Here is a 55,348-nt window from a genome sequence, read left to right as displayed (position 1 = left end):
CGCCGCCCTGCCCCGCACCCTGCTTGCCGAGAAGCTCGGAGAGCCGCGCCATCGCCGGCTCAAGCTTGTCTCTCGCGACGGTCAGCCCGGCCGCCATGCGGTGCCCGCCGCCCTTGTCGAGCAGCCCCTCTGACGCGAGGCGCTGCACGCTTGCCCCGAGATCGACACCGGCCACCGACCGGCCCGAGCCCTTGCCCGCGTCGCCGTCGAGGCCGATCACCACGGCCGGACGGTTCGTCAGTTCCTTGAGCCGGGAGGCCACGATCCCGACGACACCCGGGTGCCATCCCTCGCCGGCCGCCCAGACGAGCGGCGCATCGAGGCCGCGCTCTTCGGCCTGCACCAGCGCCGCGGCCCGCACAGCTGCCTCGACCTCGCGGCGCTCCGTGTTGAGCGCGTCGAGTCGGTCTGCCATTGCCCGCGCGGTCTGCGGATCGGTTTCGGCAAGAAGCCGGGCCCCGAGGTCCGCCTTGCCGATCCGGCCGCCGGCATTCACGCGCGGCCCGAGGACGTAGCCCAGGTGATAGCTCGACGGCGCCGAGTCGAGCCGCGCGACATCCGACAGGGCGACGAGACCGGGGCGCGTGCGCGCCGCCATGACCTTGAGGCCCTGCCGGACCAGCGCGCGATTCACGCCGCGCAGCGGCGCCACGTCGGCGACCGTCGCAAGCGCGACCAGATCGAGCATCGACATCAGGTTCGGCCCCTCGCGGCCGGCCGCGCGCATCTGGCGCCCGGCCTCGACCAGCATCAGAAAGACGACGGCCGCGGCGCAGAGATGCCCGAGGCTGCCGTCCTCGTCCTGCCGGTTCGGGTTCACCACGGCCAGCGCGTCGGGCAGCGTCTCTCCGCCGAGGTGGTGATCGAGCACGACGACGTCGGCGCCCCGTGCGGCGGCAATGGGACCGTGGCTCAGCGTGCCGCAATCGACGCAGACGATCAGGTCGTGCGTCCGCGCAAGTTCTGCCATCGCCGCGTCGTTCGGTCCGTAGCCCTCGTCGATCCGGTCCGGGATGTAGAGCGTCGCGGCCTGCCCCTGTTGGCGCAGCCAGTCGATCAGAAGCGCCGCCGATGCCCCGCCGTCGACGTCGTAATCGGCGAAGATCGCGATGCGTTCGGCCCGCGCGACCGCCGAACAGACCCGCGCGGCAGCCTCTTCCATGTCGCGCAGGAGCCGCGGATCGGGCAGAAGGTCGCGCAGCGTCGGCGCGAGAAAGCCCGGCGCCTCGGCCGGCGGCACGCCAAGCCGGGCCAGCGTCGCGCAGAGACCGGGCGCGAGGCCGGTTTCCTGTTCGAGCCGTTCCCCCGCGCGGGCGGATTCGGGATCCGGGCCCACCCAACGCCGTCCGGTGAGCGATCGCTCGATCCCCAGATAGGCCACACCCGAGTCGGCGTCTCGTCCGCTGTCCAGCATGCCTGCCCCCGTGCCTTGGCGGGCCCGGCCTCTCGTGGCGGTGCCGGTGTCCCTGCTGCACGGTCGAGCCTACGCGAAAGATCGGTCCGGCGCCAGCGGGGAGCGCCGAAAATTTGCTTCATCTCGCGCGGGCGCGGAGTGCTGCCACCAGATATGGTGGCAGCGTCTGGTCAGCGTGTCGGGTTGCGGTAGGTCATGCGGCGCACCGACCCGGTCTTCGAGCGCATCAGGATCGTCTCGGTCGTCAGGTAGCCGACCTCGCGCTTGATGCCGGGCACCAGCGAGCCCGATGTGACGCCCGTGGCCGCGAAGATCACGTTGTCGGTGACCATGTCGTCGCGCGAATAGATGCGGTCGAGATCGCTGATCCCGGCCTTGTGGGCGCGGCCGCGCTCGTCGTCGTTGCGGAACAGCAGCCGGCCGTAGATCTGGCCGCCCATGCACTTCAGCGCGGAAGCGGCAAGCACGCCCTCGGGCGCGCCGCCCGACCCCATGTACATGTCGATGCCGGTGGTCCCCGGCTCGGCGGTGTGCATCACGCCGGCGACGTCGCCGTCGGTGATCAGGCGGATCGCCGCGCCGGTGGCGCGCACCTCGGCGATCATCTCCTCGTGACGCGGACGCTCGAGGATGCAGACCGTGATCTCGCCGGGCTTGGCGCCCTTGGCCTTGGCCAGCGCCATGACCCGTTCGGCCGGGCTCATGTCGAGCGTGACAACGCCATCGGCATAGCCCGGGCCGATGGCGAGTTTGTCCATGTAGACGTCCGGCGCGTGCAGCATCGTGCCGCGCGGGCCCATGGCGATCACCGTCAGCGCGTTCGGCATGTCCTTGGCGGTCAGGGTCGTGCCCTCGAGCGGATCGAGCGCGATGTCGACCTCGGGGCCGGAGCCCGCGCCCACTTCCTCGCCGATGTAGAGCATCGGCGCCTCGTCGCGCTCGCCCTCGCCGATGACCACGGTGCCGCGGATGTCGAGGCGGTTGAGCTGCTCGCGCATCGCGTTGACCGCGGCCTGATCGGCCGCCTTCTCGTCGCCGCGGCCGATGAACTCGGCCGAGGCAATGGCGGCCTGCTCGGCCACCCGTGCCAGCCCGAGGGAGAGCATACGGTCGTTGAAATCCTTGGGCGCGGCCATCTCGTACTCCGGTCTGGGAGGCATTCACGGGTTCGCGAGACCTCTACCCCGGGCCGCGCGCGGGGCGCAAGCGCAGGCTCGGTCGGTGAGACCCGGGTGGCGGGGTCCGGATGCGAGGGGCCAGCCCCTCGCGCTCCCCGGAGTATTTCGGCCAAGAAGAAGGAGGGAGGCGGTGCAGCGCGGGGGTTCACCGGCTGCGGAGGGCGGCGCGGAGCGCGAGACGGTCGACGTCGCGACTGGCCAGGAGCGCGCCCGAGATGACCGCGCCAAGCGGGAAGAAGGCCGCGTCTTCGGCATCGTCGGCGGCCACGGGATCGCCCGAAGCGGCGTCGCAGAGGACGGCGTGGAGCCGGTAGCCGGGCGCGACATGGGTGATGTCGAACTGCCCGAGCGGCTGGAGCGCGCGGGCGCGGAGGCCGGTCTCCTCGCGGAGTTCGCGGATCGCCGCCGCCTGCGGATCCTCGCCGAGCTCGAGCTTGCCGCCGGGAAAGCCCCAGAGGCCGGCATCGGGGCGGTTGCGGCGGCGGACGAGAAGCGTCGCCCCGTCGCGGATCACGACCGCGAGGGCCGCGCGGATCGGCGTCCTAGACACGCTCGATGCGCAGCGCCACAGGTTCGCCGCGCACGACGCCGGTGGCGCGCATCGCCTCGATCGCCTGATCGAGCGCGCCGCGGGTTGTCTTGTGGGTTACGATGAGCACCGGGGCGGCGTCGGAGGAATGGCCGTATTGCCGCATCCGGTCGATCGAGATTCCCGCTTCGCCGAGCGCGGTCGCCACCTTGGCGAGCGCGCCGGGCCGGTCGGCGAGCGCCATGCGCAGGTAGAAGCTCGCCGGTGTCGCGGTGCGCGCCGGCGTCGCCGCCACGAGCGAGCCCGCCGATTGCCCGAAGGTCGAGACGCGGAAGCCGCGGGCGAGGTCCATGACATCGCCCATCACCGCGCTGGCCGTCGGCCCTTCGCCCGCGCCGGCGCCGCGCATGACGATCTGGCCGACCTGGTCGCCCTCGATCACCACCATGTTGGTGCCGCCGTCGAGTTGCCCGAGCGGCGAGGACGCCGGCACGAGGCAGGGCGCCATGCGCTGTTCGAGGCCGCGACCGGTCATCCGGCAGACGCCGAGCAGCTTGATCTTGAAGTCCATGTCGGCGGCCTGGCGGATATCGTCGATGGTCACCCGGCCTATGCCTTCGAGCTCGACCGCGTCGAAGGCGACCTGCGTGCCGAACGCGATCGACGAGAGCAGTGCCAGCTTGTGGCCGGCGTCGATCCCGCCGACATCGAGCTCGGGATCGGCCTCGAGATAGCCCAGCGCGTCGGCCTCGTCGAAGGCCTCCTGGTAGGTCAGGCCCGCGCCTTCCATGCGGGTGAGGATGTAGTTGCAGGTGCCGTTCATCACCCCCATCACGCGGGTGATCTCGTTGCCGGCGAGGCCCTCGGTCAGCGCCTTGATGACGGGGATGCCGCCGGCGACCGCGGCCTCGAAACGCAGGATCGCGTCGTGTGCCTCGGCCCGTTCGGCCAGGGCCTGACCGTGATGGGCGAGCATCGCCTTGTTGGCGGTCACCACGTCCGTGCCGGAGTCGAGCGCGGCCTCGGTGGCGGCCTTGGCCGGCCCGTCGGCGCCGCCCATGAGCTCGACGAAGACATCGACGTCGTCGCGGCGGGCAAGCGCGACGGGATCGTCCTCCCAGGCGTAGTCCGAGAGCGAGACGCCGCGATCGGTGTCGCGGTTGCGCGCGGAGACGGCGACGATCTCGATCGGGCGGCCGGTGCGCTCGCGCAGGAGGTCCGCCTTCTGGCGCACGATCTTGACCACGCCCGCGCCGACCGTGCCGAGGCCGGCGATCCCGAGGCGCAGGGGAGTGGTCATGGCGTGCTCCTTGTTCGAACGAGAGACTGGCGCGGCACCGCCGCGCCGCGCGTCCTCGTAGCCGGTCCGGAGAGCGCCTGCAACGGGCCGCGCGCTCAGCCCTCGGCGGCCTGAGGAGCGTCTGCACGGACGCCGCGCGACAGCCGATCGCGGGTCGGGGCGTCGATGACCGGCCCGCGCAGCGCGTCGGCCCGGGCGCGCAGCGCGTCGGCCCGGGCGGTGACCTCGGCCTCGAGCGCCGGGGTCGCGCGCGGCGGCTGCTGTGCCAGCAGCGTCCCGATCGGCACGAGATCGGGATAGGGCGCGGTCGCCACGTCGGCGCTTTCGGCGGCGTCGATCTCGGGGAAGGTGGCGCAGCCGGCGAGCAGAAGCGCGCCGGCCGAGAGCCCGGTCAGGGCGCGGCGCGGACCGGCGGTCACGGGCCCGCCTGGATCGTGCGCAGGTATTCGACGAGCGCCACGAGCCGTCGCGGCGTCGGCGTCTCGATCCCGTCGCCCGAGTCGTAGGGCACGGTGTCGCCCGCGAGGAGCTCGCCGAATTCCGGCATCACCGGCGCAACGGAATCGGCCTGGATGTAGCCGTCGATCTTCGACAGGACCGCGGCGGTCGGGAAGGTGCCGCCGTTCTGGGCAGCAAGACGCGTGAGGTCGGCCGGCTGCCGCGTCATTTCGGATGCGAGACGGCCATCTCCGCGCCCGGACGCCCCGTGACAGAGCGCGCAGTACTCGGTGTAGATCTGTGCGCCTTCGGCGGCGACGGGCATCGCGCCCGCGTCGCCGCGTTCGGGCGATGCGTCGTCGCAGGCGGCCAGGAGCACGAAGAGACCGGCAAGGCCGGCGATGCGGATGCGCATGGGTTCCTCCGGAGCGAGCGGCGTTCACCTCCGTGTCTGCCCGTTCGACCGCCGGTTGGGCAAGTCCCTTCGATGTCGCGCGCGGCCGGCACGTGTCGGCGCGGGATCGCCCGGGCGGGATCGCGCCGAAACGCCGCCGGCCGGCGCGTCACTCGATCCGCAGATCGGAGAGCTGCGCGTCGATGCGTCCGTCGGTGTCGTCGCTGTCCGCCGAGACGGCCACGCCGACGAGTGCCCCCGGCGCGCCGCCGAAGGCGCGCGCATGATCGGCGGCGAGATCGACCGCCTCTTCCGCGTCTCCGGTGCCGGCCGGGCGCAACACGACGGTGCGGCCCCGCGCGCCGAGATACGGGCTTTCGAGCATCTGGCCGGCCTCGTGCGCGCCGCCCCAGACATAGACCAGCACCCGCGCGCTGTCCTCGTCGAGAAGGCTCACCACGTTGCTGCCGCGAAGTTCGGCGGCGCGGTCCTCGGGCACGAACATGAAGTAGACCGCGATGTTGCGATCATCGCCGCCCTTTTGCGCGAGGTCGGTCGCGGCGACGCCTTCGGAGACTTGCCAGCGCCAGCGTGCGGCCCGCGCATCGGCGAGACCGGGGTCGAGCTCGCGGTAGGCCAGCGACACCGAGTCCTCGGACACGACGCGCACCGCGTCGCCCTCGAAGGTGTAGTCGTTCGACGGGCCGAAGAGCGTGAGCCGCTGCGTCTTCCAGCCGGCATCGAAGGGCACCGACCCCGCGAGCGCCGCGGCCGCCGGGGCCAGCGCGGCAAGACACAGGAGGATCGAAGGCAGGCGCATGGAGGACTCCGTCTCGGTTTCCGCTCAGTAGCTAGCGCGGGGCCCGTGCCTGTCGCGATCCCGGGCCGCAGGCCCGATCAATCCGGGGTCACATGTCCCTGATCGAGCGTCACCCGTCGATCCATCCGCGCTGCAAGCTCGAGGTTATGGGTCGCGATGAGCGCGGCAAGGCCGGTATCGCGCACCAGATCGAGCAGCCCGGCGAAGACCCGGTCGGACGTGTCGGGATCGAGGTTGCCGGTCGGTTCGTCGGCGAGCAGGAGCCGCGGCCGGTTCGCCATCGCGCGGCAGAAAGCGACCCGCTGCTGCTCGCCCCCCGACAGCGCGGCGGGGCGGTGGTCGGCGCGCGCGGCCACGCCCACGCTGTCGAGCAGCGCGCGCGCCCGGCTCTCGGCCTCCGCGCGCGCGGTTCCGTCGGCCAGTTGCGGCAACACGATGTTCTCGAGCGCGGTGAATTCGGGCAGGAGGTGATGGAACTGGTAAACAAAGCCCACGTCGGCGCGGCGGACGGCGGTGCGACGGCGGTCGCCGATTCCGGTCATGTCCTCGCCCGCGATCGCCACTTGCCCCTCGTCCGGCGTGTCGAGAAGGCCCGCGATGTGCAGGAGCGTCGACTTGCCCGCGCCCGACGGCGCGACGAGCGCCACGACCTCGCCCGGTCGGACGGCCAGGTCGACACCGCGCAGCACCTGGACCTCGCTCGGCAGCCCGTGGTTGTAGTCCTTGGAGACGCCCGAAAGGCGCAGAACCGGATCACTCATAGCGCAGCGCCTCCACCGGGTTCATCCGCGCCGCGCGGCGCGCCGGAAAGATCGTCACCACGAAGGACAGCCCGAGAGACAGCGCCACAGCCGACAGCACGTCGGCCAGCTGAAGCTCCGCCGGCAGCGCGTAGATGCCGCGCACGGCCGGGTCCCAGACCCCGCCGCCGGAGACGTAGTTCACGAGCGAGAAGATCGGATCGATGTAGATCGCGAAGAGACAGCCGAGGATCGTGCCGGCGAGGGTGCCGAGGATCCCTGTGAACGCTCCGCAGATGAAGAAGACACGCAGGACCGCGCCTTCGGTCAGGCCCATCGTGCGCAGGATGCCGATGTCGCGGCCCTTGTTCTTGACCAGCATGATGAGCCCCGAGACGATGTTCATCGCCGCGATCAGCACGAGAACCGACAGGATCACGAACATCACGTTGTCCTCGATCTCCAGGGCGCGCAGGAAACCGCCCGACGCATCCTGCCAGGTCCAGGCGTAGGCGTTGTCGCCGGCGGCGGCGAGGATCTCTGGCACGCGCCGATCGACCGCCTCGGGATCGTCGATCATCACCTCGAGTTCGTCCGCCGCTCCCTCGCGATTGAAGTAGAGCTGCGCCTCCTCGAACGGCATGTAGACCCGCGTCCGGTCGATGTCATAGCGCCCGGCCGTGAAGACGTAGGCGATCTCGTAGGCCTTTACCCGCGGGCTGGTGCCGAAGGCGGTCTTCACCCCGTCGGGCGAGATCAGGCGGATGCTGTCTCCGACACCCAGATCGAGATCGCGCGCGATCCCCGAGCCAATTGCGATCCGTTCGCCGCCGAAGGCGTCGATATCACCCGAGGCGGTCTCCGGATCGGCCACGCGCGGGATCGTGGCGAGGTCCTCCGGCGCGATGCCGAACACCTCGACCCCGGCGTTGCGGCCGTTCGCGGTGCCCATGACCTGCCCCTTCACGAGCGGCGCCACGCGGGTCACGCCCTCGACGCCGCGCACGCGGTCGGCCATCTCGGCGTATTCGGGGATCGAGCGGTCCACGCGGCCCGTCTCGGCGTCGCGGACGCCCCCCGAATAGACGGTCACGTGCGCGTTCGCCCCGAGGATCGTGTCGACGAACTCCGTGCGGAAGCCCGAGCGCACCGCGAGCGTCGCGATCAGCGCGAACACGGCGAGGGTGATCCCGACGAGGCTGATCCACGTCATCACGCTGACCCCGCCCTCGGCCCGCTTCGCGCGCAGATAGCGCCAGGCGATCATCCATTCGAACGGGGCGAAGGGCGGCGTGCGGCGGGCCATGGCGATCCTCTCGGTCAGCGCGGACCTCCGGGCCCTGACGCGCGGCGATAAGTGACGGCTCGGAACGGACGATGCAAGCCGCACGCGGCGTTGAAACGCCGCCGGCCCCCCTTAGCTCGTGACGCAACCCAAGGAGACACTCATGGCCCACATCCTCGTGATCGGCGCGAGCCGCGGAATCGGCCTCCAGACCCTGAAGCGCGGGCTGGAACTCGGCCATCGGATGCGCGGATTCTCGCGCTCCGCCGAAAAGATCGATATCCAGGACCCGAATTTCGACGCGGTGTCCGGCGACGCCACGAAACCCGAAGACATTCGCAAGGCGCTGGACGGCGTCGATGCCGTGGTGATGACGCTCGGCATCAAGGAAAGCGTGTCGATGATCTGGAAGCAGGTCACGCTGTTTTCCGAGGCGACGCGCGCCCTCGTCACCGCGATGGAGGAACAGGGGCCCGACCGCCTCGTCGCACTTACCGGGATCGGAACGTCCGAGAGCATCGAGGCGCTCTCGACGATCGAGCGCATGGGACACTCGTTCCTCTTGGGCGAGCCTTACAAGGACAAGACCCGGCAGGAGGAGATCATCCGCGCCTCCGCGCTCCGCTGGACCTTCGCCCGGCCCGTGATCCTGACCAACGGAAAGCGTACCGACGGGTACAAGGTGCTGACGGACCCCAAGGACTGGCGCATGGGGATCATCAGCCGCGCCGACGTTGCCGATTTCCTAGTCCGCGCGGCGACGGACGACAGCCTTGTCGGTCAGGCCCCGGTCCTGACTCGCTGAGACCCTGCGCCACGCACGACCGCACATGTTGCCCGACAATGCGCGTTGGTGTCAGATCGGACGCGACACCGCGCCGGCGGGGCTGGGCCCCGAGTGGGCGACCCATTCGGCCCCATCGACCGGCCCGCAAACGGAGCGCCCTCATGGCCCTGTTTCCGATCCTGACCGAACAGCGCATCAAGGATGCGATCGATGACGGCGCGTTCGACAACCTCGAAGGCGCCGGCCAGCCCCTGCCCACCTCGGAGTGGTCCGGGCCGGACGATCCGGTGACGCTCTTCGGGTATCGCCTGATGGCCGAGGCCGGCGCGGTGCCCGAAGAGCTGCGCCTGCGGCGCGCGCTCGAGGACGCCCGCGCGAAATGGCGCAAGAGCGAGGATCCGCAGGAGCGGGAGCGACTCATGGCCGAGATCGCGGAACTTGGAATGCGCCACGGCCTCGCCGTCGAGCAGCGTCGACGCGGACGCGGCTGAGCCCGCCCCTTGCTCCGCGCGTCGGCCCGCGCGACACTTCGGCCATGACCGGACACGGACCCCGCCTTACCCCGCTCGCCGCGTCACTGCCGGCCGACGTGCCCTTCGTCGGACCCGAAGTGCAGGAACGCGATCTCGGACGCGCATTCCGCGCGCGCATCGGCGCGAACGAAAGTGCCTTCGGCCCCTCGCCCGGCGCCATCGCCGCGCACGGTGCCGCTGCCGCCGAGATGTGGAAATATCCCGAAGCGACGAATCACGCGCTGCGCCACGCGCTGGCCGAACACATGGGCGCGGCACCGGACCAGGTCATCGTCGGCGGCGGGATCGACGGCCTGCTTGGCACGCTGGTGCGCTTGACCGTCACTCAGGGCGACGCCGTCGTGACCTCGGACGGCGCCTACCCGACTTTCAACTACCATGTCACCGGCTTCGGCGGGGACCTTCACAAGGTGCCGTTCCGGGACGATCGCGAGGACCTGCCCGCCCTCATGGCCCGCGCGGCCGAGACCGACGCGAAGCTCGTCTACCTCTCCAATCCCGACAATCCGATGGGCTCTTGGTACGATGGTGCGACGATCGAGGCTGCGCTCGACGCAATTCCCGACGGGACACTGCTCGTGCTTGACGAGGCCTACGTGGAATTCGCGCCGGCCGGCACCGCCCCCCGCATCGACCCCGAGGATCCGCGCGTGATCCGCATGCGCACGTTCTCCAAAGCCTACGGCATGGCCGGAGCAAGGGTCGGCTACGCCACCGGCGCGCGCGGTCTGATCCGTGCCTTCGACAAGGTGCGCGACCATTTCGGCATGGCCCGGCCCAGCCAGGAGGCCGCGCTGGCCGCCCTCGCCGACCAGGGCTGGCTGACCGAGGTGATTGCCCGAACCGATGCCGCCAAGGCGCGCATCGCCGCGATCGCGCAGGACGCCGGCCTCGCGCCGCTGCCCTCCGCCACGAACTTCGTCGCCATCGATTGCGGCGGCGACGGCCGGTTCGCCCGCGCCGTTCTGCAGTCGCTGATCGCGCGCGGCGTTTTCGTCCGGATGCCCTTCCGCCCGCCGCAGGATCGCTGCATCCGCATCGGTGCGGGCCTACCGGACGAGCTCGACGTGCTCGCGGCCGAACTGCCGGCCGCGCTCGCGGACGCGCGCGAAAGCAGCACCGCCTGACGGGTCTTTCCGTGCCGCGATTCCGCGTTAGGATCAGTGTCAGCGCCAGACGGGAGATCCGAGATGGAGCAACGCGGACGCGCCCCGGACTACACCAACGCCGCTCTCGCCATGGGTCTGGTCAATCTGATCTGGATCTTCGGCGTGATCTGGGCGCTCTTCGGCCTGCCTGTCGTGCTTCTGGTCGGGTGGGTGCTGAACCGGGCGATCACCCGGCTCGCCGCGCGCCGCAGCTGACCCATCACATCAGACGTCGCGCGCAACCACTTGATGCGAAACACGATTGCCCGCTGCGGATCACGCCCCGGCAATCACCTCCGCGGCCGCCGCGACGCCGCCACGGCCATGCGGGATGTCGAGCGCGCCGAGCCCGGCCTCGACCACGCCCAGAAGGCCGAGAATCATGTGCGCGTTGACGTGGCCCATGTGACCGAAGCGGAAGAAGCCGCGTCCGTCGGGGTCGCCCTCCTCGCTCATGCCTATCCCGAGGCCGAGCGTCACCCCGGCCTGGGCCGCCGTCCACTCGCGCAGACGCGCGCCGTGCGGGCTTCCGATACGAAGCGCGGTGACCGCGTGGCTGCGATGCCGGGGCTCGGCGACGTTGAGAGACAGCGGGCCGCCCTCGCCCCACACCTCGGCCGCTGCCCAGATCGCCCGCGCGAGCGTGGCGTGACGGGCCCAGATCGCCTCGATCCCCTCCTCGGCGATCATGTCGAGCGCGGCGCGCAGGCCGTAGAGGTGGTGCGTCGGCGCAGTGCCGCCGAAATACTGGTAGAACGCCGCCGGATCCGCGCGCGGCGCCCAGTCCCAGTAGCGCGACACGCGCGGCATCGCGCGGCGCGTGTCGGCCGCGCGCTCGTTGAAGAACAGGAACGACAGCCCCGGCGGCACCATCAGCCCCTTCTGCGAGCCCGTCACCGTAAGGTCCGCGCCCCAGAGATCCATCTCGTAGACGTCGCAACCCAGCGACGCGATGCAATCGGCCATCAGGAGGGCGGGATGGCCAACCTCGTCCAGCGCGCGGCGGATCTCGGCGATGTCCGAGCGCAGGGAGGTGGAGGTATCGACGTGTACTGCAAGCACCGCCTTGATGCGCCGGCCCTGATCGGCCGCGAGAGCCTGCCGCACCCGCTCCGCGTCGATCGGCGTCTTTCGTCCGAAATCGAGAAGCTCGATCTCCAGGCCCAGCGCGTCGGCCATTTCCGCCCAGCCATGACCGAACCGACCGGTTGCGCAGACGAGCACACGCTCGCCGGGCGCGACGGTGTTGGCGAGCGCCGCCTCCCACGCGCCGTGGCCGTTGGCGATGTAGATCGCCACTTGTCCCTCGGTGCGGGCGACGGCGCGCAGGTCGGGAATCATCCCCGCCACCATGTCTGGCAGCGCGCCCTCGTAGATGTTTGGCGCGGCACGGTGCATCGCCTGCAGGACGCGGTCCGGCATGACCGACGGTCCGGGAATCGCGAGGTAGGGACGGCCGTGAGCGAGCGACATGGGGCGGACCTCCGGGAAACGCGCCCCTTGAACCGGCGGCGCCGGCGCCCAACCTACGAATGCCGCCGCCGCCGTCAACGCGCACCCTATCGCCGGGTCGGATCGCGACGGCAGGCCGACGTCGGCGGAAACGCCGCTTTTCCCGGGGCCGCCGCTCCGGTAGACCCCGGCAGACCGTTTGAGGACCGCCACGCGATGCTCGCCAAGCTCTGGGATCGGATCGAGACCGCCGAGCGCCGTTTCCGGCGCTCGTTCGGGCGTGACATCGCGACACCCCGCGGCCGCGTAGGCGCATGGGTGCATTACCACGTGTTCGACCATGCCTTTCTTCGCGCGTTCTGGACGAACTTTCACGAGGTCGCGCCGGGCGTCTATCGCTCCAACCAGCCGACGCACCGGCGGTTCGAGAAATATGCCGCGATGGGCATCCGCACCGTCATCAACCTGCGCGGCGAGGACCGCTTTTCCTACTATCTCTTCGAGAAGGAGACCTGCGACAAGCTCGGGCTCGTTCTCGTCGATGCAAAGCTGATGGCCCGCCAGGCAGCCCGACGCGACCGGATCGTCGCTGTGATCGACGCGATCCGCGATGCCGAACGGCCGCTCGTCTTCCACTGCAAATCCGGGGCGGACCGCACCGGCTTCGTCGGCGCCCTCTACCTGCTGATCTTCGAGGGCGCGTCGATCCACGAGGCCAAGAAACAGCTCGGCATCCGGTACATCCACCTCGACTGGACCAAGACCGGGATCCAGGATTACGTGATCGATGTCTTCGCCGCCCGCCAGGGCTTCGGCACCATCGGGTTCGAGGACTGGATCCGCAACGAATACGACCACAAGCGGCTGCAGAAGGCGTTCGATCGCCGCCTGCCGCCCAAGGACGCGGCGAAGCCCGCCGCGGCGCTGCCTGCATGACGCGCGACCCGCTCGGCGAAGACGCACCGGACACCTCCGCCCGCGAACGCGCGAGGCTCTTCGCGTGGCTCTGGCGGCACTACTTGCAGCCGCACTGGCCGCTGATCCTCCTCGCCGTCACGTTCATGGCGATCGAGGGCGCGATGTTCGGCGCGCTCAGCTACATGATGAAGCCGATGTTCGACCGCGTCTTCGTCGGCGGCAACGCCGAGTACGTGCCGCTCGTCGCCCTCGCCTTCTTCGGGATCTTCGCGCTCCGCGCCGTGGCGAGCGTGATCCAGAAGGTCGTGCTTTCAAAGGTGAGCCAGGAAACCGTGTCGGCGCTCCGGGTCGACATGATCCGCCACATGATGACGCTCGACGGCTCGTTCCATCAGTCGTTCTCGCCCGGCTACCTCATGCAGCGCGTGGAGGGCGATGTCGGCTCCATCACAAAGGTCTGGCGCGCGCTCATCACCGGGGCCGGCCGCGACGTGATCGCCCTCGTATCGCTCTTCGGCGTGGCCTTCGCGATCGACTGGCGGTGGACACTGGTCGCGCTCATCGGCGCGCCGCTCCTCGTGGCGCCGGCGCTGTTCCTGCAGCGCTTCGTTCGCGGCAACGCGCGGGCGGCGCGCGACGTGGCCGCCGGGCTGTCGACGCGGCTGAACGAGATCCTGCACGGCATCGTCCCGGTCAAGCTCAACACGCTCGAACGCTACCAGGCCGAGCGCTATCGCAACCTTACCCGCCGGCGCATCCGGACCGAGGTGCGCTCCTCGGCCGGGCAGGCCTCGATCCCCGGGCTGATCGACATCATGTCCGGCCTCGGCTTCGCCGGCGTGCTGCTCTACGGCGGCGGAGAGATCCTGTCCGGCGACAAGACGGTCGGCGACTTCATGGCCTTCTTCACCGCGATCGGCCTCGCCTTCGAGCCGCTTCGCCGCCTTGGCGCGGTGTCGGGGGTCCTGCAGGTCGCGGCGGCCGGACTCGAACGGATCAAGCAGATCTTCGACCTGCGCCCCGAGATCGCCGATCCGGCCTCCCCGCGCGACGTGCCCGATGGTGTGCCGGACGTGGTGCTTGAGGACGTCCACGCAGCCTACGGCGATGCTGCCGTGCTGGAAGGTGTCAACCTGACCGCCAAGGCGGGCGAGATCACCGCGCTCGTCGGGCCCTCGGGCGCCGGCAAGTCGACGGTGTTCAACCTGCTCACCCGGCTCGTCGACCCGCATGCGGGCCGCGTCAGCATCGGCGGTGTCGGTGTCGACGAGATGCGCCTGAAGGACCTGCGCCGGCTGTTTTCGGTGGTCAGTCAGGACGCGCTGCTGTTCGACGAGACCCTGCGCGAGAACATCGTGCTCGGCCGAACCGATATCGACGATGACAGGCTTCAGTCCGCGCTCGAAGCCGCGCACGTGACCGACTTCCTGCCGCGCCTGCCGCACGGATTGGAAACACAGGTCGGCGCGCGCGGCTCGAACCTCTCGGGCGGACAGCGTCAGCGGGTGGCGATCGCGCGTGCGCTTCTGCGCGACACGCCGATCCTGCTCCTGGACGAGGCGACCTCCGCCCTCGACGCCGCGAGCGAGGCGGTCGTCCAGGATGCGCTGGACCGGCTCGCCCGCGGGCGCACGACGCTCGTGATCGCGCACCGCCTGTCGACGATCCGCGACGCTGACAAGATCGTCGTGATGAAGGACGGCCGCGTCGTCGAGGAGGGCACGCACGAGAGCCTGCTGGCGCGGCGCGGTGTCTACGCAGATCTCCACCGGCTCCAGTCCGAAGACGGCTGACCCCCTGTCGCTCCGTTCTGCGGCTTGTTACATAAGAGTTCCTGTTTCGACCGGAGCGGAGACGATGACAGATCTCGACCGCCGTGTGCTGCGCCTTTCCGGGCCCGAGGCCGCGGACTTTCTCCAGAATCTCGTGACGAACGACGTGAACGGCCTCAGCGACGGGCTCGTTTACGCCGCCCTGCTCACCCCGCAGGGCAAGTATCGCGCGGACTTCTTCCTGGTGCCCGACGGCGCCGACATCCTGATCGACGTGGCCGAGCCGATTGCCGACGATCTCAAGAAGGCGCTGATGCTCTACAAGCTTCGCTCGAAGGTCGCGGTCGAGGAGACGGGCATCGTTCCCGCCCGCGGCACCGGGCCCGCGCCCGAAGGCGCGTTCACCGATCCGCGCGCCCCGGGCCTCGGCTGGCGCGCCTACGACGGCCGCGCCTCGGAAGAGGGCATCGACTGGGCGGGCCTGCGCGTCGCGCACGCCGTGCCCGAAAGCGGAATCGAGCTGACGCCGGAGACCTTCATTCTCGAAGCCGGCTTCGAACGCCTGTCGGGTGTGGACTTCCGCAAGGGATGCTACGTGGGCCAGGAGGTGACCGCGCGCATGAAACACAAGACCGAGCTCAAGAAGGGGCTCGCGCGCGTCGCGGTCGATGGCACCGCGCCCGTCGGCACCGACATACTCGCCGGCGAGAAACGCGTCGGCACGCTCTTTACGCAAGCCGGCGGCGCTGCGCTGGCGCATCTGCGCTTCCCGCAGGCGACGTCCGAGATGCGGGCCGGCGATGCGGTCGTGAGGTACGAGGCATGACGATCGACACCCTTCCCCCTGCCCTTCTCGACGCCTTCGGCGGCAGCGTCGCCGAGATCCGGCCGCTCTCCGGCGGTGACTTGTCGGACGTGGCCTACGTCAAGCTCGACACTGGGCGCGAACTCGTGGTCAAGACCGGTCCGCTGGTGCACGTGGAAGCGCGCATGCTGTCGGCGATGGCGCTTCTGCACGCGCCCGTTCCGGAGCTGCTGCATACCGAGCACAAGTTGATCTGCCTCGACTATCTGCCCAAGGCCGAGGCGACGCGCGAGACCTGGCGCGGCTTTGGCGAGGATCTCGCGCGGATGCATTCGTGGGACGGCGGCCATTACGGCTGGTCCGAGGGCTATGCCTTCGGCTCCGTGCCGATTCCCAACGACGCGACCGACACCTGGCCGGAATTCTGGGCCGAGCGCCGCCTCCTGGCCGATCCGGGCGCCCTGCCCGCCGACGTGGCGCGACGAGTGGAACGGCTTGCCGCGCGTCTGCCGGAGCTTCTGCCAAAAGAGCCGCGGGCGAGCCTCCTGCACGGCGATCTGTGGGGCGGAAACCTTCACTTCACCGAGCAGCGCGCCATGATGATCGACCCGGCCGCGTATTACGGCCATGACGAGGTCGACCTCGCGATGCTGACGCTCTTCGGTACACCCGATCAGGCGTTCTGGCGCGGCTACGGCAAGCTCGAGCCCGGCGCCGAGGACCGCCGCCCAATCTACCAGCTGTGGCCTGCCATGGTGCATCTGCGCCTGTTCGGCGGCGGTTACCACGCGATGGTCACCGGGCTTCTGGACGACATCGGCGTCTGAGTCGGAACGAAACAGGGCGCGGGGAACCCCCGCGCCCTGCGCCACGCTCAATGACGTCGCGTCAGCGTGTCATGCGCGTTCGGCGTATTCCATCGTTTCGGTGTTCACCACGATGTCCTCGTCGGGACCGACGAAGGGCGGCACCTGGACCTTCACGCCATTGTCGAGAACCGCCGGCTTGAACGAGTTCGCAGCAGTCTGCCCCTTCACCACCGGCTCGGTCTCGACGACCGTGCAGGTGACCTTCTGCGGCAGCGTCGCGTTGAGCGCCTCGCTCTCGTAGAACTCCACGACGATCGTCATCCCGTCCTGCAGGAACGGGCGACGCTCCCCGAGGATGTCCGCCGGCAGTGTCACCTGGTCGAAGGTCTCGGCGTCCATGAACGTCAGCAAGCCCTCGGATTCAAAGAGAAACTGCATGTCGCGCTGTTCGAGCCGGACCCGCTCGACCTTGTCCGCGGAGCGGAAGCGCTCGTTCAGCTTGGAGCCGTTTCGCAGATTGCGCATCTCGACCTGCGCGAAGGCGCCGCCCTTTCCGGGCTTGACGTGATCGACCTTCACCGCGGCCCAGAGGCCGCCGTTGTGCTCGAGAACGTTGCCGGGGCGGATCTCGTTACCGTTGATCTTGGGCATGTGTCGAAACCGTGGCCAATGCTTGATTGCAAACTGGCTGCGCCTATATCTTGCTGATGCTGCGCCTGCAAGACAACCAGATCTCGTATAGCTTTTGTTCGAGACATGCGCTGCCTGCAGAGGAGCCATGCATAATCGGGGTATGAGAATCGCGTCGGATGTCCCATAACGCCCCTCACGCCCGGAAATACAAGACCAATAAGCAAGGACGCACTTCATGCGAGATTTCGTGGATGGGACGGCGTTCAACGCCGAACAGGGCAATCGTGCCCGCAAACTGTTCGCTGCCGTTGTTCTCGCCGCTCTCGACGATGCCATTGCCGACGACAAGAAGTACGGCAACGGCCCTGAACAGATCGCCCGCTGGGCGCGCTCGCGCGATGGACGCGAAGTCCTGACCTGTGCCGGAATCGACCCCAACGAGCGGGTCGTGTCCGGTCTGATGGAATTCGTGTCCAAGGGCGTGCGCACCTCTGTCGCGCTGTCGCGCGAAGAGAGCGAGCGTCGCAACGCCGCGCTGCTGGCGGAGGCTGCCCAGGCAGCCTGAAACGATCTTCCGGCCCGACCGGATGAAAATGGCGCGCCTTCGGGCGCGCTTTTTTCATGTTTTGGGAAGGGCGGCGTGACGCGCCGGCGGTCCGCCCTCAGTCGGCGTCGTAGCCCGCCAGCGCGCGGTTGATCTCGCGCCGCACGAGCTTGCGCACGTTGCGCGTAATCCGCTCGCCCAGCATGCCCTGAAGCTCCTGGCGCACGATATCCGCCACGACCTCTCGCAGCGCGTCCGCGTCGAGCGGCAATGCGGGAACGTCAGGCGACGTCGTCGTCGCGGGCCGTGTCTCCTGCGGCTCGAGCCGTTCGGGCCACGGGCCGGGCACGGTCACGCCGCGTTCCTCGGGCGCGCGCCGCGGGGCGCGCGGCGTCGGCTCCCAGTCCGCATCGGCCTGTGCGATCATCGCCTCGAGCTCCGAGATCTTGTCCTCGAGCGACAGCGTGGGTTTCGCCCGGTCCTGCGCCTCGGCCGCCCGGCGGATGCTGAACGGCACGGGGCGCACGTCGGATGCGGGCGCGTCGGTCGCCGGTTGCGCAGCCTCAGGCGCGCCATCCGCTACCGGCCCGGAGGCGTTCAGAACGTCAGGCTCCGTCACGCCGGCGAGATCCCTTTCGGATGCCGCGGCGCCATCGTCGTCCATCTCTGCGCTGCGCTCCGGAGCATGATCGGTCGCCGCCGCGGCCACGTCGCGCGCGGCGGCCTCCACGACATCCTCGATACGCACGTCACGCGGATCGTCGTCGTCGTCGCGGTCATCCACCGATTCGGCCGCAATTGCGGCGTCGGGCGTCGTGTGCGCATCGGCACCGGTATCCTCGGGCGCCGGGTCTTCTGCCTCAGCCGCCTCATCGCGCGGCGCGTCCGGCACTGGCGCGACCGATTGCGCGCGTCCCAGCCGCAATGGTGGCATCACCGCCGGTCCGGCATCGTCGCTGTCGGTCTCCGCGTCGGGGTCGTCATCGGCGTCGGCGTCGGCGGGTCGCAGCGACAGACGCGACGGCGCCCTGCTGTTGCGCACAGGCTCGCGCGCCGTGTCCGCCGCGGGCTGTCCCGCGGCCGCGTCGGTCCCGTCCTCGTCCTCGCCCTCTTCGTACTGCGCGGGCGCGAGCGCCGCGGCCACTTCCCGTTCCACCAGCGCACGAAGATCGAAGGAATCAGCCTTGAACGCGACGTGGTCCGCGCGGTCGTTCGCAGCGGTTCGGTCCGTATGCCGTGGCGTTTCCGCCTCGGGCGCACTCACCTCGTCGCGGAGCGAACGCAGCGGCTGTTTCGGGCGCCGCGGCGTCACGAACTCGAGGGCCGGATCGGGATCGTCGTCGAAATCGAAGGGTGCCGGCGCCGGGGGCGCCTCTGCTGACGCCTCGCGCCGTTCATCGGGCATGTCGTCGGCGTCGTCGACCGGGTCGGACCTTTCGGCGCTGCCGTCGATCACCCGCTGCTGCGGCGTGAGCACGAGAGCGTCAGGCGACGCCACGGGCTTGGCCCGCTCGCTGCGGAGGGGCGCACGCCCATCCTCCGACACGAGACGCCGGATCGAAGACAGAACGTCCTCGATTTCCGAATGCGAAGGGTGATTTGTCATCCGGGTACCACTCTCACCTCAGCGCCAGAGAATAGCCCAGCGACTGAATCGGCACAACAGACACGGATAATTCTACTGTTTTCCCAATGCCCGAAGGACACGGTCGAGTTTCTGCCCCTCCTGGCTGCGCGCCGGCGCGGTCTTCACGAGGTTGTAGTAGACCGACGGATCGTAGCGTTGGACCGGCAGATCGAGTTGATCGACCGTCAGAAGACCCATTGCCTGGATCACGTTGTAGGCGGCGATGTACTCGTCCACCTGCGCCGAGATCAGCAGCGTGCGCGCGTCCAGAAGGTCCTGTTCCGCGTTCAGCACGTCGAGCGTGGTGCGCGCGCCGAGCGTGGCCTCCTCGCGGATGCCTTCGAAGGCGATGCGGGCGGCACGGACCTGGTCGTTGCCGGACGAGATCGAGGACCGCGCCACACGCAGCTGGATGTAGGCGTTCGCGACGCCCTGCCGGATCTGCCGGGTGATCTGCAGCAGAAGCGCGCGCTGCTGGTCACGCTGCGCCATCGCCTGCCGCACCAGGGAGGACAGCTCGCCGCCCTGGTAGATCGGCCCCTGCGCCCCGAGCGAGATCGAGCCCGACCGCGAGTAATCCTCGCTGTCGAAGTCGCTCTGGTACCCGAGGTTGCCCGTCAGGTTGAAGCGCGGCTTCATCGCCGCCTCGGCGATCGCGATCTGCAGCTCGGCAACGGTCACGTTGTGCTGCTGCGAGACGATCTCGGGATGAAGGCGCAGCGCGGTGGCGGTCGCAGCCTCGACCGTATCGGGCAGCGACGGCACCGAGCCCGGCACCTGAAGAGGGCCAGGCCGGCGGCCGACGGCGACCACGTATTCCTCGATCGCGATGGTCAGGTTGCCCTGCGCCGTCGCGAGCTGGCTGCGTGCCTCGGCCAGCCGTGCCTCGGCCAGCGCGACGTCGGTCCGGGTGACCTCGCCCACCTCGAAGCGGTCGCGGGCGGCCTGGAGTTCCTGCTCGATGAGACGCAGGTTGCTCTGGCGCAGGTCCACGGTCTGCTGTGCGCGCCGGACCTCCCAGAAGGCCTGCACCGCCCGGAACAGCACCTGCTGCTCGACGCTGACGAGAGCGTGGCGCGCGGCCAGAACCGATTCCTTCGCCAGATCGACACCCATGCGGGTGCGGCCGAAGTCATAGACCAAAAGGCTGAGCGACAGGCCGACCGAGGCGGTATTCGACACCGTCGGGGTGGTCCGCGTCTGCGTCTCGAACGACAGGGTCGAGGGGTTCAGCGTCTGCGACGTGCTCTGCGACTCGCCGAAGTTGCGGGTGGCGCTGGCCGACCAGCTCAGCACCGGGCGCAGGGCCGCGATCGCCTGCGCCACGTCCTCGTCGGCGGCGCGCAGGACGGCGCGGTTCTGCTCCAGCAGACCGCTCGTCTGGTAGGCGCCGACCATCGCGTCGGCGAGCGTGTCCGCCGGCGCTGCCCCCGCCGTCATCCCGGCCGCGAGACAGATTCCCGCCGCAAGGCGCTTCAGTCGGTTCGATCTCATGCTGCCATCCTGCCCTGTCTTGCCCGGCCGCCTCCGGCGCGGCCCCGTGCGCGCCCGTCTAGAGCGCGAATGCCGTATGCCGTTCGAACCCCGGTAGAACCGGCGCTCCGGCATTGAACCCGAAGCGCCACGACACGTGTCCATCGATCTTGTAGCCGATCCGCACGACGCCGAGCCGACGCTCCTCGAATATGCAGGCGATGCGCCCGCCTTCCTTGATCTGGTCGAGCAATGCCTGCGGCACCTGCTCGACCGCGCCCTCGACGACGATCGCGTCGTAGGGCCCGTGTTCCAGCGCGCCCTCGGTCAGAGGGCCGCGGTGCAGAATGACGTTGTCCGCGTGATGCTCCGACAGCAGCGCCTCGGCTTCGTCGGCGAGGCTCTCGTCCTCTTCGACGGCGACGACCGCCTCGGCGATCTCCGACAGGATCGCGGACGAGTATCCGTAGCCACATCCCAGATCGAGCACGAGCATCTCGTCGGTGAGCGCCAGCGAGTCGAGCATCTTGGAGAACGTGCGCGGCTCGAGCAGCACCCGTCCGGGGGAGAGCGGCACGTTCTCGCTGACATAGGCGGCGGCGGTTCGGTCGGCCGGAAGGAACGCCTCGCGCGGGACGCGCAACATCGCCGAGATGATCGGAAACTTCGTCACATCGGCCGTGCGGACCTGCGTGTCGACCATCAACTTCCGGCGCTCTGCGTTGTCGACCATGATAAGAAACCGTCCGTAGTGCTGAGATTGCCGCTCTTCTGCCACAGCACGGGCATTGCGGCAACGACCCTTCGGACCGCCGTGTCAGGATTGCGGCAAAGCGTTGCGAGGCTGCGTCGCCTGCCCGGCCGCGTTTCGCGGCCGGGTTGACGCGCGTCAGTCGCGCGCCGGCGCGCGTCGGGCCGTATTGGCGTGGGTTCGGCTCGCCGGATCGTCGAGCAGCGCCATCACGATCACGATCACGGGAATGGCGACGATGCCGCCGATCGGCCCCCAGAACCAGATGCCGAAACACAGGGTCGAGAAGACCAGCAGCGGGTTCAGCGCGACGTGCCGACCAACCAGCGACGGCGTCACGAACTGGGCCTCCGTCATGTTGATGCAGAGGTACCCGAAGGCCGGCGCCAGAACCATCAGGCCGTCGAAATTGATCAGCCCACTGAGCAGCAGCCCGCACGCGACCGCCGCCGGCCCGACATAGAGGACGAAGTTCAGGATCGCCGCCGCGGCGCCCCAGACGAGTGGCAGCGGGAGCCCGATCGCCATCAGGTATCCCGCGAGCGCGAAGCCCAGCGTGACGTTGATGATCGAGATCGTCACGAAATATCGCGAGACGAGGTATTCGGCGCGGTGGAACCGCGACAGCAGCACCGTCGACTCGCCGACCTGGCTCATGCGCTGCGCCAGCGCCGAATAGACGCGGTGGCGCGTCACGAGGAAGAAATAGAAGGTGCCGACAAAGATCAGGAACTTGCCGAGGATGATCGGCGCGAGAAACATCGCATCGGTCAGCGTCGGAATCTGGGGACCGCCACCGTTTTCGGCTCCCTCTTCGGCCGCCGCACCGCCGGCCGCCGCCTCCTCTGCCGCGCCCAGGGCCTGCTTCATTTCTTCCTGGACGTTGTCGATACCCTGGATGACGCCCTGGAACTGGTAGACGAGGGCCCGCAGTTCCAGCCGGATCGACGGCAGTTCGTCGACGATGCGCCAGAACAGCGGCTCGAGCGCGAACCCGAGCGCGGCGATGCCCGCCACGGTGATGATCAGGATAAGCGTCGCGGCGAGCCCTTCGGGCAGGCCGATGCGCTTGGACACGTCCATCACCGGCGCGACGATCACGCCGATGACCACGGCAAGGGTCATCGGCGCGATGATGTCGTTCGCAACATACAGCACGAAACCCGCCGCGACGGTGGCGAGGATGACGAGCGGAATGCGCAGGGAGTCGGGAGTGGAAGCCACTGAACCGGAGTCCTTTCAGGAGACGCCGGTCACTCCGGCTGAGCGATAAATCAGTCGCGCCGGGGCCCGCGCGACCGGCGCCCCGCATCGACGCCGACCAGAAAGCCCTCGACGAGTTGTATGAGCGGCGCCCGCGTCGCTGCGCCCTGCAGTGGTGGCACGTGCCGGACGCGCAGCCGCGAGATGAGCTTGCCGATCCCCATCACGATCAGACCGATCGCGACGAAGCCGAAGCCCATGACCAACGCGGCGAATTGCGCGTCGCGCAACTCCGCCAGCACCATCCAGAGCGCCGCGGCCAGAAAGCCGACGCCGACGAGCAGGAACAGAACGCCCGTCAGCGAATAGGCGGCGCCGCGAACCTTCCGGCGCGCGAGCGCCTCATAGTAGGCAAACAGCGCCATTTATTTGCGGCTGGTGATGAGCCCCGCGAGGAAGCCCGCTGCGACTGCGATACCGATCGCGGTGCCGGGCTGGCGACGGATCGCCGACAACAGTTCGTCCTGCGTCTCGTGCGCGTAGTTCTGGGCATCGCTCCAGCGGGCCTCGCCCTCCCGGCGCAGACGCTCCATCCGATCGCGCGCGGCGGCCACCGTCTCATCTTTCCGGCGCACTCCGATGTCGCCGAGAAGTTCGGTGATGCTCGCCAGGTCGCGGCGCAGGACATCGATTTGATCTGCCAGCGCGTCGGTGTCGCGTCCGGCTGCTTTCTTCGCGTCCGACTGGACGTCCTTGAGGTTTGTCTCTGCCATGGTGTTCCCTGTAACTCGCAGTTTCGTGACAGAACGACGCAGCCCAGCCGCGAGTTCCCATGCACCTCACACGCATTGCATGATGCCGCGGCGTCAAGCCCGCGGTCTACTGGGCGCCGGTCGGAACCGCGCTGCAACGGCCGTGCGACACCGCCGATGTGCAACCGGCGCAGCCGGTTCGCACGCGCCGGTCAGGACGAGATGAAGGCGGTCACGTCCCGCGACAGCACCAGCGCCGTCAGCCGGCCCGTCGCGTAGGCGCCGGTATCGACCGCGATACGACCATCCGCGATCGAAGGCGCGTTCACGATCGTGTGCCCGTGGACGACCCACATGCCGTCGGTGCGCGCTTCGCGGTGAAATTCCGGATGACCCCAGAGCAGGACGCTTTCGTCCTGCTCTTCGATCGCGCGGCGCGGATCGGCGCCGGCGTGCAGAACCGTGACGTTGCCGGAGGTCAGCGAACTCGGCAGGCCGGACAGCCAGCGCAGGAGCGGCGCGCCCATTCTCTGGGCCAGCGCGTCACGCGCCCGTTCCAGCTGGTCGGAGTTTGCGCTAAGGCTGAGATCCGACAGCCCGTAGCTGGCGCAGGTCTGCAGACCGCCGTAGCGGAGCCAGCGCCGCCCGTGCCGCGCCGGGTCTGCCAGAAAGTCCAGCAAAAGCTGCTCGTGGTTGCCTTTCAGGACGGTCACGCCGTCATGGCCGGCCACGAGGTCGAGCACCTCGGCGCTGCGTTCGCCGCGGTCGATCAGGTCGCCCACGAAGACGATCTCGCCCTCCTGGGGCAGCTTCGGAAGCAGCCTGTCGAGGGCCTCGAAACTGCCGTGCACGTCGCCGATGATGGTCAGCGTGCGATCGGGCCGGATCGGCCCGAATAGGGGACGTTCGGCCTCGTCCTGAGCCCGTCCGAAAAATGCGCGGAGCGCCATTGCCTGCCCTTGTGTCGGTTCTTTTGTCTGCTCGTCAGATATGAGATCCGGCTTCGGTGGAAAAGTCCCCGCTGCATGCGCACGCCGGTGCCGACGCGTGACCTATTCAACACAACCCGGCGATCGCAAGGCACGCCCACCTGACTCCAACCTGCACCAGCCTGCAGAAATGGCGTATCGAAACAAAAAAAGGCCGAGGCAGTCATTTTGTACCGAAGAGCAACCGTAGCGGCGTGCCTGTGCAGTTGCGCCCTGGCGTCCGGCGCCGAGCCGCTCGTCGAGACGCGGTTGAACAGCTTTGGCATGCCGGGCCTCATCGACATGCCCGCGGCGCCCGGCCGTCCGGACGGCGAACTCGGCTTCACCACGTCGTACTTCAAGAACACGCTGCGCAACACGCTGAGCTTTCAGGTCACGCCCCGCCTGTCGGGCGCGTTCCGCTACTCGAACCTCTACGACATCCGCAGCAATCCCGACTCCGATCGAGTGCAAGAGTTCATCTTCGACCGCAGCTTCTCGCTTCACTACCAGCTCGGCTACGAGACCGAGACGATGCCCGCCCTTGCGGTCGGCCTGAACGACTTTCTCGGGACGGGCCGCTATCGCTCGGAATACATCGTGGCCACGAAGCACCTGGGCAATCGGCTCCGGGTCACGGGCGGAATCGGCTGGGGCCGGCTCGGCCTGGTGAACGGCTTCCGCAACCCCCTCTCCTACATTGCGTCGGATCTCGAGGATCGCCCGGATCGCGACGGCAACGAGGGCGGCCAGGTCGAGCTCGACCAGCTCTTCAGCGGTCCGACCGCGATCTTCGGCGGCCTCGAGTATCAGGCGACCGATCGCTTGCGCTATACGCTCGAGTACTCCTCGGACAACTACCCGTTCGAAGGCGAAACCGCCTTCGACTATCAGGTCCCGATCAACATTGGCGCCACCTACACCTTGCGACCGGGCGTCGATATCAGCTTGCGCTATCTTTACGGCAGCGAGATCGGCATCCAGACCAGCTTCGCGCTCAACCCCAAGAATCCGCGATCGACCAGCGGCCTCGACCGCGCGCCGCCGGCCGTGGCGGTGCGTGCCGATGCCGGCGACCTGGGCTGGGACCAGGGCGGCACCCGCGCTGCGCGGGCCGAGGTGATCGAGCGCACCGAGCTCGCGATGGACGCCGAAGGCGTGGACCTCATCGGTCTCGACCTGTCGGGCACCCGTGTGCGCGCCGAGGTGCAGAACGAGACATACCTTCAACAGGCGCAGGCGGTGGGCCGGGCGTCGCGCGTGCTGACCCGCACGATGCCTCCGTCGGTCGACATCTTCGAGATCGTGCTCGTGCAGAACGGCATCCCGCTCAGCCGCGTCACGCTCGACCGCGGGGACCTCGAGACGCTGGAAACCGACTTCGACAACTCGTGGTCGTCCTACGCGCGCGCCGACATCGACGCGACGGCCGAGCCGGTCGACCCGATCCCGGAGGCCTACCCTCGCCTCAGCTTCGGCCTGACACCCTATATCGCACCGAGCCTGTTCGACCCGGACGCACCGTTCCGAGCCGATGTCGGCGCACAGCTCGCCGCGACCTACGAGCCCACCGCCGGCCTCGTCTTCCGGGGACAGGTCCGCAAGAAGGTGTTTGGCAATCTCGACGAGAGCACGCGCGAGTCGGACTCGGTCCTTCCGCGCGTCCGCAGCGAATTCAACCGCTACGACCGCAACGCGGACCCGCGCCTGACCCAGCTGACGGGCTCCTATTTCTTCCGCCCGGGTGAGGATCTCTACGGTCGCGTCAGCGCCGGATATCTCGAACCCTTCTTCGGCGGCGTGTCCGCCGAGCTTCTGTGGAAGCCGGTCGACAGCAAACTCGGGTTCGGGATCGAAGCCAACTACGTGAAGCAGCGCGACTTCGAGATGCTGTTCGACTTCCGCGACTACGAGGTCGGAACCGGCCACGTGTCGGCCTACTACGATTTCGACAACGCGTTCCGCGGACAGGTCGACGTGGGCAAATACCTCGCCGGGGATTGGGGCACGACCCTGACCCTCGAGCGCGAGTTCGAGAACGGCTGGAAGGTCGGCGGTTTCGCCACCTTCACCGAGGTGTCCGCCGACGAGTTCGGCGAGGGCAGCTTCGACAAGGGCATCACCCTGACCATCCCGATCGGCTGGGTGTCGGGCCAGCCGACGAAGGACACCTTCTCGACCGCGATCCGCCCCGTGCAACGGGACGGCGGCGCGCGGCTCGACGTGGCCGACCGTCTCTACCCGCTCGTGCGCGACAGCCACGAAACCGAACTCGAGGACGGATGGGGCCGGTTCTGGCGATGAGATGGCGCGCGCTCCTGCTGCTGACTGGGCTGGCCGCCTGCGCCTCGGGCGCGGCCGTGGACCCGCGCTCCGTTCTGACGCGCGAGACTCTCGACGCCTCGCCGACGCCGATCCTCCTCGCCGAACTTCCCGAGCTGGAGACCGCCGCGACGCTGGCGCCGGTCGCCGCCCGCGATGGCGTCGTGCACTGGCAGACCGCCGACGGCGTCCGGATCTCGCTTCGTGACGGCGTTGCCGTGGCGACACGCGGCACGGGCTTCGATTTGATGAGCGCCGACGTCGAGGGCAGCCGGCGCGCGGCGCTCGGGGCGGGCGCGGCCGGATACTACCCGCGCTTTCACACCTATCTCGACGGCGAGGACCAGATCGCCTTCGTCACGCTTCAGTGCCGCGTGACCGGACGGACCGCCGAGACGCTCGATCTGATCGGTCTCGGCGTCGCCACGATCCGGACGGACGAACGCTGCCACCTCCCCGACCGGAGTTTCGACAATGCCTATTGGCGCCGTGCCGACGGCACGGTCGTCAAGGCGCGCCAATGGATCGGCGACGGCGCCGGATACCTTCTGACCGAAAGGCTGACACGATGACGCGTTCAGCCGGAATGGAGACCGCATGACACGGACATGGATCGCGCCGCTGAGCGCCGCCCTCATCGCCCTGAGCGCCTGTGGCGTGACCTATAACAGCCCGACGGTCCGGTCTCAGGCCGCGGGCTCCGCGGTGCGGGTCATCAACCTGACGCCCCAGACGGTGGCGGTGGCGAACCGCAACTCCTACCGGCCGCGGACGCTGCCCGCGGCATTCTTCCAGGCCGCCGGCGGAAGCGGCAGCGGACGTGGGGTCGGGGCGCTGCCCGAGCAGCCCGTCGTGCCGACCGAGCGCCCCACGACGCTGGAGCTGCGTGTGCCGCCAGAGCCGGCGGACGAGCCCTACCGGATCGGCGTCGGCGATGTCGTTCTGCTTGCCGTGCAGAGCACTGCGGACACGATTCAGGAGCTCTCGGGCCTCCTTGCCATCCAGAACCAGCGCCAGGGCTTTACCGTGCGCGACGACGGCGCCATCGCGATCCCCGAAATCGGCACCGTGCAGCTCGCCGGCATGACGCTCGAGGAAGCCGAGGCGCGGTTGTTCCAGGTGCTCGTCGAGAACCAGATCGATCCCGCCTTCTCGCTCGAGATCGCCGAGTTTAACTCGAAGCGGGTGACCGTCGGCGGCTCCGTCGCCGCCCCGACGCTCGTGCCGATCACGCTCAACACGCTCAATCTCGGCGAGGCTGTGACAGCGGCCGGGGGCGTGACCGCCCCGAACGAGGAATACGTCTCGATCCGCATCTACCGCGACGGCAATCTCTACCAGATCCCGCTCGAGGACTACCTCGCACGGCCCGACCTGCAGCGGCTCGAGCTGGTCAACGGTGACGCGGTCTTCGTGGACACGACCTATGACCTCGAACAGGCCTTCGCGTTCTACCAGGCCGAAATCGACGTCATCAATCTGCGCCAGCAGGCCCGCCAGCAGGCGCTGTCCGAGCTGTCGCAGGAAATCTCGCTGCGCCGCGCGGCGCTGGACGAGCGGCGCGGGAACTTCTCGGCGCAGCTCGAGCTCGACGCCGTGGAGCGCGACTACGTCTATCTCGCTGGCGAGGTCAGCACCCAGAGCCGCTTCACCCTGCCCTTCGGACGCCAGGCGACGCTGGCTGACGTGATCTACTCCAATGGCGGGTTCGAGACGACGACCGGCGATCCGGCCGAGATCTACGTGCTGCGCGCGTCCGAGAACCCGGCCGAGTTCAACGCGGTCACTGCCTGGCATCTCAATGCGGCGAACGCGGCGAACCTGACCCTCGCGACGCAGATGACGATGCGCCCGAACGACATCGTCTTCATCGAGGAGCAGCCGATCACCAAATGGAACCGCGCGCTGCAGCAGTTCTTCCCGACGATCATCAACACTGCGACTTCGGCCGTCGGAAACTGATCCAACGTAAGCGCCGAAATGCACGGGCCGCCCTCGATCACGGGGGCGGCCCGACGCGTTCTGTAGGGCTGGCCCCTGCGCGTCTGCTCACCGAGTGATCAGAACTGCGGCAAAAATGTGGCCTTGCAAAAATGCTGCTCTTTCGCGTCAGACGGGACTTGATCGAGAGCCCTCATTCCGCAAGAAGGTTAACGGAAAATAAGCTCGACAGCGATTCTGGAACTGCGCGGCTCGGCTCGAGGCCTGAGCGCGCCGGGGGACGTTTATGTTCGATTTGCACGGTGTCGCATTTCGCGGCTCGGTTGATGTAGCGGAATTCGAATATTCCGAGACCGGAATTGATCGAGCGATTTACCGTTCTGTTAAACGGGTATTCGATATCGTCGGCGCGCTTGTCTTGTTGCCGCTCACGCTTGCCGTGGCCGCGCTGCTTATCGCCGCGAATCCGATTTTCAATGCCGGACCGCTGTTCTTCATTCAGGCGCGGATGGGGCGGCATTGCCGCGCTTTCCCGGCGATCAAGTTCCGGACGATGCGGCCGGTCGAGCGTATCGCGCGTGGCGCGGACGATCCGCTCGAACTGGACCGGATCACGCGCCTCGGTCGCTTTCTGCGCAAATCCCGTCTCGACGAATTGCCGCAGATTTTCAACGTCTTGCGCGGCGACATGAGCCTTATCGGGCCGCGCCCGGACTACTTCAACCATGCCCGCCGCTTCGTCCGGCACGTGCCGGGCTACCGCGAGCGCCACGCCGTCCGCCCGGGAATCAGCGGTCTCGCCCAGGTGCGTCTCGGCTACGCGAACGGCCTCGAGGCGACCGCAGCAAAGGTCCGTGACGATCTCGCGTATATCCGAAATGCCGGATTCTGGCTCGATACTCTCATCTTCTGCCGCACCGTAATGACAATTCTGAGGGGACACGGCACCTGAGTTGACCGCTTCGTGCATTGCCCGCTCATCGCAGACATGCGATGACGCCGTGAGATCAGAATTTCATGTGGACGCATGCTCGAAAAGCCTCGGAACGTCACCGCGACGCAGCCCTATCAGCCGCCTGCGCAAGAGGATGACGAAATAGACCTCCTGGAAATCGCGGGCACGCTTTGGCGGGGCAAGTGGATCATCGCGGGCTGCGCAGCGGTCGCGGCGCTGATCGGTGGATACCAGGCTTTCGTGGTGGCCGAGCCGAAGTACGCGGCAACCACGTCACTCGCCCTCCAGTTGCGCAACGAGCAGGTCGTGGACATCGAGAGCGTCGTGTCCGGCGTGTCGACGGAGGATTCGTCGATCAACACGGAGCTCGAGGTCATCCGCTCGCGCAGCCTGATCGAAGAGCTTGTGAGCACGCTCGATCTGACCAACGATCCAGAGTTCAACTCCGCGCTCCGCCCGGAGCCCGATTTCGCGATCCGTCCGATCATCGGCTCGGTGGTCGGTGCGGTCCGGGGTCTTGTCGGCGACGACGCAGCGGCGCCCACCACGACAGCGCCTACCGGCGAAACCATCAGCGAAGAAGAACGGACCCTGAACAGGACGGTCAATGCCGTCCGTTCCGCGGTGTCGGCAACGAACCAGCGCAACACCTACGTCTTCAACGTCCGTGCCCAGACCGGCGACCCGATGAAGTCGGCCCGCATAGCCAACACCCTGTCCGAGCTGTACATCCAGAACCAGATCGACGTGAAATTCCAGGCGACGGAGAACGCCGTCACCTGGCTGTCGGAGCGCGTGGTCGACCTTGAAGGCGAGCTTGAGGACCAGCAGGCGGCCGTGAAGAACATGCGCGCCGACATGGAGCTGTCGAGTCCCGAAGCTCTCGAAGGTCTGAACCAGCAGCTGCGTGACATCCGCGCCCGACTTGCCGACGCGCGCAGCACGGCCTCGGTCCAGACGGCGCGTATCGACCGGATCAGCGATCTGCGCGACGCCGGTGCCTACGAAGACATTGCCGGCGAGCTCGACGATCCGACGCTCAACCGTATCGTCGACGACGCTGTGGCGGGCGACACGGACGCGCAGCAGCTCTTCGAAACCCGTCTGGACACGCTGACCGCACGCCTCACGACCAATGCCAGCCGGTCTTCGCAACAGGCCGAAGCGCTTTCGGCGAGCTACGACGATCTGCAGCAACGCTTCAACGATCAGTCGCAGCAGTTCTCGGAGCTGCAGCAGCTGGAGCGCGAGCTTCAGTCGACGCGAACGCTCTACGAGACGTTCCTGACGCGTCTGAAGGAGACATCGGTGCAGCGCGGTCTGCAGCAGGCCGACAGCCGCCTTCTGTCGCGCGCGACGCCGGGCACGTATGTCGAGCCGCGGAAGTCGCGTATCGTGGCGCTCTCGCTGATCCTCGGCCTCATGGTGGGCGCGGCGATCGTGATGGGCCGGCAGTTCCTCCATCGCGGCTTCCGCACCAGCGAAGATCTCGAGGCAGAGACCGGCCTGCCGATCCTCGGCCAGATCCCGAAGATCCCGATCCGCAAGCGGGGACAACTGGTCGACTACCTGAACCGCAAGCCGACCTCCGCCGCCTCCGAGGCGATCCGCAACCTGCGGACGTCGGTGCTGCTGTCCGACATCGACAATCCGCCGCAGATTATCATGTCGACCTCGGCCCTTCCGGGCGAAGGCAAGACGACGCAGGCCATCGCGCTTGCCCACAACCTCGCCGGCCTGGGCCGCCGCGTGTTGCTGGTCGAGGGCGACATCCGTCGCCGGACCTTCGGCGAGTACTTCGGCAAGGACCGGGCCGCCGGCGGCGTCATCGCCGCGATGACGGGTACGGTGCCGTTCGAGGAGTGCGTGATCCGCGACGAGGCGATGAACGCCGACATCATGATGGCGGAACGCACCTCCGCCAACGCCGCGGACCTGTTCTCGTCCGATCGTTTCCGCGACTTCCTGGGCAGCCTGCGTGATTCCTACGACTTCATCGTGGTCGATACCCCTCCGGTGCTGGTGGTACCGGATGCGCGGATCGTGTCGCAATACACCGACGCCGTTCTGTTCACCGTCGCTTGGGACAGGACCAGCAAGACCCAGGTTGCAGAGGCGCTGCGACAGTTCCGCTCCGTCAACACGCGGGTCAACGGCCTCGTTCTTGCACAGATCGATCCGCGCGGGATGCGCCGCTACGGCTACGGCGGAAAGTACGGCGCCTACGCGGCCTACGGGTCCAACTACTACACATCGTGATGGCACGGCCGCCCCCGGGTGGCCGTCCTTCCGGGCATCGCAGGCCGATACGCGAAATTTATTCGCGCAATTTGAAGCCTTTTCTGGTCCGAGGCCGGAAATTGCGTTACGTGTCGGGGCAGCATTTCGAGTGGAGTATCAAATGAAGACCCTCGCGAGTTTCGCCATTGTTTGCGCTCTGGCCACGCCGGCCATGTCTGCGGCACCGGAATCCCCGGTCGCGGCTGCCGAACGCCTGAACGTGTGCGAGGACCGCGCCGTCGCGTCCGCCCGCTGGCTCGAAGACAGCCGTCTCGAGGTGACCTGCAGCGACGACGAGATCGCGGGCGCCGCGGTGCCGGCCGGTGCCGCCGGTGCGGCGACGAACGTCGCGCCGCTCTTCGGTGGCCTCGCCCCGATCCTGGGCGGCGTTGCGGCAGCCGGCGCTCTGGCCGCGGCTGGCGGCAACGGCGGCGGCACGTCGAACACATCCTCGACTTCCAGCACCAGCGGCACGAACTGAGCGCGGCGCATAGCGCCACGCTCAGCGTGTCTTCAGCACTCGGGCACGCCCATGGCGATCAGCTGGCGGCCCGAGATCCTGTAGAACCCGCGCAGGCGGAAGCGCGCCTTCTGCATGTACCATTTCCGCAATGCCGGCGGGTAATGGCTTGAAATCACGGCGCTCCAGTAGTCGAAGTCGTGTTGGCTGAGCCGGCGACCGTAGTAACTGGGCCCGTGAAAGCCGAAGGTGACGTCGGGCCGGACGCACACGTCCCCGGCCCCGAGATACATCGTACAAGACGAAAGGCAGACGCGGCCGGATATCGCCACGGTCTGTCCCCGGGCCCGGATCCGCGCGACATCTTGTGCGCGCGTATGCACCAGCCCACCCCGATCGTCGGAAATGACGATCCTCGTCGTCTTGGCCTGCGCCGCCATGCCGACGGCCGGCACGACAGCGAGAAGCGCGCCGAGCACAGCGGCTCGACACGCTTTCGCGACTGCGAAAGCAACCATCTTGGATACTCCAGGTAGATCGACGCACCCCACCCCCGGGGCGCCGCGACACGCTAGGCCCGAAGTCTTTCCGTTGCCTGAATCACACGCGGAATGACGCGCACGTCGCGATGAAACGTTTAATTGAATGCCCCTCGCCTTGGATCGGCAGCGGCGATGCACTACCCGTCGCGGCGGACAGCAAAACGGTGATCCAGGAATGCCCGAAATCGTTCTCGATGCGGCGACCCGCAAAGCGGGCTGGTATGCGGCGCAGGTCAAACCGAACGCGCTCCGCATTGCGCGCACGAACCTGACGCGGCAGAAGTTCGAGCATTTCGCGCCGCTGCTCACGGTGTCGACGCGCAGCGCCCACGGCATGCGGACGGGCGAAAGGCCGCTCTTTCCGGGCTACGTATTCGTGCGCTTCGATCCGGCCGGCGATTCCTGGCGCGCGATCAACGCGACCCGCGGAATCACCCGGCTCGTGGTGTCCGATCCGCGCCGCCCGCGCGCCCTTCCCGAAGGCTTCATCGAAGGGCTCCGCGCAAGATGCGACGGCTCCGGTACGCTTCAGGAGCCGGATCGCATCGCGGTTGGAGACGAGATCCGGATCCTGTCCGGTCCGTTTGCGGATATCGTCGCGCGGGTCGAGGACCTGACCTCGGACCAGCGCCTGCGCCTGCTGATCGACCTCATGGGACAGGCGACGCGGGTCGAGGTGCCGGCGTCCATCGTCGAGAGAGCCGTGCGCTAGCCACGTGCGCTAGCCACAGCCGAAGCGCTTGCCCGCCGGCCGCCGCGCGCCATCTGGAGCGCCGAACGGAGGCGCTGTGCGCCAGCCCTTGACCGGAAAGCCGACGACCACCATGACACGCCCCCGCCGCGCCGCCCTCGCCGTTCCCGGCGACATCACCACGCTGACCGGCGGCTACATCTACGACCGGCGCCTTCTCGACGGGCTGCGGTCGGCGGGCCGCGACGTGGCGCTCATCGAGCTGGGGGCCGGTTTTCCCGATCCGAGCGCGGCGGAGATCGCGGATGCCGCGGCGCGCCTGGCGGCCCTGCCCGCAGATTGCCCTGTCCTGGTCGACGGGCTCGCGCTCGGGGCGCTTCCCGTCCACGCGCTCGACGGCATGGCGGCACCGCTGGTGGCGATGGTGCATCACCCTCTCGCGCACGAAGGCGGGCTGCCCGAGGCGCGGCGGGCCCATCTCTTCGAGACCGAGCGCGCGATTCTAGAGCGTGCGTCCGCTGTCGTGGTGACGAGCCCGCATACGGCGGACCTTCTCGCGGCCGACTACGGCGTGCCGGCGGCGGCGATCACCGTGGCGCGCCCCGGAACCGACCGACCGGCGGGCGTTGGCGCGCCCGCCGACCCGCCGCTCATCCTGTCCGTGGGGATCCGCGTTCGGCGCAAGGGTCACGACGTGCTCCTGCGCGCGCTGTCACGGCTGACCGATCTCGACTGGCAGGCCGTGATCGCCGGTGGCGTCCACGACGCGGACCATGCCGCCGAACTCGACCGGCTGAAGGCTGCGTCGGGCCTCGATGATCGCGTTACCTTCGCCGGGCGGGTCGACCGCGACACGCTGGATTCGTTCTACGCGCGGGCCTCGATCTTTGCGCTCGCCACCCGCTACGAGGGCTATGGCATCGTCTTCGACGAGGCCATGGCCTACGGCTTGCCGATCGTGAGCTGCGACACCGGCGCGGTTCCGGGCACGGTTCCGGGCGACGCCGGGGTTCTGGTTCCGGTCGAGGACGTGGACGCCGTCGCGGACGCGCTGCGTCGCCTGCTGACCGACCCCGCGCATCGCAAGACACTGGCCGACGGCGCCGCACGCGCGGGCGCCGCCCTGCCCGCCTGGGACGATACGGCGGCAACCGTCGCCGCCGTGCTCGACCGGGTAACGCCGTGACCGGCGAGGACAACGACCTCAGCCTCGCGCGGGACGCCGCGATCGAGGCGGGCGAGATCCTGCTCGGACACTGGCAGGCGCGCGACCGTCTGACGGTGACCGAGAAGCGTGCGGGCGATTTCGCGAGCGAGGCCGATCTCGCCTCCGAGCGACACCTGCGCGCGCGCCTTGCCGCGGCGCGGCCCGACGACGGCTGGCTGGGGGAGGAAACCGGCGCGGCAGGCACGGCGCAGCGTCGCTGGATCGTCGACCCGCTCGACGGGACCACGAACTTCCTGCGCGGCATCCCCCACTGGGCGGTATCTGTCACGCTGGAGGTCGAAGGCGTTCGCACAATCGGCGTGATCCACGACCCGCTGCGCGGCGAGACGTTCGCAGCGCGCGCCGGCCGCGAGGCGGTGTTGAATGGCGATCCCCTGCAGCCCTCGCAGACCGGTCAGCTCGGCACCGCGCTCTTCGGCACGGGGATTCCGTTCGGCACGATGCCGCATATCGACGATCACGCGGCAGACATCGCCCGGTTGATGCCGGCTTGCGCCGGGGTGCGGCGTATGGGCGCGGCGGCGCTCGATCTTGCCTGGCTCGCGGCCGGTCGGATCGACGGCTTCTGGGAGCGGCGGCTGCAGCAGTGGGATATCGCCGCCGGCCTCGTGATCCTGCGCGCCGCCGGCGTCACGGTGGAGGGCTGGAGCCCCGACGACAGGCCAGAGACCAGCGGAACGGTGATCGCGGCGACCCCGACCCTTTTCGGGGAGTTCGCGGCGATCCTGCGCGCGGCCTGACGCGCGCCGTCAGCGCGAGAGGCGCGCGAACAGGTCACCCGACTCCGACTCCGGCGGCAGCCCGGACAGCCATTCGGCGACCGCCGAGCCATCCCGCCAGTCGGACCAGAGAAAGCGTCCGCCCTCCCCCACGATCGGGTTGAAGCGATAGTCCCCGATCTCCGCCAGCCGGTCCATCACCCGCAGCGTGAGATCCGGAAAGCCCGGAAGAAACTCGACCGACAGGAGCGGCACCGGCTGCGACAGGCCCGCAAGCACGTCGAGTTCGAACCCCTCCACGTCGATCTTTACGTAATCGGGCAGGCCATGCGCGGCGATCAGCCCGTCGAGCGTAACCACTTGCACCTTCTGTTCGCTGTCCCAGCGGACGTGGCCGAAGCCGGGCGCACTGGCGGCGCCGGAGACGAAATCCGCATGAAGCGACGACACCGTCGGATGGCGCGACGACACCGCCATCACAGCCTCGCTCTCGGCGCCGCCGGCGGCGGCCTCGATCAGCGTGATGTCCCGCGGCAGCGTCCGGCGCAGGAACCGCGCGAACAGCGCCTGCGGCTCCAGCGCGACGACCCGCGCACCGGCCGCCCTCATGGCCCGCGCCCGCGTGCCGACATGCGCGCCGACGTCGAAGGCGAGATCGCCGTCGGACAGGATCTCGGCGTAAAACTGGCGCCATGCGCGCCGGGTCGCGGGCTTGTGATAGATCACCAGTGATCGAAGGAGTCCCAGCCAGCGGTCCATGTCCTGCCTCATTTGCGATGCCTGACGCAGACCTAGCGCGCCCCGCCGCCGATCCAGCCGCAGGCGGAGTTAAGCCGTCGCCTCTTGCCTCGGCCCGTCGCGACCTAAGTCTCGCCTACCAGACCGGAAAACGGGATTCTGACCTTGCGCCCACTCCGCTCCGCCGCCATCGACGGCCCTGACCTGACCGCCGGCCCCGAGACGGCCACTCTTCCCGTGGCGCTGGCGCCGCGCGCGTCCGAGCGGCTGATGCGGCTCAAGGGCGATCTGCGTCTCGGGCTGCCGGTGATCCTGCTCGATCACGGCGAGGCCGCGCTGGTCGCCTGGGCCGAAACCCTGACCGAGGACCGCTTCGCTGCCCTTGCGGCGATGGGCCGGGCTGAGCTTGCGCTGACCCGGCACCGCGCACGCGCGCTCGGCAGCATCGCGATGCCGCCGGGCGACGTGCTGCGGGCCGCCCTGCCGCCCACTGCCGGGCTGGACTGGATCACGACGCAGGCCGGCGGCGTCGCGGATTCGGGCGCCACGCCCTGCCCGCTGCCGCCCCTCGCCTCGGGCTCGGCCATCCACCGGGCGGCCACGACGCTCGCACAGTCGGCGCAGGTGTTGCCGGCGGCGGTGATCGTGCCGCTTCGCGAGGGCCCGGACCTGGCGCTCAGCCTCGGCCTCACTGTCATGCAGGCGCACGAGGTGACGGACACGCTCGCCGCTGGCGCGCACCACGACCGCGTGAGCTCCGCCCCGCTGCCGATGGCGGCCTCCGATGCCGGGCGCGTGCATGTCTTCCGTCCCGAAGATGGCGGCATCGAGCATTCGGCAATCGAGGTCGGCACGCCGGATCTGTCGCAGCCGGTGCTCGTGCGGCTCCACTCGGCCTGCTTCACCGGCGACGTTCTCGGCAGCCTCAAGTGCGATTGCGGACCGCAGCTTCATGCCGCGATGGCTGCGATGGCCGGGGGTGATGGCGGCGTGCTGCTCTACCTCAACCAGGAGGGCCGCGGGATCGGGCTCGCGAACAAGATGCGGGCCTACGCGCTGCAGGATTCCGGTCTCGACACCGTCGAGGCGAACCAGTGGCTCGGCTTCGACGACGATCTGCGCGACTTCCGCACTGGTGCGCAGATGCTCGCTCGGCTCGGGATCCAGCGCGTGCGCCTGATGACGAACAACCCTCGCAAGGTCGACATCCTGACCCGGCACGGGGTGGACGTGGTCGAACGGGTGCCGCTTCAGGCCGGTCGCACGCCGCAGAACGAGCGTTACCTCGCGACCAAGGCGGCAAAGTCGGGGCACATCTTCACATGAGCGCGACCGCCCTGTGGTGCGTGGCCCCGCGCGAGGCCGCGCTCGGCCCCGGCGCGGAGGGCGACGGTGTGCTGGTCGAGACGCTGTTCTCCGGCATAAGCCGGGGCACGGAGCGGCTGGTCTTCGAAGGGCGCGTGCCCGAGAGCGAGGCCGACCGCATGCGCGCGCCCGCGCAGGAAGGGGCGTTCCCGTTCCCGGTGAAGTACGGATATTGCGCGGTCGGCCGCCCGGCCGAAGGTGCGTTCGCGGGACGTACGGTGTTCGCGCTCCAGCCGCACCAGACCCGTTTCCGCGCACCAGAGACGATGCTGACGCCGCTGCCCGAGGCCGTGCCGCCGGACCGGGCCGTTCTGACCTCGAACATGGAAACCGCGCTCAACGTGCTGTGGGACAGCGGCGCCGCCGCTGGTGACCGCGTGGCTGTGATCGGGGCCGGTGTCGTCGGCGCGCTCGTCGCCTATCTCGCCGCGCGTCTGCCGGGAGCCGCGGTGACGATCGTCGACGTGAACGCAGCGCGCGCATCGCTCGCGGATTCACTCGGCTGCGCCTTCGCGGCACCGGATGCCGCACCGCGAGACTGCGACGTGGTGATCCATGCGACGGCCACGGCAGACGGCCTCGACACCGCGCTCGATTGCGCAGGTTTCGAGGCAACGATCGTCGAGGCGAGCTGGTACGGCGCAGGCACGGTGCCCGTCGCACTCGGCGGCGCCTTCCACTCGCGCCGCCTGCGCCTCGTCAGTTCGCAGGTCGGGCACCTGCCGGCAATGCGCGGTCCGCGCTGGGACCATGCGCGTCGGTTGGCGACGGCGCTCGACCTGCTGCACGATCCCGCGCTGGACGTCCTGATTTCCGGAGAGACGGAATTCGAAGCGCTTCCAGAGCGTTACGGCGCGATCCTGATGGATCCGGCGACGCTCTGCCACCGTATCAAATACAAAACGACCTGAGGGACCATCCATGTTCGCCGTCGAAGTCACAGACCACATCATGATCGGACACTCGCTGCCTTCCGAGGTTTTCGGACCCGCGCAAGGGATGCACGGTGCCACGTTCACGGTCGATGCCGCCTTCTTCACGAACGACATCGACGATCATGGCCTCGTGGTCGATATCGGCCTCGCCACCGAAGCGCTGAACGAGGTGCTCGGGCCGCTACGCTACAAGAACCTCGACGAAGTACCTGAATTCAAGGGAAAGTTCACAACGACCGAATTCCTGTGCGGGCACATCTTCGCGCGCATGGCGGAAAAGGTGCGCAGCGGCGCGCTGAACGACGGCGGCCGGGTGAAACGCCTGCGGATCCTGCTGCACGAAAGCCACGTGGCCCGCGCCTGGTTCGAGGACGAGATCTGAGATGAGTTTTTCCGCCGACTGGCTGTCCCTGCGCGAACCCGCCGACCGGGCGGCCCGCGACGACGTGCTGCTGCACAGGGCCGCGGCGGCGGCCGGCCCCGCGCCGGTGATCCTCGATCTCGGATGCGGCAGCGGCTCGACCGTGCGAACGATGGCGCCCTACCTGCCGGAGGGCACGCGCTGGCGTCTGGTCGACAACGATCCGGAGCTGCTGGACCTCGCGAAGGCGGCGGCCGGCCCCCGGGCAGAAACCTTCTGCACCGACATCGCCGATCTCGACGCGCTGCCACTCGACGGCGTGACGCTCGTGACCGCGTCGGCGCTGTTCGATCTCGTCCCGGAAACGTGGGTCCGCGATCTCGCCTCCCGGCTCGGGGTGCCGCTATACGCCGCGCTGTCCTACGATGGCGCCATGCGCTGGACGCTCGAAGATCCGCGCGACGCGGCGGTGACCGATGCCTTCAACCGTCATCAGAGGGGCGACAAGGGGCTTGGCCCCGCACTCGGCCCCGATGCCGTCACGCGCAGCGTCGCGGTGTTGCGCGACGCCGGGTTCGAGGTCAGCCAGGCCGACAGCCGCTGGCGGCTCGGCCCCGACGCAGCCCCGCTCCAGCGCATGCTGGTAGAGGGGATCGCGCGCGCCGCCGGAGAGGCCGGCATGCCCGAGGCCGACGATTGGGGCGCGCTGCGGATCGAACGATCGACCGAGACGACCTGCCTGATCGGACACGGCGATATCCTCGCCGTGCCGCGCGGGACCCCGAAGGAGGAGCGCCATGCACTGCGTTGACGTCACCCCACGGGTCTGGGAACGGCTGCTGGCTGTGCGCCACGGCGCCGCCTGCACCTGCTGCGGCCGATGGAGCGCGGGCGAACGCGCCGCGCTCGATCTCTACGGCCCGCTCGCGCGTCGCGACGTGGGCCCGATGACGGTCGCGCAGATCGGACAATCGCTGGACGGCCGGGTGGCCACGGTCACTGGCGACGCGCGCGACGTTTCGGGCCCTGACGGCCTGGCGCACCTTCACCGAATGCGCGCACTGGTCGACGGCGTGGTGATCGGCGTGCGCACCGCGCTGCACGACACCCCGCGCCTGACGGTCCGGCTATGCAACGGACGCCACCCGACGCGCGTCGTGATCGACCCCAAGGGCCGGCTGCCGGACGATGCGCCGGTGCTCAAGCGCGACGGCGCGCGCAGCATCGTTGTGCAGGCGGTCGACCGCCCGCGCCCCGACGGCGTGGAAGTAATCCGCCTCAAGGCGCGCGACACCGGGCTCGACCCGGTCGAGATCGTCTCCGCATTGAACGACGCGGGGCTGTCCTCGCTGCTGGTCGAAGGCGGCGGCATCACCATCTCCCGCTTCCTCGAGGCGGGATTGCTGACGCGCCTCCAGGTCGCGATCGCGCCGCTGCTGATCGGTGGCGGGCCGCAGGGCCTGACAATGCCGAGTCCGACCGAGCGACTGTCCGACGCGATCCGCCCGGACACACGGGTCTTTCCGCTCGGGTCCGACGTCGTGTTCGACTGCGGCCTGACCGAGGCGGCGATGATCGCGACGCAGCCCGTGCACGTCCCGGAGGCGCGCGCCTCTCAAGTCTGATGCGACCGCGGCCTCAGGCCGGGTCGATGCGCTGGAACGCGTCGCGCAGCGCGTCCGACCACGCGCGGCTCATGCGCGAAAAGCCTTCGTCCTCGGCCTCGATCCGACGCGACTTGGCGATCTCGAGGCCGCCGGCCTCGATCACCGCGAGGTCGAGCGGCATCCCGACCGACAGGTTGGAGCGAAGGGTCGAATCCATCGACAGGAGCACCGCCTTTTCGGCATCGACGAGCGAGGTCTCCGGCGTGATGACCCGGTCGAGGATCGGCTTGCCGTACTTGTGCTCGCCGATCTGCAGGTAGGGCGTGTCCTCGGTCGCCTCGATGAAGTTGCCCTCGGGATAGACGAGGAACATCCGCATCGGTCCGCCCTTGCGCTGCCCCGCCACGATCAGCGAGGCCGATGCGGACTGCTTCATGCGGTCCATCTTGTCCGAAATTTCCGCGCGGACCTCCGACAGGGTTGCGCCGATCATCTCGGCGACCTTCAGCATCGATGGCGCCTTGAGGATGGAACTGTGCTCGTCGCTCTCCGGGTTCTCGACGGCGTCCGACAGCCGCGCCAACGTCGTCTGCGTCACCGACAGCGACCCCGCGGTCATGATCGCGATCACCCGTTCGCCCGGGGCGACGAAGGTGAACATCTTGCGGAAGGTCGCGATGTTGTCGAGCCCGGCATTGGTGCGCGTGTCGGACAGAAGCACGATGCCCGCCTTGAGCAGCAGGCCCACGCAATAGGTCATGTCGATCCTTCCCAAGACTGGCGGGCGCTCGCCCACGCCCGACCACAGCTAGGCTCTCTCGCGGCGTTCGGCAATCGGGCGCGTGCACGCGGCCGCCGAAGCACCGCGTCACGCCACAGCGGACACGGCCCCGGCCGTCAGCCCTGGCTCTGGCTTTGGGATTGACCGTCGCGCAGGACCGCCACCGACACGTCGAGAGACTCTTCGGCGGCGCCGTCGATCACGCCGCGAATGGGCGCGCCGTCCGCGGCATCGTATCCCGAGCAGAGCCGCACGTAGCGCGCATCGGGGCAGCACGCATTGGCCGCGTCGAATCCGACCCAGCCGAGCCCGTCGACATGAAGCTCCGCCCAGGCGTGGCTGGCCTCGGCGCCCACGCTGTCCTCGGTGCTCATCAGGTATCCGGCGACGTAGCGCGCCGGAATCTCGCAGGCATGGGCCAGCGCGATCAGAACCTGCGCGTGATCCTGGCAGACCCCGCGCCCGCCCTCCAGCGCCTCGGATGCGGTGGTGGCGGCCTCGGTGCTGCCGGGAACGTAGGCCACCGCGTCGTGCACCGCCCGGCAGAGCGCATGCGCCCGATCGAGCGACCGGCCTGGCGCGGTGCCCTCCGACGCCTCCGCGGCGAGACCGCGAAGTTCGGCGGTCAGCGCGGTTCGGCGGGTGCTGGTGAGGTATGCCGAGGGCGGCACGTGCTCGCGATGACCGCGCAGCACGCCCGACTGGTCCTGCGTCTCCACTTCGCCCTCGACCGTCACCGTGAAGGTCTCGAGCGGACCGCGCAGGCTCACTGTCTGCGTCCAGTCGCCCGCACCGTCGCGAAAGGCCGCCCCGATCGAGGCCGGACCGGTATCGACGTTCCACGCCATAATGCGCTGGCTCGCCGTGTCCGTCGGGCTGAGCCGGTGCGACTGGACGAGCCGTTTGACCGGCGCGTCGAATGCGAAGGTGGAGACATGGCGGATGCGGAGCTTCATGCCGGCTCTCCGGTCAGGTAGGTGTCCTGCACGATCCCGGCGATCCCCGCGTTCTGACGCATGAACCGGGTGAGGAATTCGTGCAGCCCCTCGTCGAAAATGTCCTCGACGCGCGCCTCGGCCAATTCGGCGAGGATCCGGCGGGCGGCGGACTGCGCCTCGCTCGGGTTCTGGTAGCCGCGGGCGAGATGATCGAGATTGTCGCACGTGCCCTGCACCGCGGTCAGAAGTGACCGCGGGAACTGCCTGTTCAGAATGAGAAAATGCGCGATGCGGGCGGCAGTGATCTCGCCCCGATAGGTCCATTGAAACGCCCGGTGCGCCGACATCGAGCGCAGCAGCGTGACCCATTGCGTCTGGTCGAGACCCGAGCCGACATAGGTCAGCGAGGGCAGCAGCACGTAGTATTTCACGTCGAGCAGCCGGGCGGTGTTGTCCGCCCGTTCGAGCGTGAAGCCCAGCCCCATGAAGTGGAAGCCGTCGTTGCGCAACTGCGTCGCCTCGATGGAGCCCCGCGCGAGGGCGCAGGCGTTCGATGTCCATTCGGCAAGGTCGGTCAGCGACAGCTTGGACCGTTCCGTCCGGTGAAGCTGGTTCAGCTCCTGGAACGTGGAGTTCATCGCGTCCCAGGTCTGCGAGGTCAGCGCCGTGCGCACGACGCGCGCGTTCTCGCGCGCCCGCGCGAGACAGGAGCGCACCGACGCCGGGTTCTCCTCGTCGAAGAACAGGAACGTCTCGAGGTTGCGCTGCTTGGTCTCGCCGTATTTCTCGCGGAATGGCTCCAGCGAACCGGACGCCTGCAGGATCGCCTCCCAGTCGTTGCGGTAGCCGCCACCGATATCCGGCAGGAGCGCGTTGCGCGCGCCGACCTGCATCAGTCGCGCGGTCGTCTCGGCCCGCTCGATGTAGCGGGCCATCCAGTAGAGATGAGAGGCCGTCCGGCTCAGCATGTCGTCGTCACTCCGCCAGAACCCACGTATCCTTGACCCCGCCGCCCTGGCTGGAGTTCACGACGAGCGACCCCTCGTTCAGCGCGACGCGGGTCAGTCCGCCGGGCACGAGCTCGATCTTTTCGCCGACGAGACAGTATGGCCGCAGATCCACGTGGCGCGGCGCCACGCCCTCGTCGACGAAGGTCGGCACCGTAGACAGGGCGAGCGTGGGCTGGGCGATGTAGTTCTCGGGGCGCGCCTCGATCTTGGCGCGGAACGCCTCGAGCTGGCTCTTGTCCGCCTTCGGCCCAACCAGCATTCCGTAGCCGCCCGAGCCGTGCACTTCCTTGACCACCAGTTCCGCGAGGTTCTCGATCACGTACTTGCACTGGTCGGGCTTGGCGCATTGCCATGTCGGCACGTTCTCGAGGACCGGGGCCTCGCCGAGGTAGAAGCGCACCATCTCCGGCACGAAGGTGTAGATCGCTTTGTCGTCGGCCACGCCCGCGCCGGGGGCCGAACAGATCGACACTCCGCCCGACCGGTAGACGTTCATCAGGCCCGGCACGCCCAGCATCGAGTCGGACCGGAAACACAGCGGATCGAGGAAGGCATCGTCGATCCGGCGATAGATCACGTCGACCTTCTGCGGCCCCTCGGTGGTCTTCATCCACACGAAATCGCCATCCACGAACAGATCCTGCCCCTCGACAAGCTCGACGCCCATCAGATCGGCGAGAAACGAGTGTTCGTAATAGGCCGAGTTGAACTGTCCCGGGGTCAGGATGACGACGTTGGGCGTGCCGTCGCATTTCGGCGGCGCGACCGAGACGAGCGTGCGCTTGAGCGCCGCGGCGTAGCCGTCGACCGGGGCGATCCGGTTCTCGAGGAAAAGCTGCGGGAACATCCGCATCATGATCTCGCGGTTCTGCAGCATGTAGCTCACACCGGAGGGGGTGCGGCAATTGTCCTCGAGGACGTAGAACTGGTCGCGGCCGGTCCGCACGAGGTCGATGCCGACGATGTGGCTCCAGACGTTGCGCGACGGACGCATGCCGACGACCGCCTTCTCGAAAGCCTCGTTATGGGTGACGAGGTGTTCGGGAATGCGGCCCGCGCGAAGGATCTCGCCGCGGTCGTAGACGTCGGCGAGGAACGCGTTGAGCGCCGCTGCGCGCTGGCGGATCCCGCGGTCGAGCTTGCGCCATTCCTCCGCGGTAAAGACGCGTGGGAACATGTCGAAGGGAATGAGCCGCTCGGGATCCCCGCCCTCGCCATACACCGCGAAGGTGATTCCGACCCTCCGGAACAGTTGTTCGGCCTCGTGCTGTTTCAGCGATCTGAGATCCGCGGGCATGGCCGCCTGCCATCGCTCGAGGCTCTCGTACGCCGCCCGGACATCCGAGCCGTTCAGCATCTCGTTGAAATAGGTCGGATCCGCCTGCGTCATTCCACTGCCCCCGTTTCGGTCAGAAAAGACCGGAACAGACTGATCTGCAACGTCCTTCGCGCCGGGGCGCCGGCTTGCAGCGGCGCGCGACGGTCAAATGCCCAGCGATTGGCCATGATTCATCATAATGTCCCGCGGTGCTTGGCGCCAAGCGGTGCAACGCGCGCAGCATCTGCCCGATAAATTCGCAAACCCGGCGTCGCACTGCCTGAAATTTCGGCTTTTGCGGGTTGCCGCGTCCGTGCGCTCCCCTTTCGCGTGAGCCACACTGCCGGCGCCGATACGCAGATGAGGTGCCTTTCGAGGCACGGGGAACCGCCGCCGGACATGAAGGCAGGACGCCGGATCGTGTCGCGGGCGGCACCAGAGACAACAGTCTGTGCCACGCGCCCCGGCGCTGCCGGTCGGGATCCTCCCGCCACCGGACGGGAGCGGCGTGTCGCCCAACGGGGAATTACCATGACGACGAGACTCACTCTGACCGCTGCTGTCGCGCTCATCGCCGGCGCCGCGCCCGCGCTCGCCCAGGAGACCGCCTGCCCGATCAAGGTCGGCGTCCTGCATTCGCTGTCGGGCACGATGGCGATTTCGGAGACGACGCTGAAGGACACGGTCCTGATGCTGGTGGAACAGCAGAACGAGGCCGGCGGCCTTCTTGGCTGCGATATCGAGGCGGTCGTCGTCGACCCGGCATCCGACTGGCCGCTCTTCGCCGAAAAGGCGCGCGAACTGCTGACCGTGCACGAGGTCGACGTGATCTTCGGCAACTGGACCAGCGTGTCGCGCAAGTCCGTCCTGCCGGTCATCGAGGAACTGAACGGCCTGCTGTTCTACCCGGTGCAGTACGAGGGCGAGGAAAGCTCCAAGAACGTCTTCTACACCGGGGCGGCGCCCAACCAGCAGGCGATCCCGGCCGTCGACTACTACCTCGAGGAGCTCGGCATCGAGAAATTCGCGCTGCTCGGGACCGACTACGTCTATCCGCGCACCACGAACAACATCCTCGAGCAATACCTGAAGGACAACGGCATCGCCGAGGAGGACATCTTCGTCAACTACACGCCCTTCGGGCATTCCGACTGGTCGACGATCGTCGCCGACGTGCAGGAACTCGCCGCGGACGGCAGCCTCGTCGGCGTGGTCTCGACCATCAACGGCGACGCGAATGTCGGCTTCTACAAGGAGCTCGCCGCCTCGGGCATCGACGCCGCGGACATCCCCGTCGTCGCCTTCTCCGTGGGCGAGGAAGAGCTGTCCGGCTTCGACACCGCGAACCTCGAAGGGCACCTCGCGGCGTGGAACTACTTCATGTCCGCCGACACGCCCGAGAACGCCGAGTTCATCGCCACCTGGCACGAATTCATCGGTGACGAGAGCCGGGTGACGAACGACCCGATGGAGGCGCACTACATCGGCTTCAACATGTGGGCGAACGCGGTCGAGGCGGCGGGCACCACCGATGTCGACGCCGTGCGCGATGCCATGTACGGACAGGAGTTTCCGAACCTGACCGGCGGCACCGCGGTGATGAACGCCAACCACCACCTGTCCAAGCCGGTGCTGATCGGCGAGATCCGCGCCGACGGCCAGTTCGACATCATCAGCCAGACCGAGGAAGTGCCCGGCGACGCCTGGACCGACTACCTGCCGGACTCGGCGGTGCTGGTCTCGGATTGGCAGGAGCTCGGCTGCGGCATGTACAACACCGAGACCGAGACCTGCGTCCAGATCGAGTCCAACTACTGATCCGGACGCATCTCGCGGACGGGCGCGGCCTTCTCCTCCCGCGCCCGTCCGCATCGTCACGTCCAGACCGAACGGGTTTGCCATGTGCCGCGCGCTGATCCTCCTGATTATCTCCGCTCTCGTGGGCCTCGCCGCGCCGCGCGCCGACGCTCAGAGCGGCACGCTGCAGGACATCCTGCAGACCCACGCCGGCGAGGTCGCCGACCCGGGCCGGCGCACCGTCGGCCCGCTCATGGAGGACCTCGCCGGTTCGGGCCTGCCCGGCGTGGCGCGGTTCCTCGAACGGTGGTCGGACAAGCAGGTGGTGCGCAACACCGGCGACGGGCTGTTCTACTACGGCACCGAGGACGGCGACGGCTACGCCCTCGCCGACATCGCGACCGACGAGCCCGCGGGCCGCGCCGCGGCCGACGCGATCGAAGAGATCCGTCCGAACGGCGGCGTGCGGCGGGTCATCGCGGGGGCGCTGGTGCAGTTCCAGCTCTCCGATCCCGACCGCGCGGCACGGGTCGCCGCGCTCGACGCGATCGCCCGGCGCCCGGCCGCCGATCAGCTCGAGCCGTTGCGCGCATCGATCCCCGACGAACCCGATCCCGCCCTCCGCGCCCGCAAGGACCGGCTCGCCAATCTCCTGACCGCCCGCTTCGGCGCGGACACCGAGACCCGCATCGCGGCGATCGAACGGCTCTCCGACGCAATCGACCTCGAGACCCGCGCCGGCCTCTCACAGATCCTCTCCGCCGAACGCGGCGTCGCAGTCAATCTGCCCGCGGACGCCAACGTCGCCCGCGTGCTCGAGATCGGCTCCGACCTGTCCGAGGCCGACGCCTACTCGCAGCTCGTGGAAGCCGACCTCGCGCCGCCGCCTGTGACCAACGCCGGCATCCGCGAGGCCCTCGCCGGCGCGATGGCGGGCGGCCGGGTGGGCGGCGTCCCGCGCGCCGATCTCTCCGATCCCGCGGCCCGCACCCGCGCCTATGCCGCGCTCGCCGAGGCCGGCACGGTGCCGCCCTTGGTGACGCCGGAGGACCGCGCCGTGGCAGTCGCGGACCACGTCTTCTACGAACTCTACAACGAACCCGACCCGGCGGTGACGGACGCGGCCTCGGCGGCCCTGGCCGAGGTCGAGGCGCGCGTCGGCCGCCACCAGGTTCTCGATCTCGGTCTCGACGCGATCTCGCTCGCCTCGATCTACTTCCTCGCCGCGATCGGTCTCGCGATCACCTTCGGCGTCATGGGCGTCATCAACATGGCCCACGGCGAATTCATCATGATCGGCGCCTACACCGCCTACGTGGTGCAGACGATCGTGCCGAACTACACGCTGTCGCTCGTCGTCGCGCTGCCGCTGGCCTTCGCGGTCGCCTTCGGCGCGGGCGTCGCGCTCGAACGGCTGGTGATCCGCCATTTGTACCACCGGCCGCTCGAGACGCTGCTCGCCACCTTCGGGATCTCGATCGCGCTGCAACAGCTCGCCAAGAACATCTTCGGCACGCAGGCACGCCCGCTGACCGCGCCGGGCTGGCTCGACGGCGCATGGGTGCTGAACGACGTGGTGGCGATCTCCAACATCCGCATCGCGATCTTCGCGCTGGCGCTGGTGTTTCTCGCCGTGCTGCTGCTGATCCTCAAGCGCACGCGCCTCGGGCTGGAGGTGCGTGCGGTCACCCAGAACCCCGGCATGGCCGGCTCGATGGGGATCGATCCCGGCCGGATCAACATGCTGACCTTCGGCCTCGGCTCCGGCATCGCCGGCGTCGCCGGCGTCGCCATCGGCCTGTATGCGCAGGTCACCTCCGAAATGGGCGCCAACTACATCGTCCAGAGCTTCATGACCGTCGTCGTCGGCGGCGTCGGCAACGTCTGGGGCACGCTGGCCGGGGCCACGCTGATCGGCGGGCTGCAGAAGGGCATCGAATGGTTCAACCCCTCGAACACGCTCGCGGCACAGACCTACATGATCCTCTTCATCATCCTCTTCATCCAGATCCGGCCCAAGGGCATCGTCGCCCTCAAGGGCCGCGCCGCCGGGGACTGACCGCGATGTGCCCGAGGCCCCTCCCCGACGCAGCCGGCGGGCCGGCCCGGCCGCGGCCGACACGGCGACCGGCCAGCCGGGCGCGCCCGCTGCCCCTTCATCTTGCCCGTCAAACCCCGGGGGTGCGGGGGCTGGCCCCCGCTCCCGACCGCGACGCCACGCGTGCGGCCGGGCCGTCGCTCCGCCGGGCGCCACTCGACACCGGAACAGACACATGATCCGCTCGCTCGTCCGCGACACGCCGTCGATACCCTGGTTTCTGGGCATCCTCGCCGCCTTCTGCCTCGGCGTGACCCTGCTGTCCGAGGCCACGGGAACGGGCGCGCTGTCGACCTCCTTCGTCAAGACGCTCGGCAAGACGCTGTGCCTGTGCCTCGTGGCCATCGCGATGGACGTCGTGTGGGGCTATTGCGGGATCCTCTCGCTCGGGCACATGGCGTTCTTCGGGCTTGGCGGCTACGCGATCGGCATGTGGCTGATGTACGCCCGCACCGAGATCATCGTGGCCGAGAGCCTCGCCTCGGCCACGATCCCGCCGACCCCGCAGGAGGTCGAGGACGCGATCGCCACACAGATCTTCGGCGTCGTCGGCTCGAACGAGTTTCCCTGGCTCTGGGCCTTCGCCGACAGTTTCGTCCTGCAGCTGGCGATGGTCGTGCTGGTGCCGGGGCTTCTCGCCCTCGTCTTCGGCTGGCTCGCTTTCCGCAGCCGCGTGACCGGCGTCTACCTCTCGATCCTGACGCAGGCGATGACGCTCGCGCTGTCGCTCTACCTCTTCCAGAACGACAGCGGGCTGCGCGGCAACAACGGCCTGTCGGGCCTGCAGAACCTTCCCGGTCTCGGCGCGGTGCCGCAGAGCGTGGTCTCGATCACCTTCTTCTGGGCCTCCGCGCTCGCGCTCGCGGCGGGCTACCTGCTCTTCGCGTGGGTGGTGTCGGGCAAGATGGGCTCGGTCATCCGCGGCATCCGCGACGACGAGGCGCGGGTGCGCTTCCTCGGCTACCACGTGGAGGGGTTCAAGCTTTTCGTCTTCACCCTCACCGCGATCGTCGCGGGCCTTGCCGGAGCCCTCTACTACCCGCAGGCGGGGATCATCAATCCCGCCGAGATCGCGCCCATCGCGTCGATCTACCTGGCCGTGTGGGTGGCGATCGGCGGGCGCGGCCGGCTCTACGGCGCCGCGATCGGGGCGGCGTTCGTTTCGCTTCTGTCGTCGTGGTTCACCGGCGGCGGGGCGCCGGACATCGACCTCGGCATCTACGAGATCCGGTGGACCGACTGGTGGCTCGTGCTGCTCGGTCTCTCCTTCGTCCTCGTCACGCTTTACGCGCCCAAGGGGATCGGCGGGCTGGTCGACCTGATCGCCGAGCGCCGCGCGCCGCGGCGGACGGGCGATGTCGGGCCGGACGCCGGCGCCCTGCGCAAGACGGAGGCCGCGGAATGACCGAGGCCGTGCTGGACCGCCCCGCACCCGGGGACAAGACCGCGGGGGGCGACGCCGCGCCGCGCCGGCGGGACCGCCGCGCGACGCTTCTCGAACTCTCCGGCGTGTCGGTGTCCTTCGACGGGTTCCGCGCCATCAACAACCTGTCGTTCCAGATCGGCGAGCCGGAGCTGCGCGCGGTGATCGGCCCGAACGGCGCCGGCAAGACCACGTTCATGGATATCGTCACCGGAAAGACCCGGCCCGATACCGGCCGCGTGACATGGGGCGAGCGCAACGTCTCGCTGCTGAAGATGTCCGAAAGCCGCATCGCCCGCGAGGGGATCGGCCGCAAGTTCCAGAAACCCACCGTGTTCGAGGCCCAGACCGTGCGCGAGAACCTCGCGATGGCGCTGCGGAACCCGCGCGGGCCGCTCGACGTCCTTCTGCATCGCAAGAGCGCCGCGGGGGCCCGCCGGATCGAGGAGGTCGCCCATGAGATCGGACTGGCAGAGCACCTGCCGCGCATCGCCGGCGAGCTCAGCCACGGCCAGAAGCAGTGGCTGGAGATCGGCATGCTTCTCGCGCAGGACCCGCGCCTTCTTCTGGTCGACGAACCCGCCGCCGGCATGACCCCGGCGGAACGCGAACACACCACCGACCTGCTAAAGCGGCTGGCCGAGCGCCACGCCGTCGTGGTGGTCGAACACGACATGGAATTCGTGCGCCGGCTCGATTGCAAGGTCACGGTGCTGCACGAGGGCTCGGTTCTGGCCGAGGGCTCTCTCGACCACGTCACCGCGAACCCGCAGGTGATCGAGGTCTATCTCGGACGGTAATCCCATGCTCCATGTCGAACACCTCACCCTCCACTACGGCCAGAGCCAGATCCTGCACGGCATCGACCTCAGGGCCGACGCGGGCCGCGTGACGGCCGTCATGGGCACCAACGGCGTGGGCAAGACCTCGCTGCTGAAGGCGATCGCGGGGCGCCATCCCTACACGCGCGGGACGATCCGGCTCGACGGCTCGGTGCTGGATCATCCGACGGCGACACGGGCCGCGCGCGCGGGCATCGCCTACGTGCCGCAGGGACGCGAGGTCTTTCCGCTGCTGACGGTGCAGGAAAACCTCGAGGCCGGATTCGCCTGCCTGCCCCGCACGACCCGCGGCGTGCCGGATCAGATCTGGGAGTTGTTTCCGGTACTCAGGGACATGCGCGCGCGGCGCGGCGGCGACCTCTCGGGCGGCCAGCAGCAGCAACTCGCGATCGCGCGCGCGCTCATCACGCGGCCCAAGGTGTTGCTTCTCGACGAGCCGACCGAGGGCATCCAGCCCAACATCATACAGGATATCGGCCGGGTGATCGCGCGGCTGCGCGACGAGGGCGAGATGGCGATCGTTCTCGTGGAGCAATATTTCGACTTCACCTGGGGCCTCGCCGACCGGTTCGTCGCGATGACCCGTGGCGCGGTCTCCCTCGAGGGCGCGGCCGGCGAGGTCGACCGCGAAAAACTGCTGTCTCACGTCTCGATCTGACGCGGCGCGGCACGCTGCGCGGGGTCGCGGGGGCTTGAGGCCCCGCGGGACCATGCTAAGCCCTCTCTGACGCGAGAGGAGAGCCGATGCACGCCGCCCCCCTGCCCCTGACCCGAGATGTCGTCCTCGTCGGCGGCGGTCACACCCATGCGCTTGTGCTGCGGAAATGGGGCATGGATCCCCTGCCAGGCGTCCGGCTCACTCTCATCGACCCGGAACCCACCGCAGCCTATTCCGGAATGCTGCCGGGCCACGTCGCGGGTCACTACGACCGCGACGACCTCGACATCGATCTGGTGCGCCTCGCGCGCTTCACCGGGGCGCGGCTCGTCCTCGGTCACGCCGAGGGGCTCGATCTCGCACGGCAGCAGGTGCGCGTCGCGGGCCGGGCGCCGGTCGGATTCGACGTCGCCTCCTTCGACGTAGGCGTGACCTCGGACCTGCCCGATCTCATGGGCTTTGCCGCGCACGCGGTGCCGGCCAAGCCGCTCGGACCTTTCGCGCAGCGCTGGCAGGCGTTCCTCGATGCGGGGGCGAAGGGTGACGCGGCCGTGCTGGGCGCCGGCGTCGCGGGCGCGGAGCTGGCCATGGCGATGGCGCACCGTCTGCGCGGGACGGGGCGCGCGGTGCATCTCGTCGAACGTGGCACCGCGCTGTCGGCGCTGCGGCCGGGCACGCGGCGGCGGCTGATGACGGCGCTGCGGGCCACCGGCGTGACACTGCACGAAGGCACCGAGGTCACCCGCATCACCGAACACGGCCTTGTCCTTTCCGAAGGGCGCGAGATCTCCGCGGCCTTCGTCGCCGGGGCAGCCGGGGCGGCGCCGCATCCGTGGCTGGCGCGCTCCGGGCTGGCGACCACGGATGGCTTCGTCGACGTGAACGCCCGCCTCCAAAGCTCGTTTCCCGCGATCTTCGCCGCCGGCGACTGCGCCCACCTGACCGACAGCCCGCGCCCCAAGGCCGGCGTCTATGCCGTGCGGCAGGCGCCGATCCTGTTTCACAACCTGCAGGTCGCCGCCGGCCACGGCGCCTATCGCCGCTACAGCCCGCAGCGCGATTATCTCAAGCTCGTCTCGCTCGGCGCGCGCAACGCGATCGGCGAACGCGCGGGCCTCAGCCTGCAGGGCCCGGGGATCTGGCGCTGGAAGGACCGCATCGACCGGCGGTTCATGGAAAAGTTCGACCGTCTGCCCCGGATGGCCCAACCCGCTCTGCCGTGGCCGCGCGCCCGCGGCGTCCGCGAGGCGATGGGGCCGAAGCCACTCTGCGGCGGGTGTGGCGCCAAGGTCGGCCGGTCGGTGTTGACGCGGGCCCTCTCGCGGCTCGCCCCGCCTGCGCGCGACGATGTCACGCCGCTTTCGGGCGACGATGCCGCGCTCCTGACGATCGGCGGCGCGCGGGCGGTTCTGACCACCGATCACCTGCGCAGCCTGGTCGACGATCCGGTCACCATGACCCGCATCGCGGCGATCCACGCGCTCGGCGACATCTGGTCGATGGGCGCCGAGCCGCAAGCCGCGACCGTGAACCTCGTGCTGCCGCGTCTTGGCGACCGGCTGGCCGCGCGGACGCTCGAGGAGATCCTTCAGACGGCCGAGTCCGTGCTGGGCGCGGCCGGCGCCGACATCGTCGGCGGCCATTCCTCCGTCGGCGACGAGTTGACCATCGGCTTCTCGATCACCGGCCTGTGCCCGCGCGATCCGATCACGCATGCAGGCGGCCGGCCGGGCGACGCGTTGATCCTGACCAAGGGGTTGGGATCGGGCACGATCCTCTCGGCCGAGATGGCGCTCGAGGCGCCGGGCCGCATCGTCGCCGCGGCGATCGCGCGGATGACGCGCTCCGAGGGAGAGGCCGCGCGCCTCCTTGCCGACGCGCACGCGATGACGGACGTGACCGGCTTCGGCCTGGCCGGGCACCTCGCCAACGTGGCCGAGGCGTCGGGCTGCGGAGCGGAAATCTGGCTGCACGCCGTGCCGCATCTCGATGGCGCGCGCAGGCTCGCCGCCGCGGGACATCGCTCCTCGCTCTACACGCAGAACCGCAGCGTCGCGCCCGATCTGCCCGAGACGCCCGAGATCGCGCTGCTGTTCGATCCGCAGACGGCGGGCGGGCTGCTGGCCGCCGTCGCGCCGGAGAATGTGGACGATATCATCGCCGCGCTCCACGCCGCCGGCTATCCCGAGGCCGCGCAGATCGGCTGGCTGACCGAGGGGATGCCCGGTCAGCTCGACCTGACCGACTGAAGCGCCTGTTCGATCCGCGCCGCCGCCCCTTCGAGCGCCGGCGGATCGAGCCGGTCGACGGTTACCCGCGCGTGGATCTCGGGCGCCACCGATTTCATCGCGGTCTCGTAGGCCGGATCGTAGTGCTCCGACGCGAGCGCCGCGCACAGACCGACGCGGTCACCCGCGTCGATGCGGGCGGTCCAGCCGTCGACGGTTGCGTGCCCGCGGAACCGGCGCAGCGGCGCGAGCTTGTCCTTCAGCGCCGGTCCATCGGCGAGGATGTCGGCATAAGCCTCGGCGAGGTAGACCGCCCGCGCCTCAAGCGGGGCGCGCATCTCGATCCACGGCGCGGCCTTCATCGCTTCCCACAGCCGGGGCGGCAAATTCAGCGCCCCGATCTTCGAGCTCTCGGCCTCGACCACGACCGGCCGAGCGGGGTCGAGCGCGTGCAGCGCCTGCACGAGTGCCGTCTCGAACCCCTTCTGCGCCGGCTGCCCGCCCGGCATGTCGCCCAGAAGCGAGCCGCGGTGCCGCGCCAACCCCTCGAGGTCGAGCACCTGCACACCGCGCGCGGCGAGGTGCGACAGAAGCTCGGTCTTGGCTGTCCCGGTGTAGCCGCCGAGTTGCACGAAACGGTGCGGCAGCGCCTGATCGTAGAGCCTGCCGGTCACCAGCCTGCGATAGCTCCGATAGCCGCCCTGTATCGTGTCCGCGCGCCAGCCGATCTCGCCCAGCATCCAGCGGAACGCACCCGACCGCTGCCCGCCGCGCCAGCAATAGACCAGCGGCCGCCAGCCGCCTTCATGCAGCGCGAGCGGCCCCTCGATATGCGCGGCGGCGTTGCGGAACACGAGCGCCGCGCCGATCTTGCGCGCGAGGAACGGCGATTGCTGCTTGTAGATCGTGCCCACCCGCGCCCGCTCCGCGTCGTCGAGGACCGGCAGGCTGATCGCGCCGGGCACGTGGTCCTCGGCGAATTCCGAGGGCGAGCGCACGTCGATGACGGTGTCGAAGCCGTGGTCGAGGATCTGGTCCAGCGCGGTCGGGGAAAGCGGCATGCGACGCGATCTAGCCCCTCCGCGCGCGCTGGGAAAGCCCCGCCGTGCCGGCCGCAATTTTCTCCGGCCGTCCCTCTGGACACCGACCGGGGCCTCGGCTATCCCCTCGCCACCCGGATGCACGGCCCCGCGCCCGCATCCCCCCGGTGCCCGGGTAGCTCAGGGGTAGAGCAGTGGATTGAAAATCCTCGTGTCGGTGGTTCGATTCCGCCCCCGGGCACCATCCTTTCCTTCGCACTCCTCAATATCAGTGGTTTGGATGGCCGTTTTGTCCCACCGCCCGCCGCGCCGTGGAAAAGTGGGACAATTTTGTTCTCGCTCTGCCCCTGTGGTAGCTTGTCTGTCTCGCGGACGGCTGAGCAATCAGACCGGCCAGAGCGCTTCAGCGTCCTTCGCCGGCACCTTGAAGTCGCTCAGGTTTCGTTTGGCGCTATCGCCGATGCAAGCTTGGTAGACACTTTCTCTTTTCTTCTCACCCCAGCTAGCGGCGCGCGCCGTGAAATGGCTCCGCTCGGCGTGGCGTTCCCAGGTAAGAAACTTAACGCGGTCTCGTCCGGCTAGAGCCTTAAGCTCGCGTTCGAATGTAAGGAGCGTGTCCGATCGCCGCCGCTTCGAGTCCAAATAGTGGTAGTGATATCCCCAATGGCCGTTGACCTGCTCCCCGGATTGTCCTCGTTCAGAAGTTTAGTCCGTTCCGGGTTTGGTCCTTCTCTGACCTGTTGAAGTATTCCCGCGGGGTAAGCCCGTCGAGGCTCGTGTGCGGGCGGTGATGGTTGT

At 68.8% G+C, this 55,348-nt stretch carries 54 protein-coding genes and 1 tRNA gene (1 of these 55 cut by a window edge); 30 read left to right on the top strand and 25 right to left on the bottom strand.

Going from position 1 to position 55,348, the window contains the following annotated elements; genetic code table 11:
• The 9 genes from recJ to ROJ8625_RS19965 form a co-directional block, all read right to left on the bottom strand.
• Nucleotides 1-1,414 carry the 5' portion of a single-stranded-DNA-specific exonuclease RecJ gene (gene recJ / locus ROJ8625_RS20005; RefSeq protein ID WP_370738494.1) on the bottom strand. Its footprint begins 359 nt before the window's first position, so the window shows 1,414 of its 1,773 coding nt (coding positions 1-1,414); its start codon is at nt 1,412-1,414; its stop codon lies off the left edge, out of view.
• A gap of 170 nt (nt 1,415-1,584) precedes the next feature.
• Nucleotides 1,585-2,550, bottom strand: coding sequence for a class II fructose-bisphosphatase (gene glpX / locus ROJ8625_RS20000; RefSeq protein ID WP_085793702.1), 966 nt, complete (start codon nt 2,548-2,550; stop codon nt 1,585-1,587).
• Nucleotides 2,551-2,737: 187 nt separating this feature from the next.
• A complete protein-coding gene (locus ROJ8625_RS19995) occupies nt 2,738-3,142 on the bottom strand; it encodes an NUDIX hydrolase (RefSeq protein ID WP_268794712.1) in 405 nt (134 codons plus the stop codon).
• Nucleotides 3,135-4,421 carry a homoserine dehydrogenase gene (locus ROJ8625_RS19990; RefSeq protein ID WP_085793700.1) on the bottom strand — a complete coding sequence of 429 codons (1,287 nt, stop codon included), beginning with the start codon at nt 4,419-4,421 and terminating at the stop codon, nt 3,135-3,137. The genes ROJ8625_RS19995 and ROJ8625_RS19990 overlap by 8 nt, the downstream gene beginning before the upstream one ends.
• Nucleotides 4,422-4,516: 95 nt before the next feature.
• The gene (locus tag ROJ8625_RS19985; protein WP_200813348.1) at nt 4,517-4,840 is read right to left on the bottom strand and encodes a hypothetical protein; all 324 of its coding nucleotides are present in this window, start codon (nt 4,838-4,840) and stop codon (nt 4,517-4,519) included.
• Nucleotides 4,837-5,274, bottom strand: coding sequence for a c-type cytochrome (locus ROJ8625_RS19980; protein WP_085793699.1), 438 nt, complete (start codon nt 5,272-5,274; stop codon nt 4,837-4,839). The genes ROJ8625_RS19985 and ROJ8625_RS19980 overlap by 4 nt, the downstream gene beginning before the upstream one ends.
• 148 nt (nt 5,275-5,422) lie before the next feature.
• Nucleotides 5,423-6,073 carry a DUF3047 domain-containing protein gene (locus tag ROJ8625_RS19975; RefSeq protein ID WP_085793698.1) on the bottom strand — a complete coding sequence of 217 codons (651 nt, stop codon included), beginning with the start codon at nt 6,071-6,073 and terminating at the stop codon, nt 5,423-5,425.
• A gap of 77 nt (nt 6,074-6,150) precedes the next feature.
• Nucleotides 6,151-6,834 (bottom strand): ABC transporter ATP-binding protein, encoded by a 684-nt coding sequence (locus ROJ8625_RS19970; protein ID WP_085793697.1) that lies wholly within the window; start codon nt 6,832-6,834, stop codon nt 6,151-6,153.
• On the bottom strand, nt 6,827-8,119 hold the full coding sequence (locus tag ROJ8625_RS19965; protein ID WP_085793696.1) for a lipoprotein-releasing ABC transporter permease subunit: 1,293 nt from the start codon (nt 8,117-8,119) through the stop codon (nt 6,827-6,829). Before ROJ8625_RS19965 ends, ROJ8625_RS19970 begins: the two co-directional genes overlap by 8 nt.
• Before the next feature lie 142 nt (nt 8,120-8,261).
• Between ROJ8625_RS19965 and ROJ8625_RS19960 the strand changes: the two genes are divergently transcribed.
• The 4 genes from ROJ8625_RS19960 to ROJ8625_RS21240 all read left to right on the top strand — a co-directional run bounded on the left by ROJ8625_RS19960 (nt 8,262) and on the right by ROJ8625_RS21240 (nt 10,782).
• Nucleotides 8,262-8,903, top strand: a complete 642-nt coding sequence (locus ROJ8625_RS19960; protein WP_085793695.1) for an NAD(P)-dependent oxidoreductase — start codon at nt 8,262-8,264, stop codon at nt 8,901-8,903.
• A 143-nt stretch (nt 8,904-9,046) separates the two neighbouring features.
• Nucleotides 9,047-9,376: a DnaJ family domain-containing protein gene (locus ROJ8625_RS19955; RefSeq protein WP_159456827.1), complete on the top strand. Its 330-nt coding sequence runs from the start codon at nt 9,047-9,049 to the stop codon at nt 9,374-9,376.
• 44 nt (nt 9,377-9,420) lie between these two features.
• A complete protein-coding gene (locus ROJ8625_RS19950) occupies nt 9,421-10,545 on the top strand; it encodes a pyridoxal phosphate-dependent aminotransferase (protein ID WP_085793693.1) in 1,125 nt (374 codons plus the stop codon).
• Nucleotides 10,546-10,608: 63 nt separating this feature from the next.
• Nucleotides 10,609-10,782, top strand: coding sequence for a hypothetical protein (locus ROJ8625_RS21240; protein WP_200813347.1), 174 nt, complete (start codon nt 10,609-10,611; stop codon nt 10,780-10,782).
• Between the two features lie 60 nt (nt 10,783-10,842).
• Here the strand turns inward: ROJ8625_RS21240 and ROJ8625_RS19945 are convergent, their stop codons facing one another.
• Nucleotides 10,843-12,039, bottom strand: coding sequence for a pyridoxal-phosphate-dependent aminotransferase family protein (locus tag ROJ8625_RS19945; protein ID WP_085793692.1), 1,197 nt, complete (start codon nt 12,037-12,039; stop codon nt 10,843-10,845).
• A 195-nt stretch (nt 12,040-12,234) separates the two neighbouring features.
• Here ROJ8625_RS19945 and ROJ8625_RS19940 point away from each other — a divergent pair, with 195 nt between their 5' ends.
• The 4 genes from ROJ8625_RS19940 (at nt 12,235) to ROJ8625_RS19925 (ending at nt 16,340) form a co-directional block, all read left to right on the top strand.
• Nucleotides 12,235-12,954, top strand: coding sequence for a tyrosine-protein phosphatase (locus ROJ8625_RS19940; RefSeq protein WP_085793691.1), 720 nt, complete (start codon nt 12,235-12,237; stop codon nt 12,952-12,954).
• Nucleotides 12,951-14,729: an ABC transporter ATP-binding protein gene (locus ROJ8625_RS19935; protein ID WP_085793690.1), complete on the top strand. Its 1,779-nt coding sequence runs from the start codon at nt 12,951-12,953 to the stop codon at nt 14,727-14,729. Before ROJ8625_RS19940 ends, ROJ8625_RS19935 begins: the two co-directional genes overlap by 4 nt.
• A gap of 64 nt (nt 14,730-14,793) precedes the next feature.
• The gene (gene ygfZ / locus ROJ8625_RS19930; protein WP_085793689.1) at nt 14,794-15,534 is read left to right on the top strand and encodes a CAF17-like 4Fe-4S cluster assembly/insertion protein YgfZ; all 741 of its coding nucleotides are present in this window, start codon (nt 14,794-14,796) and stop codon (nt 15,532-15,534) included.
• On the top strand, nt 15,531-16,340 hold the full coding sequence (locus tag ROJ8625_RS19925) for a fructosamine kinase family protein (protein WP_085793688.1): 810 nt from the start codon (nt 15,531-15,533) through the stop codon (nt 16,338-16,340). Before ygfZ ends, ROJ8625_RS19925 begins: the two co-directional genes overlap by 4 nt.
• Before the next feature lie 69 nt (nt 16,341-16,409).
• On the opposite strand, the gene efp is transcribed toward ROJ8625_RS19925, so the two are convergent.
• Nucleotides 16,410-16,973, bottom strand: a complete 564-nt coding sequence (gene efp / locus ROJ8625_RS19920) for an elongation factor P (RefSeq protein WP_085793687.1) — start codon at nt 16,971-16,973, stop codon at nt 16,410-16,412.
• A 217-nt stretch (nt 16,974-17,190) separates the two neighbouring features.
• Here efp and ROJ8625_RS19915 point away from each other — a divergent pair, with 217 nt between their 5' ends.
• The gene (locus ROJ8625_RS19915) at nt 17,191-17,520 is read left to right on the top strand and encodes a DUF6280 family protein (RefSeq protein WP_085793686.1); all 330 of its coding nucleotides are present in this window, start codon (nt 17,191-17,193) and stop codon (nt 17,518-17,520) included.
• Nucleotides 17,521-17,617: 97 nt separating this feature from the next.
• On the opposite strand, the gene ROJ8625_RS19910 is transcribed toward ROJ8625_RS19915, so the two are convergent.
• From ROJ8625_RS19910 to ROJ8625_RS19880, 7 genes are all read right to left on the bottom strand, one after another.
• The gene (locus ROJ8625_RS19910; RefSeq protein WP_085793685.1) at nt 17,618-19,105 is read right to left on the bottom strand and encodes a hypothetical protein; all 1,488 of its coding nucleotides are present in this window, start codon (nt 19,103-19,105) and stop codon (nt 17,618-17,620) included.
• 72 nt (nt 19,106-19,177) lie between these two features.
• Entirely contained in the window at nt 19,178-20,620 is a 1,443-nt protein-coding gene (locus tag ROJ8625_RS19905) for a TolC family outer membrane protein (protein WP_085793684.1), read from the bottom strand.
• A 58-nt stretch (nt 20,621-20,678) separates the two neighbouring features.
• The gene (locus ROJ8625_RS19900; protein ID WP_085793683.1) at nt 20,679-21,332 is read right to left on the bottom strand and encodes a protein-L-isoaspartate O-methyltransferase family protein; all 654 of its coding nucleotides are present in this window, start codon (nt 21,330-21,332) and stop codon (nt 20,679-20,681) included.
• A gap of 156 nt (nt 21,333-21,488) precedes the next feature.
• A complete protein-coding gene (locus tag ROJ8625_RS19895) occupies nt 21,489-22,574 on the bottom strand; it encodes an AI-2E family transporter (RefSeq protein WP_085793682.1) in 1,086 nt (361 codons plus the stop codon).
• A gap of 50 nt (nt 22,575-22,624) precedes the next feature.
• Nucleotides 22,625-22,978, bottom strand: coding sequence for a phage holin family protein (locus ROJ8625_RS19890; RefSeq protein WP_085793681.1), 354 nt, complete (start codon nt 22,976-22,978; stop codon nt 22,625-22,627).
• On the bottom strand, nt 22,979-23,326 hold the full coding sequence (locus ROJ8625_RS19885) for an ElaB/YgaM/YqjD family protein (protein ID WP_085793680.1): 348 nt from the start codon (nt 23,324-23,326) through the stop codon (nt 22,979-22,981).
• A gap of 191 nt (nt 23,327-23,517) precedes the next feature.
• Nucleotides 23,518-24,255, bottom strand: coding sequence for a metallophosphoesterase (locus ROJ8625_RS19880; protein ID WP_085793679.1), 738 nt, complete (start codon nt 24,253-24,255; stop codon nt 23,518-23,520).
• A gap of 207 nt (nt 24,256-24,462) precedes the next feature.
• Here ROJ8625_RS19880 and ROJ8625_RS19875 point away from each other — a divergent pair, with 207 nt between their 5' ends.
• From ROJ8625_RS19875 to ROJ8625_RS19850, 6 genes are all read left to right on the top strand, one after another.
• A complete protein-coding gene (locus tag ROJ8625_RS19875; protein ID WP_306372297.1) occupies nt 24,463-26,577 on the top strand; it encodes a YjbH domain-containing protein in 2,115 nt (704 codons plus the stop codon).
• Complete coding sequence (locus ROJ8625_RS19870) at nt 26,574-27,167, top strand: YjbF family lipoprotein (protein ID WP_159456826.1); 594 nt, start codon at nt 26,574-26,576, stop codon at nt 27,165-27,167. The genes ROJ8625_RS19875 and ROJ8625_RS19870 overlap by 4 nt, the downstream gene beginning before the upstream one ends.
• A gap of 25 nt (nt 27,168-27,192) precedes the next feature.
• Nucleotides 27,193-28,557: a polysaccharide biosynthesis/export family protein gene (locus tag ROJ8625_RS19865; protein WP_200813346.1), complete on the top strand. Its 1,365-nt coding sequence runs from the start codon at nt 27,193-27,195 to the stop codon at nt 28,555-28,557.
• A gap of 265 nt (nt 28,558-28,822) precedes the next feature.
• The gene (locus tag ROJ8625_RS19860) at nt 28,823-29,488 is read left to right on the top strand and encodes a sugar transferase (protein WP_085793676.1); all 666 of its coding nucleotides are present in this window, start codon (nt 28,823-28,825) and stop codon (nt 29,486-29,488) included.
• 75 nt (nt 29,489-29,563) lie between these two features.
• Nucleotides 29,564-31,750, top strand: coding sequence for a GumC family protein (locus tag ROJ8625_RS19855; protein WP_085793675.1), 2,187 nt, complete (start codon nt 29,564-29,566; stop codon nt 31,748-31,750).
• A gap of 142 nt (nt 31,751-31,892) precedes the next feature.
• The gene (locus ROJ8625_RS19850) at nt 31,893-32,252 is read left to right on the top strand and encodes a hypothetical protein (RefSeq protein WP_085793674.1); all 360 of its coding nucleotides are present in this window, start codon (nt 31,893-31,895) and stop codon (nt 32,250-32,252) included.
• A gap of 32 nt (nt 32,253-32,284) precedes the next feature.
• Here the strand turns inward: ROJ8625_RS19850 and ROJ8625_RS19845 are convergent, their stop codons facing one another.
• Nucleotides 32,285-32,749 carry a hypothetical protein gene (locus ROJ8625_RS19845; protein WP_085793673.1) on the bottom strand — a complete coding sequence of 155 codons (465 nt, stop codon included), beginning with the start codon at nt 32,747-32,749 and terminating at the stop codon, nt 32,285-32,287.
• A gap of 199 nt (nt 32,750-32,948) precedes the next feature.
• Between ROJ8625_RS19845 and nusG the strand changes: the two genes are divergently transcribed.
• From nusG to ROJ8625_RS19830, 3 genes are all read left to right on the top strand, one after another.
• Nucleotides 32,949-33,485, top strand: a complete 537-nt coding sequence (gene nusG / locus ROJ8625_RS19840) for a transcription termination/antitermination protein NusG (protein ID WP_159456825.1) — start codon at nt 32,949-32,951, stop codon at nt 33,483-33,485.
• A 112-nt stretch (nt 33,486-33,597) separates the two neighbouring features.
• Nucleotides 33,598-34,650, top strand: a complete 1,053-nt coding sequence (locus tag ROJ8625_RS19835; protein WP_085793671.1) for a glycosyltransferase family 4 protein — start codon at nt 33,598-33,600, stop codon at nt 34,648-34,650.
• Nucleotides 34,647-35,432 carry an inositol monophosphatase family protein gene (locus ROJ8625_RS19830; protein ID WP_085793670.1) on the top strand — a complete coding sequence of 262 codons (786 nt, stop codon included), beginning with the start codon at nt 34,647-34,649 and terminating at the stop codon, nt 35,430-35,432. The genes ROJ8625_RS19835 and ROJ8625_RS19830 overlap by 4 nt, the downstream gene beginning before the upstream one ends.
• 9 nt (nt 35,433-35,441) lie before the next feature.
• Here the strand turns inward: ROJ8625_RS19830 and ROJ8625_RS19825 are convergent, their stop codons facing one another.
• Nucleotides 35,442-36,170, bottom strand: coding sequence for an FkbM family methyltransferase (locus ROJ8625_RS19825; protein ID WP_085793669.1), 729 nt, complete (start codon nt 36,168-36,170; stop codon nt 35,442-35,444).
• 216 nt (nt 36,171-36,386) lie between these two features.
• On the opposite strand from ROJ8625_RS19825, the gene ribA reads away from it, so the two are divergent.
• From ribA to ROJ8625_RS19800, 5 genes are read left to right on the top strand one after another with little or no spacing between them, the layout of a single operon-like run.
• The gene (ribA, locus tag ROJ8625_RS19820) at nt 36,387-37,475 is read left to right on the top strand and encodes a GTP cyclohydrolase II (protein ID WP_085793710.1); all 1,089 of its coding nucleotides are present in this window, start codon (nt 36,387-36,389) and stop codon (nt 37,473-37,475) included.
• Nucleotides 37,472-38,425, top strand: a complete 954-nt coding sequence (locus ROJ8625_RS19815; protein ID WP_085793668.1) for a zinc-dependent alcohol dehydrogenase — start codon at nt 37,472-37,474, stop codon at nt 38,423-38,425. The genes ribA and ROJ8625_RS19815 overlap by 4 nt, the downstream gene beginning before the upstream one ends.
• Before the next feature lie 10 nt (nt 38,426-38,435).
• Nucleotides 38,436-38,831, top strand: coding sequence for a 6-pyruvoyl trahydropterin synthase family protein (locus tag ROJ8625_RS19810; protein ID WP_085793667.1), 396 nt, complete (start codon nt 38,436-38,438; stop codon nt 38,829-38,831).
• A gap of 1 nt (nt 38,832) precedes the next feature.
• Complete coding sequence (locus tag ROJ8625_RS19805) at nt 38,833-39,621, top strand: class I SAM-dependent methyltransferase (protein ID WP_085793666.1); 789 nt, start codon at nt 38,833-38,835, stop codon at nt 39,619-39,621.
• Nucleotides 39,608-40,435, top strand: coding sequence for a RibD family protein (locus tag ROJ8625_RS19800; RefSeq protein WP_085793665.1), 828 nt, complete (start codon nt 39,608-39,610; stop codon nt 40,433-40,435). The genes ROJ8625_RS19805 and ROJ8625_RS19800 overlap by 14 nt, the downstream gene beginning before the upstream one ends.
• Nucleotides 40,436-40,448: 13 nt before the next feature.
• On the opposite strand, the gene ROJ8625_RS19795 is transcribed toward ROJ8625_RS19800, so the two are convergent.
• The 4 genes from ROJ8625_RS19795 to ROJ8625_RS19780 all read right to left on the bottom strand — a co-directional run bounded on the left by ROJ8625_RS19795 (nt 40,449) and on the right by ROJ8625_RS19780 (nt 44,536).
• Nucleotides 40,449-41,177, bottom strand: a complete 729-nt coding sequence (locus tag ROJ8625_RS19795; protein ID WP_085793664.1) for a proteasome-type protease — start codon at nt 41,175-41,177, stop codon at nt 40,449-40,451.
• Nucleotides 41,178-41,314: 137 nt separating this feature from the next.
• Nucleotides 41,315-42,154, bottom strand: a complete 840-nt coding sequence (locus ROJ8625_RS19790) for a transglutaminase family protein (protein ID WP_085793663.1) — start codon at nt 42,152-42,154, stop codon at nt 41,315-41,317.
• On the bottom strand, nt 42,151-43,104 hold the full coding sequence (locus tag ROJ8625_RS19785; RefSeq protein ID WP_085793662.1) for an alpha-E domain-containing protein: 954 nt from the start codon (nt 43,102-43,104) through the stop codon (nt 42,151-42,153). The genes ROJ8625_RS19790 and ROJ8625_RS19785 overlap by 4 nt, the downstream gene beginning before the upstream one ends.
• A gap of 7 nt (nt 43,105-43,111) precedes the next feature.
• The gene (locus ROJ8625_RS19780) at nt 43,112-44,536 is read right to left on the bottom strand and encodes a circularly permuted type 2 ATP-grasp protein (protein WP_085793661.1); all 1,425 of its coding nucleotides are present in this window, start codon (nt 44,534-44,536) and stop codon (nt 43,112-43,114) included.
• 459 nt (nt 44,537-44,995) lie between these two features.
• Here ROJ8625_RS19780 and urtA point away from each other — a divergent pair, with 459 nt between their 5' ends.
• The 6 genes from urtA (at nt 44,996) to selD (ending at nt 53,531) form a co-directional block, all read left to right on the top strand.
• Nucleotides 44,996-46,282, top strand: a complete 1,287-nt coding sequence (gene urtA / locus ROJ8625_RS19775; protein ID WP_143535210.1) for an urea ABC transporter substrate-binding protein — start codon at nt 44,996-44,998, stop codon at nt 46,280-46,282.
• A gap of 82 nt (nt 46,283-46,364) precedes the next feature.
• Nucleotides 46,365-48,320 carry an urea ABC transporter permease subunit UrtB gene (urtB, locus tag ROJ8625_RS19770; RefSeq protein ID WP_085793660.1) on the top strand — a complete coding sequence of 652 codons (1,956 nt, stop codon included), beginning with the start codon at nt 46,365-46,367 and terminating at the stop codon, nt 48,318-48,320.
• A gap of 214 nt (nt 48,321-48,534) precedes the next feature.
• The gene (gene urtC / locus ROJ8625_RS19765; protein ID WP_085793659.1) at nt 48,535-49,764 is read left to right on the top strand and encodes an urea ABC transporter permease subunit UrtC; all 1,230 of its coding nucleotides are present in this window, start codon (nt 48,535-48,537) and stop codon (nt 49,762-49,764) included.
• On the top strand, nt 49,761-50,582 hold the full coding sequence (gene urtD / locus ROJ8625_RS19760) for an urea ABC transporter ATP-binding protein UrtD (protein ID WP_085793658.1): 822 nt from the start codon (nt 49,761-49,763) through the stop codon (nt 50,580-50,582). The genes urtC and urtD overlap by 4 nt, the downstream gene beginning before the upstream one ends.
• A gap of 4 nt (nt 50,583-50,586) precedes the next feature.
• A complete protein-coding gene (urtE, locus tag ROJ8625_RS19755; RefSeq protein ID WP_085793657.1) occupies nt 50,587-51,282 on the top strand; it encodes an urea ABC transporter ATP-binding subunit UrtE in 696 nt (231 codons plus the stop codon).
• Between the two features lie 86 nt (nt 51,283-51,368).
• Nucleotides 51,369-53,531 (top strand): selenide, water dikinase SelD, encoded by a 2,163-nt coding sequence (selD, locus tag ROJ8625_RS19750; RefSeq protein ID WP_085793656.1) that lies wholly within the window; start codon nt 51,369-51,371, stop codon nt 53,529-53,531.
• On the opposite strand, the gene mnmH is transcribed toward selD, so the two are convergent.
• On the bottom strand, nt 53,510-54,571 hold the full coding sequence (mnmH, locus tag ROJ8625_RS19745; RefSeq protein ID WP_085793655.1) for a tRNA 2-selenouridine(34) synthase MnmH: 1,062 nt from the start codon (nt 54,569-54,571) through the stop codon (nt 53,510-53,512). The two genes, selD and mnmH, sit on opposite strands and share 22 nt — an antisense overlap.
• A 148-nt stretch (nt 54,572-54,719) precedes the next feature.
• Between mnmH and ROJ8625_RS19740 the strand changes: the two genes are divergently transcribed.
• Nucleotides 54,720-54,794 (top strand) — tRNA-Phe (locus ROJ8625_RS19740).
• The last annotated feature ends 554 nt before the right edge of the window (nt 54,795-55,348 follow it).

The sequence above is a fragment of the Roseivivax jejudonensis genome, from assembly GCF_900172265.1.
GTDB classification, from domain to species: Bacteria; Pseudomonadota; Alphaproteobacteria; order Rhodobacterales; family Rhodobacteraceae; genus Roseivivax; species Roseivivax jejudonensis.
The sequence above is the reverse complement of the archived record's forward strand: the minus strand, read 5'-3'. Positions and strand labels throughout refer to the sequence as shown.

Bases quoted from the DNA above. Each gene is read 5' to 3' on its own strand.
- nusG (WP_159456825.1), top strand. From the start codon at position 32,949: ATGCCCGAAATCGTTCTCGATGCGGCGACCCGCAAAGCGGGCTGGTAT.
- ROJ8625_RS19850 (WP_085793674.1), top strand. From the start codon at position 31,893: ATGAAGACCCTCGCGAGTTTCGCCATTGTTTGCGCTCTGGCCACGCCG.
- urtB (WP_085793660.1), top strand. From the start codon at position 46,365: ATGTGCCGCGCGCTGATCCTCCTGATTATCTCCGCTCTCGTGGGCCTC.
- ROJ8625_RS19890 (WP_085793681.1), bottom strand. From the start codon at position 22,978: ATGGCGCTGTTTGCCTACTATGAGGCGCTCGCGCGCCGGAAGGTTCGC.
- ROJ8625_RS19785 (WP_085793662.1), bottom strand. From the start codon at position 43,104: ATGCTGAGCCGGACGGCCTCTCATCTCTACTGGATGGCCCGCTACATC.
- glpX (WP_085793702.1), bottom strand. From the start codon at position 2,550: ATGGCCGCGCCCAAGGATTTCAACGACCGTATGCTCTCCCTCGGGCTG.
- selD (WP_085793656.1), top strand. From the start codon at position 51,369: ATGCACGCCGCCCCCCTGCCCCTGACCCGAGATGTCGTCCTCGTCGGC.
- ROJ8625_RS19800 (WP_085793665.1), top strand. From the start codon at position 39,608: ATGCACTGCGTTGACGTCACCCCACGGGTCTGGGAACGGCTGCTGGCT.
- ROJ8625_RS19970 (WP_085793697.1), bottom strand. From the start codon at position 6,834: ATGAGTGATCCGGTTCTGCGCCTTTCGGGCGTCTCCAAGGACTACAAC.
- ygfZ (WP_085793689.1), top strand. From the start codon at position 14,794: ATGACAGATCTCGACCGCCGTGTGCTGCGCCTTTCCGGGCCCGAGGCC.
- ROJ8625_RS19835 (WP_085793671.1), top strand. From the start codon at position 33,598: ATGACACGCCCCCGCCGCGCCGCCCTCGCCGTTCCCGGCGACATCACC.
- ROJ8625_RS19805 (WP_085793666.1), top strand. From the start codon at position 38,833: ATGAGTTTTTCCGCCGACTGGCTGTCCCTGCGCGAACCCGCCGACCGG.
- ROJ8625_RS19980 (WP_085793699.1), bottom strand. From the start codon at position 5,274: ATGCGCATCCGCATCGCCGGCCTTGCCGGTCTCTTCGTGCTCCTGGCC.
- ROJ8625_RS19935 (WP_085793690.1), top strand. From the start codon at position 12,951: ATGACGCGCGACCCGCTCGGCGAAGACGCACCGGACACCTCCGCCCGC.
- ROJ8625_RS19940 (WP_085793691.1), top strand. From the start codon at position 12,235: ATGCTCGCCAAGCTCTGGGATCGGATCGAGACCGCCGAGCGCCGTTTC.
- urtC (WP_085793659.1), top strand. From the start codon at position 48,535: ATGATCCGCTCGCTCGTCCGCGACACGCCGTCGATACCCTGGTTTCTG.
- ROJ8625_RS21240 (WP_200813347.1), top strand. From the start codon at position 10,609: ATGGAGCAACGCGGACGCGCCCCGGACTACACCAACGCCGCTCTCGCC.
- ROJ8625_RS19965 (WP_085793696.1), bottom strand. From the start codon at position 8,119: ATGGCCCGCCGCACGCCGCCCTTCGCCCCGTTCGAATGGATGATCGCC.
- ROJ8625_RS19825 (WP_085793669.1), bottom strand. From the start codon at position 36,170: ATGGACCGCTGGCTGGGACTCCTTCGATCACTGGTGATCTATCACAAG.
- ROJ8625_RS19915 (WP_085793686.1), top strand. From the start codon at position 17,191: ATGCGAGATTTCGTGGATGGGACGGCGTTCAACGCCGAACAGGGCAAT.
- ROJ8625_RS19910 (WP_085793685.1), bottom strand. From the start codon at position 19,105: ATGACAAATCACCCTTCGCATTCGGAAATCGAGGACGTTCTGTCTTCG.
- ROJ8625_RS19870 (WP_159456826.1), top strand. From the start codon at position 26,574: ATGAGATGGCGCGCGCTCCTGCTGCTGACTGGGCTGGCCGCCTGCGCC.
- ROJ8625_RS19955 (WP_159456827.1), top strand. From the start codon at position 9,047: ATGGCCCTGTTTCCGATCCTGACCGAACAGCGCATCAAGGATGCGATC.
- ROJ8625_RS19945 (WP_085793692.1), bottom strand. From the start codon at position 12,039: ATGTCGCTCGCTCACGGCCGTCCCTACCTCGCGATTCCCGGACCGTCG.
- ROJ8625_RS19815 (WP_085793668.1), top strand. From the start codon at position 37,472: ATGAGCGCGACCGCCCTGTGGTGCGTGGCCCCGCGCGAGGCCGCGCTC.
- ROJ8625_RS19900 (WP_085793683.1), bottom strand. From the start codon at position 21,332: ATGGTCGACAACGCAGAGCGCCGGAAGTTGATGGTCGACACGCAGGTC.
- ROJ8625_RS19885 (WP_085793680.1), bottom strand. From the start codon at position 23,326: ATGGCAGAGACAAACCTCAAGGACGTCCAGTCGGACGCGAAGAAAGCA.
- ROJ8625_RS19860 (WP_085793676.1), top strand. From the start codon at position 28,823: ATGTTCGATTTGCACGGTGTCGCATTTCGCGGCTCGGTTGATGTAGCG.
- ROJ8625_RS19950 (WP_085793693.1), top strand. From the start codon at position 9,421: ATGACCGGACACGGACCCCGCCTTACCCCGCTCGCCGCGTCACTGCCG.
- ROJ8625_RS19905 (WP_085793684.1), bottom strand. From the start codon at position 20,620: ATGAGATCGAACCGACTGAAGCGCCTTGCGGCGGGAATCTGTCTCGCG.
- ROJ8625_RS19975 (WP_085793698.1), bottom strand. From the start codon at position 6,073: ATGCGCCTGCCTTCGATCCTCCTGTGTCTTGCCGCGCTGGCCCCGGCG.
- ROJ8625_RS19990 (WP_085793700.1), bottom strand. From the start codon at position 4,421: ATGACCACTCCCCTGCGCCTCGGGATCGCCGGCCTCGGCACGGTCGGC.
- ROJ8625_RS19790 (WP_085793663.1), bottom strand. From the start codon at position 42,154: ATGAAGCTCCGCATCCGCCATGTCTCCACCTTCGCATTCGACGCGCCG.
- urtE (WP_085793657.1), top strand. From the start codon at position 50,587: ATGCTCCATGTCGAACACCTCACCCTCCACTACGGCCAGAGCCAGATC.
- ROJ8625_RS19880 (WP_085793679.1), bottom strand. From the start codon at position 24,255: ATGGCGCTCCGCGCATTTTTCGGACGGGCTCAGGACGAGGCCGAACGT.
- ROJ8625_RS19865 (WP_200813346.1), top strand. From the start codon at position 27,193: ATGACACGGACATGGATCGCGCCGCTGAGCGCCGCCCTCATCGCCCTG.
- ROJ8625_RS19795 (WP_085793664.1), bottom strand. From the start codon at position 41,177: ATGACCTATTGCGTGGGCCTGCTGCTCAAGGCGGGCATCGTGCTTCTG.
- ROJ8625_RS19810 (WP_085793667.1), top strand. From the start codon at position 38,436: ATGTTCGCCGTCGAAGTCACAGACCACATCATGATCGGACACTCGCTG.
- ROJ8625_RS19845 (WP_085793673.1), bottom strand. From the start codon at position 32,749: ATGGTTGCTTTCGCAGTCGCGAAAGCGTGTCGAGCCGCTGTGCTCGGC.
- ROJ8625_RS19960 (WP_085793695.1), top strand. From the start codon at position 8,262: ATGGCCCACATCCTCGTGATCGGCGCGAGCCGCGGAATCGGCCTCCAG.
- urtA (WP_143535210.1), top strand. From the start codon at position 44,996: ATGACGACGAGACTCACTCTGACCGCTGCTGTCGCGCTCATCGCCGGC.
- ROJ8625_RS19855 (WP_085793675.1), top strand. From the start codon at position 29,564: ATGCTCGAAAAGCCTCGGAACGTCACCGCGACGCAGCCCTATCAGCCG.
- ROJ8625_RS19925 (WP_085793688.1), top strand. From the start codon at position 15,531: ATGACGATCGACACCCTTCCCCCTGCCCTTCTCGACGCCTTCGGCGGC.
- ROJ8625_RS19780 (WP_085793661.1), bottom strand. From the start codon at position 44,536: ATGACGCAGGCGGATCCGACCTATTTCAACGAGATGCTGAACGGCTCG.
- efp (WP_085793687.1), bottom strand. From the start codon at position 16,973: ATGCCCAAGATCAACGGTAACGAGATCCGCCCCGGCAACGTTCTCGAG.
- mnmH (WP_085793655.1), bottom strand. From the start codon at position 54,571: ATGCCGCTTTCCCCGACCGCGCTGGACCAGATCCTCGACCACGGCTTC.
- urtD (WP_085793658.1), top strand. From the start codon at position 49,761: ATGACCGAGGCCGTGCTGGACCGCCCCGCACCCGGGGACAAGACCGCG.